At 60.8% G+C, this 55,280-nt stretch carries 46 protein-coding genes; 32 read left to right on the top strand and 14 right to left on the bottom strand.

Going from position 1 to position 55,280, the window contains the following annotated elements; genetic code table 11:
- Nucleotides 1–256 precede the first annotated feature (256 nt).
- The 3 genes from PLJ71_09190 to PLJ71_09180 form a co-directional block, all read right to left on the bottom strand.
- Complete coding sequence (locus tag PLJ71_09190) at nt 257–1,774, bottom strand: TrkH family potassium uptake protein (protein ID HQM48852.1); 1,518 nt, start codon at nt 1,772–1,774, stop codon at nt 257–259.
- Nucleotides 1,775–2,008: 234 nt separating this feature from the next.
- The gene (locus tag PLJ71_09185) at nt 2,009–3,340 is read right to left on the bottom strand and encodes a sigma-54 dependent transcriptional regulator (protein HQM48851.1); all 1,332 of its coding nucleotides are present in this window, start codon (nt 3,338–3,340) and stop codon (nt 2,009–2,011) included.
- The gene (locus PLJ71_09180; GenBank protein ID HQM48850.1) at nt 3,337–5,154 is read right to left on the bottom strand and encodes an ATP-binding protein; all 1,818 of its coding nucleotides are present in this window, start codon (nt 5,152–5,154) and stop codon (nt 3,337–3,339) included. The genes PLJ71_09185 and PLJ71_09180 overlap by 4 nt, the downstream gene beginning before the upstream one ends.
- Nucleotides 5,155–5,484: 330 nt before the next feature.
- Between PLJ71_09180 and PLJ71_09175 the strand changes: the two genes are divergently transcribed.
- From PLJ71_09175 to PLJ71_09155, 5 genes are all read left to right on the top strand, one after another.
- Entirely contained in the window at nt 5,485–6,588 is a 1,104-nt protein-coding gene (locus tag PLJ71_09175; protein HQM48849.1) for a DUF1080 domain-containing protein, read from the top strand.
- A 36-nt stretch (nt 6,589–6,624) separates the two neighbouring features.
- Nucleotides 6,625–7,521: an amidohydrolase family protein gene (locus PLJ71_09170; protein ID HQM48848.1), complete on the top strand. Its 897-nt coding sequence runs from the start codon at nt 6,625–6,627 to the stop codon at nt 7,519–7,521.
- 58 nt (nt 7,522–7,579) lie between these two features.
- A complete protein-coding gene (locus PLJ71_09165; protein ID HQM48847.1) occupies nt 7,580–8,440 on the top strand; it encodes a Gfo/Idh/MocA family oxidoreductase in 861 nt (286 codons plus the stop codon).
- A gap of 98 nt (nt 8,441–8,538) precedes the next feature.
- Nucleotides 8,539–9,330 (top strand): methyltransferase domain-containing protein, encoded by a 792-nt coding sequence (locus PLJ71_09160; protein ID HQM48846.1) that lies wholly within the window; start codon nt 8,539–8,541, stop codon nt 9,328–9,330.
- Nucleotides 9,331–9,350: 20 nt separating this feature from the next.
- Nucleotides 9,351–10,148 (top strand): NIPSNAP family protein, encoded by a 798-nt coding sequence (locus PLJ71_09155; GenBank protein HQM48845.1) that lies wholly within the window; start codon nt 9,351–9,353, stop codon nt 10,146–10,148.
- Nucleotides 10,149–10,188: 40 nt separating this feature from the next.
- Here the strand turns inward: PLJ71_09155 and PLJ71_09150 are convergent, their stop codons facing one another.
- Nucleotides 10,189–12,381, bottom strand: coding sequence for a hypothetical protein (locus tag PLJ71_09150; GenBank protein HQM48844.1), 2,193 nt, complete (start codon nt 12,379–12,381; stop codon nt 10,189–10,191).
- Between the two features lie 281 nt (nt 12,382–12,662).
- Here PLJ71_09150 and PLJ71_09145 point away from each other — a divergent pair, with 281 nt between their 5' ends.
- From PLJ71_09145 to nrdD, 15 genes are all read left to right on the top strand, one after another.
- The gene (locus PLJ71_09145; GenBank protein ID HQM48843.1) at nt 12,663–13,259 is read left to right on the top strand and encodes an ATP-dependent Clp protease proteolytic subunit; all 597 of its coding nucleotides are present in this window, start codon (nt 12,663–12,665) and stop codon (nt 13,257–13,259) included.
- A gap of 55 nt (nt 13,260–13,314) precedes the next feature.
- Nucleotides 13,315–14,211, top strand: coding sequence for a site-specific tyrosine recombinase XerD (gene xerD, locus PLJ71_09140; GenBank protein ID HQM48842.1), 897 nt, complete (start codon nt 13,315–13,317; stop codon nt 14,209–14,211).
- Nucleotides 14,212–14,497: 286 nt separating this feature from the next.
- On the top strand, nt 14,498–15,352 hold the full coding sequence (gene ccsA, locus PLJ71_09135; GenBank protein HQM48841.1) for a cytochrome c biogenesis protein CcsA: 855 nt from the start codon (nt 14,498–14,500) through the stop codon (nt 15,350–15,352).
- A complete protein-coding gene (gene hemA / locus PLJ71_09130; protein ID HQM48840.1) occupies nt 15,340–16,611 on the top strand; it encodes a glutamyl-tRNA reductase in 1,272 nt (423 codons plus the stop codon). The genes ccsA and hemA overlap by 13 nt, the downstream gene beginning before the upstream one ends.
- Nucleotides 16,611–17,531: a hydroxymethylbilane synthase gene (gene hemC / locus PLJ71_09125; GenBank protein HQM48839.1), complete on the top strand. Its 921-nt coding sequence runs from the start codon at nt 16,611–16,613 to the stop codon at nt 17,529–17,531. The genes hemA and hemC overlap by 1 nt, the downstream gene beginning before the upstream one ends.
- Nucleotides 17,528–18,313 carry a uroporphyrinogen-III synthase gene (locus PLJ71_09120; protein ID HQM48838.1) on the top strand — a complete coding sequence of 262 codons (786 nt, stop codon included), beginning with the start codon at nt 17,528–17,530 and terminating at the stop codon, nt 18,311–18,313. The genes hemC and PLJ71_09120 overlap by 4 nt, the downstream gene beginning before the upstream one ends.
- A gap of 10 nt (nt 18,314–18,323) precedes the next feature.
- Nucleotides 18,324–19,310, top strand: coding sequence for a porphobilinogen synthase (gene hemB / locus PLJ71_09115; GenBank protein HQM48837.1), 987 nt, complete (start codon nt 18,324–18,326; stop codon nt 19,308–19,310).
- Nucleotides 19,311–19,374: 64 nt separating this feature from the next.
- The gene (locus PLJ71_09110) at nt 19,375–19,518 is read left to right on the top strand and encodes a hypothetical protein (GenBank protein HQM48836.1); all 144 of its coding nucleotides are present in this window, start codon (nt 19,375–19,377) and stop codon (nt 19,516–19,518) included.
- Nucleotides 19,519–19,553: 35 nt separating this feature from the next.
- The gene (gene hemL / locus PLJ71_09105) at nt 19,554–20,840 is read left to right on the top strand and encodes a glutamate-1-semialdehyde 2,1-aminomutase (protein HQM48835.1); all 1,287 of its coding nucleotides are present in this window, start codon (nt 19,554–19,556) and stop codon (nt 20,838–20,840) included.
- A gap of 185 nt (nt 20,841–21,025) precedes the next feature.
- A complete protein-coding gene (locus tag PLJ71_09100; protein ID HQM48834.1) occupies nt 21,026–21,904 on the top strand; it encodes a DPP IV N-terminal domain-containing protein in 879 nt (292 codons plus the stop codon).
- A gap of 178 nt (nt 21,905–22,082) precedes the next feature.
- Nucleotides 22,083–24,263, top strand: a complete 2,181-nt coding sequence (locus PLJ71_09095) for a LysM peptidoglycan-binding domain-containing protein (protein HQM48833.1) — start codon at nt 22,083–22,085, stop codon at nt 24,261–24,263.
- A gap of 398 nt (nt 24,264–24,661) precedes the next feature.
- Nucleotides 24,662–26,167 carry a PilT/PilU family type 4a pilus ATPase gene (locus PLJ71_09090; protein ID HQM48832.1) on the top strand — a complete coding sequence of 502 codons (1,506 nt, stop codon included), beginning with the start codon at nt 24,662–24,664 and terminating at the stop codon, nt 26,165–26,167.
- Between the two features lie 337 nt (nt 26,168–26,504).
- Entirely contained in the window at nt 26,505–27,059 is a 555-nt protein-coding gene (gene rsmD, locus PLJ71_09085; protein ID HQM48831.1) for a 16S rRNA (guanine(966)-N(2))-methyltransferase RsmD, read from the top strand.
- A 90-nt stretch (nt 27,060–27,149) separates the two neighbouring features.
- A complete protein-coding gene (gene nrdR, locus PLJ71_09080) occupies nt 27,150–27,599 on the top strand; it encodes a transcriptional regulator NrdR (GenBank protein ID HQM48830.1) in 450 nt (149 codons plus the stop codon).
- Nucleotides 27,600–27,724: 125 nt separating this feature from the next.
- A complete protein-coding gene (gene nrdD / locus PLJ71_09075) occupies nt 27,725–30,028 on the top strand; it encodes an anaerobic ribonucleoside-triphosphate reductase (protein HQM48829.1) in 2,304 nt (767 codons plus the stop codon).
- Nucleotides 30,029–30,058: 30 nt separating this feature from the next.
- Here the strand turns inward: nrdD and PLJ71_09070 are convergent, their stop codons facing one another.
- The 3 genes from PLJ71_09070 to PLJ71_09060 all read right to left on the bottom strand — a co-directional run bounded on the left by PLJ71_09070 (nt 30,059) and on the right by PLJ71_09060 (nt 32,472).
- On the bottom strand, nt 30,059–30,622 hold the full coding sequence (locus tag PLJ71_09070; protein HQM48828.1) for a LemA family protein: 564 nt from the start codon (nt 30,620–30,622) through the stop codon (nt 30,059–30,061).
- Between the two features lie 13 nt (nt 30,623–30,635).
- Complete coding sequence (locus tag PLJ71_09065; protein HQM48827.1) at nt 30,636–31,337, bottom strand: hypothetical protein; 702 nt, start codon at nt 31,335–31,337, stop codon at nt 30,636–30,638.
- Between the two features lie 184 nt (nt 31,338–31,521).
- Entirely contained in the window at nt 31,522–32,472 is a 951-nt protein-coding gene (locus PLJ71_09060; GenBank protein HQM48826.1) for a glycoside hydrolase family 130 protein, read from the bottom strand.
- Between the two features lie 166 nt (nt 32,473–32,638).
- Between PLJ71_09060 and PLJ71_09055 the strand changes: the two genes are divergently transcribed.
- Nucleotides 32,639–35,143 carry a hypothetical protein gene (locus PLJ71_09055; protein ID HQM48825.1) on the top strand — a complete coding sequence of 835 codons (2,505 nt, stop codon included), beginning with the start codon at nt 32,639–32,641 and terminating at the stop codon, nt 35,141–35,143.
- Nucleotides 35,144–35,168: 25 nt separating this feature from the next.
- Here PLJ71_09055 and PLJ71_09050 read toward each other — a convergent pair whose 3' ends face one another.
- The 7 genes from PLJ71_09050 to PLJ71_09020 form a co-directional block, all read right to left on the bottom strand.
- Complete coding sequence (locus PLJ71_09050; GenBank protein ID HQM48824.1) at nt 35,169–36,353, bottom strand: ATP-binding protein; 1,185 nt, start codon at nt 36,351–36,353, stop codon at nt 35,169–35,171.
- Nucleotides 36,354–36,470: 117 nt separating this feature from the next.
- The gene (locus PLJ71_09045) at nt 36,471–36,863 is read right to left on the bottom strand and encodes a response regulator (GenBank protein HQM48823.1); all 393 of its coding nucleotides are present in this window, start codon (nt 36,861–36,863) and stop codon (nt 36,471–36,473) included.
- Between the two features lie 137 nt (nt 36,864–37,000).
- Nucleotides 37,001–39,067, bottom strand: coding sequence for a [Fe-Fe] hydrogenase large subunit C-terminal domain-containing protein (locus PLJ71_09040; GenBank protein HQM48822.1), 2,067 nt, complete (start codon nt 39,065–39,067; stop codon nt 37,001–37,003).
- Between the two features lie 8 nt (nt 39,068–39,075).
- On the bottom strand, nt 39,076–40,797 hold the full coding sequence (locus PLJ71_09035) for an NADH-dependent [FeFe] hydrogenase, group A6 (GenBank protein HQM48821.1): 1,722 nt from the start codon (nt 40,795–40,797) through the stop codon (nt 39,076–39,078).
- 26 nt (nt 40,798–40,823) lie between these two features.
- Nucleotides 40,824–42,932 carry an NADH-quinone oxidoreductase subunit NuoF gene (locus PLJ71_09030; GenBank protein HQM48820.1) on the bottom strand — a complete coding sequence of 703 codons (2,109 nt, stop codon included), beginning with the start codon at nt 42,930–42,932 and terminating at the stop codon, nt 40,824–40,826.
- Nucleotides 42,916–43,422: an NADH-quinone oxidoreductase subunit NuoE gene (nuoE, locus tag PLJ71_09025; GenBank protein HQM48819.1), complete on the bottom strand. Its 507-nt coding sequence runs from the start codon at nt 43,420–43,422 to the stop codon at nt 42,916–42,918. The genes PLJ71_09030 and nuoE overlap by 17 nt, the downstream gene beginning before the upstream one ends.
- The gene (locus PLJ71_09020) at nt 43,419–44,057 is read right to left on the bottom strand and encodes a redox-sensing transcriptional repressor Rex (protein HQM48818.1); all 639 of its coding nucleotides are present in this window, start codon (nt 44,055–44,057) and stop codon (nt 43,419–43,421) included. The genes nuoE and PLJ71_09020 overlap by 4 nt, the downstream gene beginning before the upstream one ends.
- A gap of 435 nt (nt 44,058–44,492) precedes the next feature.
- Here PLJ71_09020 and PLJ71_09015 point away from each other — a divergent pair, with 435 nt between their 5' ends.
- The 11 genes from PLJ71_09015 (at nt 44,493) to PLJ71_08965 (ending at nt 55,277) form a co-directional block, all read left to right on the top strand.
- A complete protein-coding gene (locus PLJ71_09015) occupies nt 44,493–45,239 on the top strand; it encodes a prepilin-type N-terminal cleavage/methylation domain-containing protein (protein HQM48817.1) in 747 nt (248 codons plus the stop codon).
- 15 nt (nt 45,240–45,254) lie between these two features.
- A complete protein-coding gene (locus PLJ71_09010) occupies nt 45,255–45,452 on the top strand; it encodes a hypothetical protein (protein ID HQM48816.1) in 198 nt (65 codons plus the stop codon).
- Nucleotides 45,453–45,684: 232 nt separating this feature from the next.
- Nucleotides 45,685–46,515, top strand: a complete 831-nt coding sequence (locus PLJ71_09005; GenBank protein ID HQM48815.1) for a TetR/AcrR family transcriptional regulator — start codon at nt 45,685–45,687, stop codon at nt 46,513–46,515.
- Nucleotides 46,516–46,722: 207 nt separating this feature from the next.
- Nucleotides 46,723–48,201 (top strand): sulfatase, encoded by a 1,479-nt coding sequence (locus PLJ71_09000; protein HQM48814.1) that lies wholly within the window; start codon nt 46,723–46,725, stop codon nt 48,199–48,201.
- 73 nt (nt 48,202–48,274) lie between these two features.
- Nucleotides 48,275–49,357: a sialidase family protein gene (locus PLJ71_08995; GenBank protein HQM48813.1), complete on the top strand. Its 1,083-nt coding sequence runs from the start codon at nt 48,275–48,277 to the stop codon at nt 49,355–49,357.
- A 198-nt stretch (nt 49,358–49,555) separates the two neighbouring features.
- Complete coding sequence (locus tag PLJ71_08990) at nt 49,556–49,735, top strand: GxxExxY protein (protein HQM48812.1); 180 nt, start codon at nt 49,556–49,558, stop codon at nt 49,733–49,735.
- Nucleotides 49,732–49,890, top strand: coding sequence for a hypothetical protein (locus tag PLJ71_08985; GenBank protein ID HQM48811.1), 159 nt, complete (start codon nt 49,732–49,734; stop codon nt 49,888–49,890). Before PLJ71_08990 ends, PLJ71_08985 begins: the two co-directional genes overlap by 4 nt.
- Nucleotides 49,891–50,122: 232 nt before the next feature.
- Nucleotides 50,123–51,535: a sulfatase gene (locus PLJ71_08980; protein HQM48810.1), complete on the top strand. Its 1,413-nt coding sequence runs from the start codon at nt 50,123–50,125 to the stop codon at nt 51,533–51,535.
- A 22-nt stretch (nt 51,536–51,557) separates the two neighbouring features.
- On the top strand, nt 51,558–52,463 hold the full coding sequence (locus PLJ71_08975; protein ID HQM48809.1) for an alpha/beta hydrolase: 906 nt from the start codon (nt 51,558–51,560) through the stop codon (nt 52,461–52,463).
- Entirely contained in the window at nt 52,460–53,827 is a 1,368-nt protein-coding gene (locus tag PLJ71_08970; protein ID HQM48808.1) for a sulfatase-like hydrolase/transferase, read from the top strand. Before PLJ71_08975 ends, PLJ71_08970 begins: the two co-directional genes overlap by 4 nt.
- 37 nt (nt 53,828–53,864) lie before the next feature.
- Nucleotides 53,865–55,277 carry a hypothetical protein gene (locus tag PLJ71_08965; GenBank protein HQM48807.1) on the top strand — a complete coding sequence of 471 codons (1,413 nt, stop codon included), beginning with the start codon at nt 53,865–53,867 and terminating at the stop codon, nt 55,275–55,277.
- Nucleotides 55,278–55,280 lie beyond the last annotated feature (3 nt).

Genomic DNA, 55,280 nt, shown 5'->3' with positions numbered 1-55,280 from the left:
TCGGCTTTCGTGACGGAGAAACTGAGCGGCATGGGCTGGACATAGTGCCACAGCCGTGTGGGCGTCTGGTGTTTGGCCAATCTCACGCTGGTCCGATGATTTCATGTTGGCCCGCGGAACTGGTGCTCGGCGTTCCCAGGGGTGCTATCTCCTCAACCTGGTGAGGCAACAAGTGGAAATTGATCCCCGGTAGATAACACGTCCACGGGCGCACAGCGCGCTCGTCAAAAAATGTGTCAATGCCCGGCGTTGTTTTCTATCTGGCGCGCCAGAAGGTTGGCATCAGCAGCACAAGGATGGTGAGCACTTCGAGACGCCCCAGTATCATGCAGAACGACAAGAACAGGAGCCCCGCCGGCGGCACGATCGAGTAGGTCTCGGCCCCCCCCACAAGGCCCAGTCCCGGGCCCGTGTTGCTCATGCAGGTGGCCACGGCCGAAGTCGCCGAATCGTAGGGCAGGCCGAACAGCGACATGACCAGGGAACAGACCACAAAACACAGGATGTAAGCGAGCACGAAGAGCAGGACGCCCCGCTGGGTGTCGTCCGAGATCACGTGACCGTCTACGCGGAGCGCCCGGACGGTGTAGGGGCAAAACGTCGTTTCGAGCCGGTGGCGAAGCATCTTCAGGAGCATCACGCTCCGGATAACCTTCATGCCGCCCGCGGTCGAGCCGGCCGAGCCCCCAATAAACATGAGGACGACGAGCAGCATCCGGGAGAAGTAGGGCCATGTGTCGTAATCGTCCGTCGTGTACCCCGTGTTCGTCATCATGGACGTGACGCTGAATGCGGACGCGCGCAGGGCATGTGCGAACGAGGGCGGGGATGCAGCCGCGGCTGCGGCAGCGCCCGGAGGCGTGAGCTGCGGTTCGCCCAGATATCCCGCGGCGTTCAGTGCCACAAGAAGCGTGGATACGGTGAGCACGAGGATCAAGGCGCGCCATTCGGTGTTTTGGAAGAGACTCTTCCAGTTTCCGTCCAGGATGCCGACGTACAGGGCAAAACTGGTTGCTCCGGAAATCATGGAGGCGATGATGATTATCTCGACCGCGACGCTGTCGTATGCCGCGATGCTCATCTGCCTCGTGGAGAATCCGCCCGTGGCCAGCGCGCCGAAAGCGTGGCAGATAGACTCGAACAGGTCCATCTTGCCCGTGCACAGCAAGGCCACGACCTGTATCACCGTCAGACCCAGGTAGATCTTGAACAGGATCACGGCGCTCTGTTTCACGCGCGGGCGCACTGCCTTCGGGTCGGGCCCGGATGACTCGGTCTTGACCAGCAGCTTTCCCCCGGCGCCCAGGTAGGGGAGCACCGTGATGAACAGCAGGATGATGCCCATCCCGCCCAGCCAGTGCGTGAATGAGCGCCAGAATAGAATGCTCTTCGGGACCGCCTCAACGTTGTCGAGGACGCTCGCCCCCGTCGTCGTGAACCCGGAGATGCTCTCGAAGATCGCGCCTGCGGGACCAATGGTATCGGTACAGATGAATGGCAATGCGCCGAGTAATCCGATGACGACCCAACTCAGCGCTACGATGGCGAGGGCCTCGCGCTGGAACAGGCGGTTCGAAGCCTTCCGCCCGATGAGAGAGAACACGCCTCCGCAGGCCCATGCAATCGCGGATGCCAAGAGGATGCCGGGAATGGCCGCGTATTCGCCGTAGTATATGGCCCATCCTATCGACGGCAGGAACAGGCAGCCCGAGATCAGGGCGACGGTGCCGAGCCATTTTGCTATGAACCGGTAATTCAGTGTCAATGTGAGCATTGCAGGGACTCATGTCGGAATACGCCCAGGGGCAGCCGACGGGTATCGTCATCCGGCCGGCCTCGCTGCTCCCGGCGGGAGAACTGCAACGGGCGGCCATTCATTGGGAGGGAGCAAGGTTTGTGCCATCTATAAACGACCTGGAAGTAATGGAGTTGCGCAGGGATCGAGCCAGGCATGGGCGGCATTTGCCGTGCGATCTGCAAGCCGGCTTGCAGTCTGCAATACAGTTGCTCAGATGTTGTACTTCTTGCGTTTCCGCCAGAGTGTGGACGGGTCGATACCGAGGCGGGAGGCGGCTTCTTCGAAAGGTAATCCGAGTGCCAGCGCCCTGCGAATGTGGCTTTCCTCGAGTTCGGCCAGGGGGATCACTTCGTCCGGCTGGCCCGGTGCGGGCTGTCCGGCGAGGACCCGGGGAGGAAGATGCTCTTTGTGCAGGGTATCCCCCGAACACAGCAGGATAGCCCGTTCGATGAGATTCGCGAGTTCGCGCACGTTTCCCGGCCAGGAATACTGGACCAGCAGGGCCGCGACCTCAGGGTCCATGGCGCCGACGGCCCTGCCGTGGACGCGGTTGAACTCGTTGATGAACCGTTCCGCAAGGAGAGGGACGTCTTCCGGGCGGTGACGCAACGCCGGAATGCTCAGTTCGACAACGCTCAGCCGGTAGAACAAATCCTGCCGGAACAACCTCTCGGCAACCATCTCGTAGAGGTTGCGGTTTGTTGCGGCGATAATGCGTGCGTCCATGGTGCGCGGGGTCGGGTCGCCCAAGCGCTCGTAGACGCGGTCTTCAACCAGCCGCAACAGCTTGCCCTGTAGCGGCGCGGGGGTCTCGCCCACTTCGTCGAGGAACAGGGTTCCTCCCTGCGCGGCCTCGACCTTGCCCGGCTTGTCGAACACGGCGCCGGTAAACGTTCCCCGCTTGTGGCCAAACAACTCGGACTCGAGCAGGGTCTCCTGGAAGCAGGTGCAATCGACAACGGCGAACGGGGCATTTTGCCGTGGGCTCCAGGAATGGATGAGGCGGGCGAGGAGGTTCTTGCCCGTGCCGCTTTCGCCGGTGATGAGGACCGTTGCGTCTACGTCGGCAACCGTACGGGCGAGTTCGAGCACGTGGAATACGGCGGGGTTTCGCGTGGGGAACTCGTTGTGTTCCTCATCGCCCAGCCTGCGGCGCAACCCGCGCACTTCGGCTTTGAGGCCGCGCATTTCCTCGATCTGGCGCAGACGATGCCGCACCTGTTCGGGAGAGAAGGGCTTCGTAAGATAGTCATGGGCGCCCTCTTTCATGGATTCCACGGCGGTCTCAATCGAGCCGTATGCGGTAATGATGATCGCCACCGCGTCAGGATGCTGCTCGCGGAGTTTCCGGAGGAAGTCCAGCCCGCTCATTCCGGGAAGCTGCAAGTCGACGAGGGCGATGTCGACCGGATGGCGGTTGGCGCGTTCGAGGGCCTCCTCCGCGGAACCGGCGCATATGACGGAATGCCCGTCGTTCCGCAGCATGATGTCCAGCGTGCGCTGGATATGAGTGTCGTCGTCGAGGACGAGGATGTTGCTCATGGCGCTGCTCCTGCGGCTATTGGGAAACGGATAGTGAAGGTTGTTCCCCTGCCCAGCTCACTTTCAACGTCGATGCTGCCTTGATGCGCTTCAATGATCTCTCGTGCAATTGCCAGCCCGAGCCCGTGGAGTCCCGGTCGCGGGTCGCGCCGCACGGACGCGAAGGGGAGGAAGATCTGCTTGATGTCGTCGCGTGCGATTCCTGCTCCCGTATCGGAAATGACGATGGAGACCATTCCGCGCTCGACGCCCAGCGCGATGCGGACCACCCCGCCTGCTGGGGTATACCGGAGCGCATTGCCCACGATATTGGTCACCACCCACGGCAGTTTTACGGGGTCCGCCAGCACGAAGACGGGTTGGGCGCCCATAGCATCCCGCAGGTCGATTTCTCTTTCCCTTGCGAGGGGCGCCAATGGACGCAGGGCTTCCCGCAGGAGTGACGCCAGATCGAGCCGGCGCAGCCGGAGTGCGAGGTTCGATGTTACGTCGCGGGCGGCGTCCACCAGTTCGTTTACCAGGTTTGACAGGGCCAGACAGTCGTCCTTCGCAATCGAGAGCAGCTCATCGCCTTCCGGCGCCCGCCCGTGGAAACGTTCCCACAAGAGGCTCACGGACATGGCCAGCGACGTCACGGGGGTTTTCAGTTGATGCGACAACATCGCAATGAAACTGCGGCGGGACTCCTCGAAACGCCGCTCCTCGGTGACGTCCCAGAAGACCATGAGATACCCGTTAGCGCGCCCATCGTCGTCTGATGTTACCGGAAGGATGCGGGGCCGGTACACGCGCTCGGCGCCTTGCGACTCGATTTTGAATTCCGCGAGGTCGCGCTTGGCAGACTGCGGCTCCTCGAAGATGGGCAAGAGGGCCTTTCGGACCGCTTCTTTCAAGGGCATCTGCCGCAGGTTCTCGCCGGGGACGGCCCCTCCCTCCACGCCGAGCAACTCGCGTCCACGCTTATTCATTACGAGGACCTCGAGGCTTTCGTCCGTCAGGATGAGGCCCTCCTGGACCTCTTCGACGACGAGAGCGAGCCGTTCCTGGAGCCGCATGAACCGGCTTGCCTCCTCGTCCTTATGGAGCGCCAGACGTTTGAGAAGGTTGTCCAACTCGGTGCGCAGCCGCTTGATTTCGTCGCCGGGGCGCGTGGACCCGTCGTCAGCCAGAGTGGTGGTTTTGAGTGTGTCGTGCAGGTTTTCGGCGACTTCCTGGATGGGGCGTGCGATGCGCCGTGCAGCGACCTGGGCGAACACAACCAGCACGAGCAACGCGGACAGCAACGATGTTGCCATCAGTCCCACGGCCCACCGTGCGCTAAGAAGTGTGCGGCGTTCCCGCGCGAACATCCCTTTCTCATTGGTGTCGATCAGGTCGTCGATTTGTTGGAAGATGGAAAACACCATTTTCATAGTGACCGGGTCATGCGCCGGCTCGTTGGTTCCCGTGCCGCCGGCGTCCAGCCGTGTCTCGAGCTCTTCCCAGGTTGCCCGGACGCTCTTGAGGATGTCCGATTCCCCCGCTTCGGTGATGTTTCCTTCGCACCCGATCAGTGCCTCCTCGAACGCCTGCGCCTGCTGCGACACCGGCGACGGGGCGGCGGCGGAGAAGCCATTGCTTTGCAGGAGGCTTTCGATGGCGCGCAGGGCCCGCTCCATCCGGCGCGCGTCCTGGATGGTCCGGTAGTTGTCCGACAAGATATCTCGGGCCGACCGCGAGAGACGATGGAGCGAGGAGACCCCGACGATCCCCACAGCCGCCAGCAACAATGTGGGAATCACCAGGGCCAGCAACACTTTCTGCCGTAAAGACATCGTACCCGCCTCGTCAATGTCGTTTACCGCCACGGTTCACACTATATCGATTATACAGACAACACAGACTTATGAGACATAGAGATCGCATAGGTCGCACAAGTCGCGCGGGGTTTCTCAAACGGTGGGGCGAACTTCTTGGAAGAGGGCGCGGGAATTGATGGACAGCAGTGGGAACCAGGGTCGTTGCTTCAGCAACTGCGGCGCTGCCCGCCCACAAGGGATTTGGCAGGTGTGGCGGGGAAGGTGTAGGATAACATCTTGTCTTGGGCAAGGTCCGGATGGCGGGAGTTGCGGCCCGCCACCATGTGATAACACGGAAGGAGACAAATGATGAAACGCATGTTGTTTGCTGCGATGGTAGCTGGTTTGGCGGTGGCGCCGGCAGTTCTGGGGGGCGAGGCGCATGCGCAGGATTACGCGGAAGGGTGGATCAACCTGTTTGATGGCGAGACGCTCTTCGGGCTGCAGGCCCTGGGGGATACGGAATGGGAGGTCTCGGATGGCGTGTTGTCGTGCAAACAGGGCACAGGCGGCTGGATCGCCACGACGGGCCGGTGGGGCGATTTTGAGCTTACCATGAAGATCCGCGTGGCGCCGAAGCAGACGGCGGCGGTGGTGGTACGGGCGCCGCTTTCGGGCCATCCCTCCGAGAACGGCAGCGTGGTTATTCCGGTCCGGGGCGCCGAATCGGGCTATGACTGGCAAGAGGTGAGCGTTGTTGCCGAGGGGAATGCGGTCAAGGCGAAGATCAACGGGCAGGACGCGGCTGTTGCGGCACCGGGTAGCGCTATTGGCTACATCGGCATCCTGTACCAGGGCGGACGCGTCGAGGCAAGCGGCATCAAGCTGCGTCCGCTTACGATGAAGCCCATCTTCAACGGGACGGACCTGACGGGTTGGAACATTATTCCCGAGCACAAATCGGTGTTCACGGTGGAAGACGGCGCGATCCGCATCAAGAACGGCAACGGCCAGATCGAGACCGACGGGTTGTACAAGAATTTCGTCCTGCAGTTGGACATCTTCTCAAACGGCGACCACCTGAACAGCGGCGTCTTCTTCCGCGGCCCGAAGGGTGTGTTTTGGAAGGGGTACGAGTCGCAGGTGCGCAACGAATGGAAAGATGAGCGGACGAATCCCGTCGATTTCGGCACGGGCGGTTTGTACGCGATCCAGCCGGCCCGGAGCGTGGTCTCGAGCGATCGGGAGTGGTTCTACAAGACCCTCCTGTGCGACGGCAACCATTTTGCGGTGTGGATCAACGGGTATGCGGTGAGTGATTTCCTCGATATGCGTCCGGCGGTCGACAACAGCGACGGCAAGGCCGGGTACGTTGGGGCGGCCGGTACGATTCACCTGCAGGGGCATGACCCGACAACCGACTTGTCGTTCAAGAACATCCGTCTTCAGGAATACCCCTCGGGTGAATAGGCGCGTGCGGCCACACGCATAACCGGAGAGACCACAGTGAGGATCGATATTCACGGGCACGTCTTTGCGGATCCGCTCCTCATTTCGCCTCTGAGCGGGACGCCGTTCATGAGCGCGGAACAGCAGTTGGCGCTGATGAAACAGAAGGGCATCGACAAGACGGTCATTCTGCCCCTGGCGTGCGCGGAATCGCCTGCCGAGAAGCAGAGCGTCGGCGAGGTGCTTGGGATCTGCGAGAAGTACCCGGGCAAGTTCATACCCTTTGTCAATGTGGACCCGCGCCTGCCCCGCGACCCCGCGAAGATCACGGTCGAAGACCATTACCGGGTGCTGGCGCAGTGCCGCGACCTGGGGTTCAAGGGTCTGGGAGAGGTAACGGCTCGCGTGTACTGGGACGACCATCCCATGCAGTGCCTGCTGGCGGCGTGTGAGAAGGTCGGGTTTCCGGTGACGTTCCATACGATTACGCCGGACGTGGACAGCTACGGCGTGATGGATGAACTGGGGCTGCCCCGTTTCGAGAAGTGCCTGCAGAAATTCCCCGGCCTGGTGTTCTTCGGGCACAGCCCGGGATTCTGGTCGGAGATCAGCGGGGACGCCACCGTGAAGGATAAAAACGGATATCCCAAGACGCCCGTCGCGGAAGGCGGCGTGTTGAAGCGCCTGTTCCGCGAATATCCGGGCGTTCATGGGGATTTGTCGGCGGGCAGCGGGCTGAACGCGCTGCAGCGGGACCCGGCGCATGCCTATGGGTTCATGGAAGAGTTCCAGGACCGTTTGCTGCTGGGGTTGGACTACTGTTCGCCGAGGAACAAGATGGAGCATGTCGAGTGGCTGACGGCTGCCCGCGACGAGGGCGACATCAGCGACACCGTGTACGAGAAGATCATGTGGAAGAATGCCAACCGGGTGTTGAATCTGGGGTTGGAGTGAAGCCGGGTTGGCGGTGCGACGTGCGCCGTGGCGCGCGCGGACGCGAGGGAGCAAGGCCATGATTCTGGGGATAATCGGAGCCGAGAATTCGCATTCGAAGGCTATTGCAAAGATCATCAACATCGAGAAGAAGATCAAGGGCTTCTCGGTGGAGTACCTCTGGGGAGAGACGGCGGCTTTTGCGCAGGACACGGCCGAGGCGGGCAAGATCCCCAATATTGTCAAGCATCCGAGAGAGATGCTTGGGAAGGTAGACGCGGTCCTGGTGGATCACCGGCATCCGAAATACCATCTTGACGCGGTGCGGCCGTTTGTCGAGAAGGGCATCCCCACGTTTGTCGACAAACCGTTCTGCTTCGAGCCTGAGGAGGGTGTGGCGTTTCTGAAGCTTGCCAAGAAGACGGGCGCGCCGGTGACGTCGTTCAGCGTGGTGCCCATGCAGGCGAGTTTCGCGAAGTTCAAGAAGGACATGGAGGGGAGCGGGAAGATCGTGGCCGGGTCGACGTACGGTCCCTGCGATCTCGAGAGCAAATGGGGCGGCGTGTTTTTCTACGGGATTCACCAGGTTGAAATGGTTTTGATGGCGTTCGGATACGACGTGAAGTCCGTCTTGATCACGAAAAACGGCAACGGCGCGACAGGCCAGCTCCTGTATAAGGACGGGAAGATCGTGACGATGAACCTTGTGAAAGAGGGCGCCCCGCACTTCGGCATCTCGGCCATCGGGAGCGAAAAGGCCATTCATTCAAACCTGCCCATGGACAAGAGCGCCTACCTGAGCGGGGTCCAGACGTTTTGCGGAATGTTCAAGACGCGTGTCGAGCCGATCCCGCACGAGCTGCTGTTGCGCCCGGTTCAGGTCTTGGATGCGCTGGCCCGCTCGAAGAAATCCGGGCAGGTGGAGAAGGTGATCAAGTAGCTTGCCGAAAGGCAAGGTCAGGGGGAGTGTTATGGGGGACCTGCCCGTCGGGCGGGACCCCGCAACCGATCTCGAGGGCAATTCGGGAAGCTGCGGCTATGGGATACGTGCACGGCTATTCGGAGTACGAGACAGGGCGTCTGCGGAATTCCGCCCAGGCGCTGAGCGGCCTGCTCCACGAAAACGTGCGATACCCCGAGGGGGCGCTGGTGTTGGAGGCGCCGTGCGGGGTCGGGGCGCAGACCGGCGTCCTTATGGCGAACAGCCCGGGTGCGCGCTTTGTGTGCATGGACATCTCGCCGGTTTCCGTGCGGGCAGCGGCGGAACGGTCTAAGGCGATGGGGTTCGTGGCGGGGGACCTGTATGCGCTGCCGTTTTCGGGGGAGGTGTTTGACCACGTCTTCGCATGCTTCGTGCTCGAGCATCTGAGCAAGCCGGTATGGGCTCTCGAGAACCTGTTGCGCGTATTGAAGCCGGGGGGCACACTTACGTCGATCGAGGGCGATCACGGGTCGTGTTTTTTCCATCCGGAGACGCCCGAGGCGCTTGCCGCATGGGCGTGTTTGCCGAAACTGCAGGCGATCCTTGGAGGCGACAGCCTGATCGGACGGCGGATGTATTCGGTGCTTGCGCGGGCGGGCCTCGAGGAGGTGCGGGTCGAACCGGTTCGAATCTACTGCGACCCCAGTCTGCCGCACATGATGAAGGGGTTTGTCGAGGACACCATCGTGGGAATGCTTCGCGGGATCGAGCCTGAAGTAACCGCGCGCGGTATGATGGATTCGGACATGTTTCGCAAAGGGGTTGACGATATTCTGGCGATAAAGACCCATCCTGACGGCGCGTTCTGCTACACGTTTTTCCGGGCGATTGGCACAAAAGCGGATTAACCGTTGAAAGGAGCCTGGTGATGATTGGACGGCGTTCGTTTCTGGCGATGACCGCGGCGGCGGGAGCCGCATCGATGAGTAACGTCGAGGCCGCGCGGGCAGCCGAGGGGAAACCCGAGGGGGAGACAGGCCGGACGTTTTACGAATTGCGCGCGTACGAGGTGGAGACGGAGGCGCAGAAAGCGGCACTGCTGGCATTCTGGGCCGGCGCGGCGATTCCGGCTTACAACCGGCTTGGCGTGAGCCCGGTGGGCGTCTTCGTGGCGGCGGACCAGTTGAGCCCTGTGTATGTCCTGTTGCCGCACGCATCAATCGAGTCGGTTGCGGCCGCGACGGAGAAACTGCTGGCGGACGAGGAGTATCTGGCGAAGGGTGCGGCGTTTCTGGACGCGCCCGCGGCGAGCCCGGCGTATAAGCGCGTCGAAAGCTGCTTGTTGAAAGCGTTCGCGGGGATGCCCCGGCTGGAGCGGCCGGCGGAATCCGCCACGAGGGTGTTCCAGTTGCGGATCTACGAAAGCCCGGGCGTGAAGGCGGGGCAGAAGAAGATCGAGATGTTCAACACGGCGGAGCTTGCCATCTTCCGCAAGACAGGCCTGAATCCAGTGTTCTTCGGCGAGTCGCTCATCGGGACGAAGATGCCCAACCTGACGTACATGGTGGGATTCGAGAACGCGGATGCGCAGACGGCCGCATGGGACACTTTCCGGGCCGATCCGGAGTGGCTGGAACTGCGAGCCAGGCCTGAGTACGCGGACAAGGAGATAGTCTCCGGGATTACGAACATCGTGTTGAACCCGGCGGAATGCTCGCAGATATAGCGGAAGACCGCGCGACCGCTGGCCCGCCTTTGGCCGTATCCTACCGAAATCGCAGGGCGTAGATATCCGCGTCGCTCATCCTGAACTTCAGCCGGACAGGCGTGCCCACGAGTTCTTTCAACTCGGACTTGCCGCCCCACGTGACGACCCGCTCGATATGGTCGCCGTATATCTCGTCGCACTCCTGGAGGGTGAACCCGGGGATGGGATTGCCGCTGGCATCCTGGATTTCGCACCAGATGCTCCCGGCCCCTGACGTAGCGTAGTTGATGAGGAGCTTGGTTTCGGCGGCTTCGGGCGGGGCCGGCACGGACGGGCCGCCCGTGAACGCATTGATGAGACGCCCCCCTTCGGCGGCCTCGGCGGTATAGAGCACGCCGTTTTCGCTGGCGGTCTGTCCGAAAACGGCCGTAGCGCCTTCCGTGGCCAGCCGCTTAATCTCCTCGGGCGAAAGGGCCCGCCGGACCACGAGGATGTCGTCGGCGACACCGAGGAACGGTTCGTTGGTGAGCGAAGTGGGGGGATAGTCCTCTCCGAACTGAAGGTCGCCATGACACAGTTCGATGGGTCCAAGCCCTGCCTCTCCCCCACTCGCGACCTCTTTTCCGTCGAAATAGAGGCGGATGACGCCGTCATCGTAGGTCGCGGCAAGATGGTGCGGATTGCTGTCATCAGCCCATTGGGGCAGGGCTTCAAGCGGCGCAACCACCTCCTTCGTGTGGTAGAAGAAGCGGAAGCCGGTCTGTTCGGGGCCGATTGTGCCCCCGGGATTGCAGTCGAGGATGAGTTCGTTCTGCATGGTCTCCGTGGCGCCTCCGTCGTAAGCGGAGAAGATGCGCCGGTGCCCGGCGGGGACGTTGCGCACGCTGGCGGCGAACGTTGCCTGGGGGCCGAGATTCTGGGTGTTGGGCAGCTTGAGGATCTGCGGCGAAGCGAACGCGAGGGACCGGCCGCCGCGGATGGGGTTCTCCTGGGTGAAGGTCAATGGCATCGATGATACACGGTCTTGAGGGAGGGGTGGGTCCTCGCCGTCGGTGAATGTCAGGACCTTCGTGGTGAATGCACCGCCCGTTGCCGGGGCTTTGATGGAGACGAACCCGTCGAGACGGACGGTGTGGCGGCGCAATTCGCACGGGCCGACGTAGTAGCCCTCGGTGGCATAGACCGAAAGCTCGCCGGGCAGGTTGGGGTCGCCCGAATCGGTCTGCATGACGCCCCAGGCGATCATGTTGTTGCGGTTGACCCAACGGGTCGGGTCAGGCCCGGGGCGCAGAAACGCCTCGCGCCAGCGATGAAACAGGAGCCCGTCACGGCTGGTCATGAACACGCCGTCCGACACGCCCGGATAAGGGTGAACCTTGAGGTCGCGGTCGGGAGAGAAGCGTTTCGGGAAGCCGATGAAAATGTGAGGAGCGCGGTGGTAAGCGGTGATGCCGTTGGTGTACAGGTGCTCGTTGGGCGTGCCCTCGGTGTATTGGAGCCACTGGGGTTCGGGCCAGTTGAGGAAATCCTTGGTGGTTGAGGTCATGATTGCCCGGACGCCTTCCGCAAAACCGCGGTGGAACTCGACGTACTGCTGGCGGTACGCGTCCCAGAATGCGAGGTTGTGCGAGTCGAAGGCGCCGATGGTGATGACAGGCGCTTCCTGAATGAGTTCCCAATGGACGGCGTCGGGGGATTTGAACGCGATGAGCTTGGCATCGTCCGGCCCGCTGGCCACGGCTTTGTAGCGTTCGCCGGGCGGGCAGGCGGGGTTGGAGTCCTTGAACGGCGAAAAGTTGTGGACGCCCTCCCCCTGCCAGATGATGTTGTTCGCGGTCGAGCCCTCGTATTCGAAGAGGCCGAGTTCGGGCTTGGCCCAGTGGATGCCGTCGACGCTGAGCGCGTAGCAGACGCGCTGGCCGCCGCCGGTATTGGTCTTGAGGTCGAAGTTCGAGCCGCGGTAGTACATGCGGAAGAGGCCGTCGTCTTCAAAGATGGTGAAATAGCACGAAGTATTGCCCTCCCAAGGGGCATCGACGGTGATCGCCACGTCGCGCGGGACGGGTTCGTGGAGGACTTGCTGAACGCCGTCCATGGACTCGATGAGGAACTGGTCCCAGAGGGGTTCGAGGCGGGAGCCGATATCTATTGGCTCCGCGGCGCTTGCGTAGTAGCCGGCCAGCAGCAGCAAAACGGCCAGCGCGGCCATTGTGATGTTTCGGCGAAGAGAAACGGCGGAATTCGCGGCCATGAGAGAACTCCTTGCGATCGTGTGGTCGATGCGGCCCGGAGCCGGGCCGCTGCTTGCCCTGGCCGGAGTATAGACGAGCGGGAAAGGGAAATGCACCCTCACTGGAAAATCACTGGGCAAACCCCGGGGTTGCCGCGCGGAGGGCAACAGCCGCTGTCGGACCTGTGCGACCTATACGCCGTATAAGCCCGGCCCTTTTGGGCAATCCGCGCATTTGACCTGTTTTGCCGGCAGATGGCAGAATATGTCTTCTCGCAACGAACAAAGATGAGGCGATATCCATGACGTTCAATGAAGTACCAGAAGACGAAGAAGTCCCGAAACATCCGTTCGAGCCATTGACGGCGAAGCTGCTCAAGACCCGCACCATATTGATCTCTGGAACGGTCGATGAGGAGCTTGCCGAACGCGTCATCACGGAGCTTCTTATATTGGATGGGGATTCTCAAGAACCCATTCGCATGTTCATCACGTCTCCGGGCGGGCATGTGGATGCGGGGTTGGCGATCCACGACGTGATGCGGTTCATCAAGCCCGAGATCGTCGCGATTGGCGCGGGATGGGTTGCGAGCATTGCGGTGCCGATTCTGTTCGGCGCGCCGAAAGAGAACCGGCTGGCTCTGCCGCATACGCGGTTTCTGCTCCATCAGCCGAGCGGAGGGGCCGCGGGCCATCTGAAGGATATCCGGATCGAAGCGCAGGAGATCATGAAGATTCGTAAGCGCTTGAACGAGATGATCGCGCGCGAAACCGGTCAGCCCTACGAAAAAGTTTACGAAGACAGCGACCGTAACTTCTGGATGAGCGCGGAAGAGGCCATCGAGTACGGGGTCATCTCACGCGTTGTCGAGTGCGTCGACGACATTGGCAAGAAGTAGCGGTTCTTGCTTTCCCGAACCGCCATGGGCCACCATGAGCAGGGACGGGAAGAACATGACAGCATCAGGACAACTCAGACGCCTTCTGGACCAGTTCCTGGAGGCGTCTGTTTTTGAGTCGGGTCTGGCCGACAAATCGCTCGAGGCGTACGCGAGCGATCTGGGGTCGTATACCGGCCAGCTCGAACAATGCGGTGTCACGGACCCGGACCATGTCACGCGGGACCATGTGCTGGGCCATCTGATCGCGTTGCGGAAGGCGGGGCTGAGCACGCGGTCGGCCGCGCGGCATTTGAGCGCGATTCGCCGGTTTCACCGGTTTCTGCGGGAAGAACATCTGGCGGAGCGCGATCCTACCGAAGGCATGGATTCGCCCCGGCTGATTCGCGCGTTGCCCCACGTGTTGTCGGCGCTCGAGGTGGAACGTCTGCTGACCGCGCCGGATCTGTCGCGCAAGCACGGCGTCCGAGACGCGGCGATCCTCGAGTTGTTTTACGCCTGCGGTCTGCGGATTTCGGAATTGGCCAATCTGCCGCTGCGTGACGTGTCGCTCGAGGAATCCATGGTGAGGGTACGGGGCAAGGGCTCGAAGGTGCGGATTGTGCCTCTGGGCAGCCGGGCCATCGAGCGGATACGCGCGTATCTGCCGGTTCGTTCAGGGGACAAGGTACTCGACGACACGCTGTTTCTGGGTACCCGCGGACGCCGGATGAACCGTTCGCGGGTCTGGCTGGTAGTGAAACGGGCGGCGCAAGCCGCCAACATCCGCCAGAACGTGACGCCTCACATGCTGCGGCATTCGTTTGCCACCCACCTGCTGGATCATGGGGCCGATCTGCGCGCGGTTCAAGAAATGCTGGGCCATGCCGACGTATCGACCACGCAGATCTACACCCACGTCAGCGTGGACCGGTTGAGCCGTGCCCACAAGGATTTTCATCCGAGGTCGTAATAATTTCGGGGACACAATACTCAATTCTGACTGCCAATCCGCGACACATTGATGGTAGGTGATGTGCGTGACATCCCAATTGAGTATTGTGTCCCCGAAATCGGTTCGCTATTCTTTCCTGAAGAGGTACGGAAGGTTCCGGTGCGGAAATGGACTGCGGCCGGCTTCGGTGGCGAATGCCGGCGGAGACGTTTGGCGTGGGCATTCGTGAACAGTACCGCCTTTCGAGAGGGCGGAGCGACGGGGTCGAGGGAGAGATGGCGAAGAAGACGGCGGAGGCGCCTTGATGACGATCGTGACGCTGGTTGTGCTGATAGCGGGCGCGCTGGCTTACTTGTCGGCGACGGTTGGCGCCGTGCTGTTTCTTTCGCGGGAGGAGGCGGCGTTTCTGAACGTTGCCCGCCGGCTGGCGCTGATGGGAATGTGTTTGTTCCTCGCGGTTTTCGTGTTGCGCTGGGCCGCATGGGGCAATCTTCCCATGACGACCGTGGCTGACGCGCTTGTCGTCTTTGTTGTTTTGGCGACGGTTGTCATGTACGTATCAGCACGGGGCGAAACCCGGGCGCTGTCCTCGTTCTATTTGCCGCCGATCCTGGTGCTGGCATTGCTTTGTGTTCTTGCTGCGCTGCGTACCTTCTCGGAGGCGCCGAGAGCGCTTCGGGGCATGTTTCTGGCGGGCCATGTGAGTCTGGCGTTTCTGGCGTACGCGTTTTTTCTGGGAGCGAGCGTGACCAGCGTGGCGTATATGTTTCAGGCCCGTCATCTGAAGAATCATCATACCCGCGGGCTGTTCCATGCCCTTCCCTCATTGGAACGCCTCGACAAGAGCCTGTATTTGTTGATACGTCACGGGTACATCGTGTTTTCGGTGACACTGATTGTGGGCGGCATCTGGGCGCGGGTGGACGCCGGCCTGTTAGGGCCGCAGTGGTACCTTGCTCCGAAAATCCTGCAGGCTGTTGCGATGGTGGCCTTTTACGCGTTCGTGTTTCATGCCCGGCAGATTGGCCTGTTGCGGGGGCGGAAACTGGCGTTCGCGGTATTGATAGGTTTCTCCGTCATGCTGGGCATCTACCTGGTGCGCGCGCTGTTGGGAGTGTCGTATTACCATTTCTGGGGGTCGGCGTCATGGGCGTCGTAGCGGTTGGTCTCAGCCATCACACGAGCCCGTTAGAGTTGCGGGAACGCCTGCATTTTGCGCCCGAGACCATCCCGCCGGCGTTGCTGGAATTACAGGATCGCCTCGAAGGCGGAGCAGCCGTCATTCTGAGCACCTGCAACCGGGTCGAGATCTATGCGCACCACGACAAGGACGCCGCTACCCTGTGCGACGATGTGCGCGCGTTCATGGCCGAGTGGCATGGGTTGTCCGAAGATGAATTCGCCGGTTCCCTTTATGAATACAAGGGTTCGGAAGCGGTTGGGCATCTGTTTCGCGTGGCAGCCAGTCTTGACAGCCTGGTGGTGGGCGAGGCCCAGATCCTGGGGCAGGTCCACGAGGCCTTCATGTTGGCGCAATCGCAACAGACCATCGACAAGGTCCTTTCGGCGATGTTTCAGCGCGCATTCAGCGTGGCGAAACAGGTCCGCACCGAAAGCAAGATCGGGGCGGGAAAGGTTTCGGTAGCTTCGGTGGCCGTGGACCTCGCGGTCTCGATATTCATGGATTTGGCAGAGAAGACGGTGATGATCATCGGCTCGGGGAAGATGGGTGAAAGCACCATGAAGAGTCTGCTGTCGTGCGGAGCGGGCCGGATACTTCTTGTCAATCGCAGCCCGGAAAAGGCCTTGAGCCTCGCGGGAACGCTCGGCGGGGAAGCCGTGGCGTTCGAGGCGCTGGACGAAACCCTGCACCGTGCGGACATCGTTATCACGTCCACCGCGGCCACGGCGCCGATCCTGACCTGCGGCCACTTTCATCGTGCACTGAAGAGGAGGGGCAACGCCCCGATGTTTGTTATCGACATCGCCGTGCCGCGCAATGTCGAGCCTGCGGTAAACAGCCTCGACAATGTTTACTTGTACGATCTGGACGCGTTGCAGCAGGCCGCCGCAGAGAACCTCGAAGCGCGGCGGCAAGAGGTCGACACGTGCCTGAGGATTGTCGATGATGGCGTCGAGAAGTTTGTCCAATGGATGCGAAGTCTTGCTGTCGAGCCCGCCATTGTGTCCATTTCCGAGGAGTTGCACGGGATTCGCGAGCGCGAGCTCGAGAAACTGCTGGCCGCGTATCCCGACATGACGGAAGAACACCGCGAGGCCATCTCTCAAATGACGCGGCGCATCGTGAATACGATTCTGCAGCGTCCCATGAGCCAGTTGAAGCGCGAAGCGGTCGCGCAGGACCCGAGTCTCGTGCTGCAGTTCGTTCGCCGGATATTCGGCTTGAAGGAAACGTGATGCCCAAGTCCATCCTCATCGGCTCGCGGGGCAGCGGGCTGGCGATGTGCCAGTCCCGGCAGATCGCCGAGGCGCTCCGGGGCCTTGTGCCGGATGCCGAGGTCGCGATCACGGTGCTCCGCACCACAGGGGACAAGATTGCGGATGTGCCGCTGTCCCGGGTCGGGGGGAAGGGGCTTTTCACGAAGGAGCTCGAGGAAGCCCTGCTTGCCGGGACGATCGATTTGGCGGTCCACAGCATGAAGGATCTTCCCACGGAATTGCCGGAAGGACTGTGTGTCGGGGCGGTGCCCACGCGCGAGAACCCCTATGATGTGCTCGTGAGCCGCGAAGGACTGGCGTTGGATCAGTTGCCCGCGGGGGCACGGATAGGGACCTCGAGCCTGCGCCGGGCCGCGCAACTGCGGGCGTATCGCACAGATCTCGAGGTTGTCCCGTTTCGGGGTAACGTGGATACCCGGCTGCGGAAAGTCCGGGAGGGCGATGTGGACGCGGCGGTTCTGGCGGGCGCCGGCTTGCATCGCTTGGGTCTCATGGACGCGGTCACCCAGGTGCTTCCGGATGCGATCATGCTGCCCGCTCCGGCTCAGGGGGCGTTGGCGATTGAAGTGTGCGAGGACAACGCGGCATTGCGTGCGACGCTGGCGCGGTTGGAGGATCCCGAGAGCAGGATGGCCGTAACCGCGGAGCGGGTGTTTCTTGCCGCAATGGAAGGGGGCTGCCAGGTGCCTTTGGGCGCTCTGGCGAAACGGGAAGGGGACCGGCTCGTGCTTGACGCCTGCGTGTGCAGCCTGGATGGCGCACACATATTGCGATGCACTGTGGACGGCCCTCAAGACAGCCCCCGCGAGACCGGAATCAGGGCGGCGGAAACCCTTCGCCGGCAGGGCGCGGATACGCTGCTGGATGCGCTGCGATGAATGAGGAATATGGGGAGATTCTGCGCGGCAAGCGCATCGCCGTCACCCGCGCTCAGGCTCAGGCGGGGGAACTGGTGTGCTCGCTGCGAGGCATGGGCGCGGGGGTGTTCGAGTTTCCCACCATCGAGATTGTTCCGGCCGAGCCAGCGGAGGACTTCGGGCATATCGGCGACTACGACTGGGTGGTGTTTTCGAGCGTGAACTGCGTGGACATGTTTTTCAGACGCCTCGGGGCTGCGGGACGGGATACGCGCGATTTTCGGGGCGTCAAGGTGTGCGTGGTGGGGCCGGCGACGGCCGAGGCCGTGCGGAAGCGTTCCTTGCGTATTGACGTTATGCCAGAGAAGCACGTTGCAGAAGCGCTCCTGGATGAACTACTCGAACACGAACCGGATCTGCGGGGCAAACGGGTGTTGTTGCCGCGGGGCGATATCGCGCGGCGTTTCCTGCCGGAAGCCTTGCGGGAACATGGCGCGGAGGTTACCGAATTCATCGTTTACAGGACGGTGGCGCCTGGCGCCTCCGGCGCACTGGTCGAGGCGCTCATGAGCTTTGCTCCGGACCTGGTTGCGTTCACGAGTTCCAGCACCGTACGCAATTTCTGCCAGATGCTGGGCGGGGACCGGTTGGAGATGCTCAAAAAGAGGGCCGCGTTTGCTGCTATCGGTCCAATCACTGCCGGTACGATGCGCGAGCTGGGTGTGAATCCGGCAATCGAGGCGGAAGAACACAGCATTCCAGGGCTGATTCAGGCTATAGTGAAGTGGGCGGCATCGCCGTAAGGAGGCAACCGTGGCTTATCCGAAAACGCGCATGCGGCGGCTGCGGCGGAATGAAACTCTCCGCCGCATGGTCCGCGAGACGCGTCTTAGCGCCGACAATCTTGTATTCCCGATGTTCGTGCGTCCAGGTGAGGGGGTGCGTAACCCGATTCGCTCGATGCCGGGCAATTTCCAGTTCTCGGTAGATACCCTGGCCGAGGAGGCGAAAAGGGTTGCCGGTTGCGGGGTGCCTGCGGTCATCCTGTTCGGCATTCCCGGGCACAAGGATGCTGTCGGAAGCGAAGCGTACGCGGAGGATGGCGTTGTTTGCCGCGCGATCGGGGCAGTGAAGCGCGCCACGCCCGGATTGTGCATCATCACCGACGTCTGCCTGTGCGAATATACGGACCACGGCCACTGCGGGGTGATCAAAGACAACCGGGACGGAATTCCGGACGTGGACAACGACGCTACGCTCGAACTCCTGGTGAAAGAGGCATTAGCCCACGTGCGTGCGGGGGCCGATATGGTGGCCCCGTCTGACATGATGGATGGGCGGGTTGCGGCGATTCGGAACGGACTGGACGGGGCTGGTTTCCACGATGTGCCGCTCATGGCGTATAGCGCGAAGTTTGCGTCGAGTTTCTATGGGCCCTTCCGCGATGCGGCGGAATCGCCGCCTCAGTTCGGTGACCGGTCGTCGTACCAGATGGACCCGGCCAACGGGCGCGAGGCATTGCGAGAGATCGCACTGGACATCGAGGAGGGCGCGGACATCGTCATGGTGAAACCCGCTTTGCCGTATCTCGATGTGTTGGCGCAAGCTGCGCAGCGCTTTGACGTGCCGCTGGCGGCGTATCATGTGTCGGGTGAGTTCGCCATGGTGAAGGCCGCGGCGGCCAATGGCTGGATAGACGAGAAACGTGCGGCGTTGGAGATATTGACCTCGATTCGCCGCGCGGGGGCGTCGCTTATCCTTACTTACTGGGCATGCGATGCCGCCAGATGGCTTGTGTGAGGCCCGGGCGTCGCATACCGGGGAGACAATCCCTGTGTACTCGGGGCGCGAAAGGAGAACCTAGATGCAACACATAGGCATGCTGACGAAAACACAACCGGCCAAGGCCCAGGACCCGTTTACCCCGAAGGAAATCCTCCAATGGTTTTTCTTCTCGGTGGACCTGACGAGGATCTTGGTGCAGACATTTGGTCCGAAGGTTCTGTAGCACGATACGCAGGCGGGACATTGGGTGAGTGAGTCATGAAAAGAGATAAATCGGCGGCGCTCTGGCGCGAAGCAAACAAGTATCTGGTAGGGGGTGTGAACAGCCCGGTGCGGGCGTTCAATGCCGTGGGCGGCGAACCGTTTTTCGCGGCTTCGGGCTACGGGCCCTGTATTCAAGACGTCGACGGGAACCGTTATGTGGACTACGTTCTCTCGTGGGGACCGCTGGTGATGGGACATGCCCATCCCGCGGTCGTTGATGCCGTGACGGAGGCCATGCGGTCGGGCTCGAGCTTCGGGATCTCGACGGAGTCCGAGATTCGGTTGGCGGAGCGCGTCACGCGCCATTTCCCCATGATCGAGAAGATCCGCTTTGTGAACAGCGGCACCGAGGCGGTCATGAGCGCCATCCGCCTCGCGCGGGGGTATACCGGAGCGGATCTCATCGTAAAGGTAGCGGGCTGCTACCATGGGCATATGGATGGTCTGCTCGTGCGTGCCGGAAGCGGTTTGACCACGCTCGGACGGCCGGACAGCCAGGGCGTGCCCGAGGCCTATACGCGGTGCACGTTGGTAATCCCGTACAACGAGCTCGAGGCTGCGCGAGCGGTGTTTGACCAGTACGGGGAGGATATTGCATGCCTGATCGTCGAGCCCGTACCCGGAAACATGGGCGTTGTCCTCCCGGAGCCGGGCTATCTGGAGGGTTTGCGCGAACTGACTGCGGGCAGCGGTTCACTGCTCATTTTCGACGAAGTCATGTCGGGATTCCGGGTGGATATGGGAGGCGCTCAGGCCACGTATCGCATCAAACCCGATCTGACGGTGTTGGGAAAGGTGATCGGTGGCGGCCTTCCAGTGGGCGCCTACGGCGGTCCGGCTGAGATCATGAGCCTGCTGGCGCCGGAGGGCCCCGTGTACCAGGCGGGCACGTTATCTGGAAACCCGTTGGCTATGGCGGCGGGACTTGCCACCCTCAAGGCGCTCGAACAACCCGGGGTCTTCGAAGGCATCTCGCAGTCCATGGCGGGGCTATGCGACGGCATGGGTGAGATTGCCAGGGAAGCAGGCATCCCGGTCTACCAAACGAGGGCGGGCTCGATGGCATGCATGTTTTTCAATGAGCAGCCGGTGCGGAACTATGACGATGCCACGGCGTCAGACACGAAACGGTACGCCGCCTTTTTCCGGGGAATGCTCGAGCGAGGCGTTTACTTCGCGCCATCCCAGTTCGAGGCGGCTTTCATGAGCGCGGCTCACGGGGATGCGGAACTCGACAAGACGCTCGATGCGGCGCGCGATGCCTTTGCTGACCTGACATAGCGGGCGCGGAATTTTGACTGCAAAACACAGTCAATTGAATCCGAGAATGCACTTTCCGACGACACATCGCGTGTGCTGGACAAGCGCTCTCGGCACTTGACTCCCGGACCGCTCCCTGTTAGCCTGCAGATCAGCATTGAGGGGTGTAAAGAGGCGCCATAGTGGGCATGGGGAGGCTTCCCGCGATGAGAGTATTCATTGGACGTCTGGTCTTTGCGAGCTGCGTCGTGGCGGTGTCTTGCGGGCCGGCCCTGGGGCAAGAGTCGCCGGTTCAGTTCACCGAAGGGGCTCACCGTGACGTGGATCCCATGATTTCGCCGGACGGCAATTCGCTGGCATTCGCCAGTGATCGCACCGGCAATTTTGATATTTGGGTTTACAACTACGACAAGAAGGCGTTCATGCAGGTTACCCACAGCGAGAAGGATGACCGCTATCCCAATTGGACGGCAGACAACAAGAAGGTGCTTTTCAATTCCGACCGGACGGGCAACGGCGACGTTTACGAGACGTCCGTGGAAAGCCCCGCGGGCAACCTTCAGCTTACGGTATCGGAACATCTCGAGGAATATGCGTCGTATCGCCCCGGGAGCCAGGAAATGGTTTTTGCGCGCGCGGAGAAGCGCAACATCCTGCGCAGGAAGATGGCGATTGTGTTGACGGAGAACCCGGCCTCGACGGCGCGGGTGCTTGTGGATGATGGCGACGAACCGCGCTTCTCGCCTGATGGCAAGCAGATGGTCTTTGTGTCGCGGCGCACCAAGAACAACGACATCTGGCTGACGGATATGTCCGGTGGCGCTTTGCTGCAACTCACCACCAGCGAGAAAGATGACAGGAATCCGTGCTTTTCTCCGGATGGAAAGCAGATCGTATTCGCGTCGAACCGCACGGGGAACTTCGACCTCTGGGTGATGGATGTGGACGGCCGAAACGTGCGGCAGCTGACCACGGACCCGGCCGATGAAAGGCAGCCCAGTTGGAGTTCGGGGGGCTATATCTACTACACGCGGGACATGAGCCAGACAATCTCGAATATCTGGCGGGTAAAGGCTCCCGAGTAGTCCGGTTTTTCTCACAATTCCAAGTTAAATACAGCATATTGGGGTGTCACGCGTCTTGACACACTAAGCATTGTTATCTAAACTATGCGGTGGGGGTTCGTTTCCCTCGGAAGCTTGAAACACGAAAAGGGCTTTAAGGCACGACAGAGGCTTTGGGGTTCGAATGGGGATTCAATCCGTGAGAAAACTACCGTTTTGCGTCCTTGTGGCGCTGATGTTGTTCCCGCTTTCTTTTGTTCTCGGCTGCACCACCACAAGTACCTCGCGAGAAGAAGTCCAGAAATTCGAGCCGGTCCCCCATGGGCGTGTTGGCAGACAGGAGCTGTCATCGCAGCCAGCCCAGCGGGCTACGGATTTGTTGCGCGCCGCAGGGGAGGCCTTCCGCCAAGCGAATGAGGCCCAGGAAACCGGGGACGAAAAAGCCGCGGTGCGTCACTACGGGAAGATGCTCCAGTTGTTGCAGGAAGCGGAACTTGACCCGGCCATATTCTACAACCTTCGTCCCGAATTCGAGCGTATCCTTGGCCAGTCGATGGAGCAAGCCGGCCTCCTTGATGAACAGGGCCATCTGGAGAAGCTCACGCCGGAGGAAATGGTGGCGGCGGGGCTTGGCGGCGGCATCGAAATCCCCTTCCCGCTGCCTGAGCGTGTCCTTGCCGAGATTGAAGAAATCCAACAGCTGTACCCGAAGAACTTCCAGAATGGCTTGATTCGGAGCGCCAAATACGCCCCGCACCTGCGTCGAGAGTTGAAGTTGGCGGGGCTTCCGGAAGAGCTGGTTTGGCTTGCCATGGTCGAGAGCCAGTTCCATCCCGCGGTGGTCTCGCATGCGGGCGCCGCCGGGATGTGGCAGTTCATGAACGGTACGGGCCGGCGATACAGCCTCCGAATCGATTCGTATGTGGACGAACGATTCAACTGGCGCAAGGAGACGAATGCGGCGGTAGCCTACCTGAAGGAGCTGCGGGACTTCTTCGAGGGCGATTGGCCGCTCGCCATCACGGCGTATAACATGGGGGAATACGGCGTCGAACAGGTCATCGCGATGAACGGCGGCGAACGCGACTTGTGGAAGCTCCTCGAAACCTCTCCCGGCTGCGACCGCATGGCCCGTGAGAGCCAGAAATTCTATGCCAAGTTCCTGGCGTCCGTCATTGTGGGGCAAAACCCGGAACAATACGGATTCTCCCCGCCGAGCGGAGAACCGGAAGAGGTTGACTTGATACCTGTTGAAGGCAGCTACAGCCTGGCTTCGCTTGAAAAGACCGCCGGGTGGCAGGAAGGTTCCTTGCGCGACCTGAATCGAGAGCTGGTCCGCGGCGTTACGCCTCCAACCGGAGAACACTTGCTGGCTGTTCCGAAACGCGAGACCAAGACGTTCCTCGCGGCCCTGGAAAACTCTTCGAAGGTTCGCCAGAACGTCCACCTGGTGCGGAGGGGAGAGACGCCCGCCGGGATCGCGAACCACTACGGGGTTTCGATGCGCGAGCTGATGGCTGTCAATAAGATTCGCTCGCCCCGGAGTTTACAGGTTGGTAAAGAACTCATTATTCCGGGCGCGGGCAGCGTTCCGGCGCCGGCGGGCGGCAGCGTAGGCACGCGAACCGCCTATGCCGCGGAAACCCACCGGGTTAAGAAAGGGGACACGCTTTCTGAAATTGCCACGAAGTATGGCGTTAAGACGAGCGACATCCAGGCGTGGAACGACATGGGCCGCAAAACGCGTATTCAGGTGGGCTCGTCTCTAAAGGTGGCGCCTCCCGATGCTGAGATCGCAACAGCGCCGGACGGGGCTTCAGGCGAGACGGGCGAGGCAAGCGGCGGCAGCGAACAGGTGCATGTCGTAAAAGCTGGCGAGTACCCGGCGAAGATCGCCAAACAATATGGCGTGGAACTGGACACCTTCCTGGGTTGGAACAACTTGACCAAGAATTCGATGATCCGCGTGGGCGACAAGCTTGTATTGCGCGGCGGCGCGGCGGCCAAGGCAGCTCCAGAAAAAGCCCGCGAAGAGCAGCTCGAGAAGATCGAGTACAGTGTACAACCGGGTGATTCAGCGTCCGTTATTGCGTCCAAGCACGGGGTAGGGCTAAGCGACCTGCTGAAATGGAACAGTCTCACCTCGAAGTCAACGCTTCGCGTCGGGACCAAACTGGTCATTCACAAGTCCGCTGCGGCTGCAGCTTCAGGAGATTCCGAAAAGGAAGAGGTGGTTGTCCACAAGGTCGCCAAAGGGCAGAATCCCACTACGATTGCCCGGCAATATGGTGTATCCGTGGACGACTTGCTGAAATGGAACGGCTGGGACCGGAGACGCGTTTTACGCGTGGGAGACAGCGTTACCATTCACCGCAACTAGCCTGCGCCGGCGTTCGAGCTGGCGAATTCGCGGCGCCGCCGGGTGCGAGAAGAGCCCCGCGTGCTGTCGTTGCCTCCCCGCCCCCCTCTCGGCCAAGTATTTCCCGGGAATTCCCGCGGCCTCGATGCATCTCAACATGCGGCTATTGGTTTACCCATGCTCGTGTAGCAACGCGGCTCTCAACACAAGCGGCCCAACATCATGTTTAGCCGAGGATACGCCGGAGTTGGGAGATGATACAGCTCGGAGCTCGTGAGGGCGGGAGAGCACCTTCTCTTGCCGAAGATGGTTTTTTGACTGATATTGGCAGGCAGCGTATAGTGATTCTTGAAATATCGGGCGGCAGTTGTGTGCTATGAGACGCCGAGGTTTCGGAATTCCGAAGGAGGGTTCAGCCTATGGCAGAGCACATTATTGGCATAGGGGGGGAACGAAGTATTTCGGAGTTGAGTACCGTGGCCGAACGCGAACTCAGCCGCGCGGAAGGCCACCCCAAGAAGATTAAACTGCGCGCGGATAATCACGAGATTGTTGCGGAGCGCGCCGATTACGAAAGCCCATTCAAGACATTCTGCCTGCGTGCCCGCCTTGAGGATTCTAAGTTTCGAGGCCTTAAAGAGTTATTGTCATCTTTGCCGGAGCGTTACGCACTTTCCCAAGACGATGGCTGGCATGTTCTGCAGTGGCAGATTCCTTCCGATGAGGCCCAAGAGGCGTGCGATGCGGAATTCAAGAAGATCGCCGCGACGGTGCAATTGCCTGAGGTCTGGCGGGTTCAGGGAACGGATTTCCGCGTCGAGCGGCTGAGTGTTCAGCTTCTGTTTCAGGCCATGGTGCAATACAAGGCAAGTGACGTGCATCTGTTTCCGGGCTCGCCCCCCGTCTTTCGGGTAGACAACAAGATACAGGAGTCCAAGATCACGAGCCCGCTCTCGGGCCACCAGATACGGAGCCTGATTCGCGAGATTGCTGGTGACCGGTATTGGGAAGAGTTCGAACGCGATTTTCAGACCAGCTTTAACTACCACCAAGCCGGGCTCGGGTACTCCCGCGTATCGGCGTTCATCAAGAGCGACGCGCCTCATTGTACGTTTCGTTTCCTGCCGGAAAAGATACCGTCGTTTTCGGACCTTAACGTGCCGGCGGATACGATGGTGCAATTGGGCCGTATGCATCACGGACTGGTGCTGATCACGGGGATGACCGGCAGTGGGAAGACCACCACCATGGCAGCCCTCGTCGACTGGATAAATTCCAATAAGTCCGTACATATCCTGTGTATCGAAAACCCCATGGAATATGTGCACACGAACAAGCGCGCCATTGTGTCGCAGCGCAGCACAGGGGCGGACGTTCGCAATTTCTTTGAGGCGGTGACCGGGGCGTTGCGTCACGATCCCGATGTGATCGTAATCGGTGAGATGCGTGACCCGGACACGATTCGCTCGGCGATCAACGCGGCGGCGACCGGCCACCTTGTGCTGAGCACCTTGCACTCGAACACGGCTTCGGAAGTAGTCAACCGGGTCGTGAGTTTCTTCGACCCGGTGGAACGCGATCTGGTCAAACTTCAGCTGCGCGATTGTGTTCGGTGTATTATCTGCCAGCGTCTGGTCCCTCGCATAGGAGGGGGGCGCGTGCCGACTCTCGAGTTCATGTTCAACGACATTAAACCCATTACCGATGCCATTATTGCGGGAAATACCGATGCCCTGCGCATTGGCATGCAGCAAACGGTGGGGCATTCGTTTCTTTTTGAGGAATACCTCCACAAGCTCTACAAGAAGAACATCATAAGTCTCGAGAACGCCCGTGAATTCGCCACCGACGTAAGCATCCTTGACCAGATGCTCATGGGCACCTACTCGGTTCCTCGGCTTGACTCGATCAAGGCAGCGCATTGAGGTGGGCATCAAGGTTATCCACAGGTTCTTCACAGGCGAGTGGACCCCCGGAGAGGTGTTCAAACGATAAAACCCCGCTGGAAAAGCCTCGAAAAACCCGTGGGGAATCAGGGGGTCTCGGCAGGGCGGTGATGAGCCCGTATGTGATTGTCGGCAGAAAGGTTACATACTTTTCGGGTGGTGGGAGCAGAGGGCGTTCCAGTGCTCCGTGAAACTGGAAACGACACCATATAAATTCTGGAATCTTCTGCCTGTTACGCGCACTGCGGCGCTCGCGAAGGCGAGTTATCCCCAGATGTGCCTATGCTCTTTCCGAGCGGGCGTTTAGTGAGGCACCATGCGAGTAATTGCGGGTGAAGCGAAGGGGACACGGCTGATTGTTCCCAAAGGGCCCCATGTACGTCCCTCGCTGGACAAACTTCGCGAGAGTCTGTTCAGCATATTGGTGGATCGGCTTCCGGGGGCCCGTTTTCTGGATTTGTACGCGGGTTCGGGGGCGAACGGCATTGAGGCGTTGAGCCGGGGCGCCTCGCACGCGGTTTTCGTTGACAAGGATATCCGTTTCGTGCGTGAGAACTTACGCAAGACGCGCCTTATGACGCGCGCGGAATGCATTCAGGCGAATCTGCCGGGAGGGGTTGGAAAGCTGAATGAACGCTTCCCGTTCGATATCATCTTTGCGGATCCTCCGTTCAAGCTGAGCGATTTTGACCGTCTTCTTGCGCTTATAGGGGAGCGGAAATTGTTGAAGGCGGGGGGAACGATAGTGCTCGAGCATTCCTCGAGGGCCCCGCTCGAGGACACTTTGGGGCCATTCCACAAGGTGCGTGACCGGTCATACGGCGAAAGCCAGTTGTCGTTCTATCTTGACGCTTCCCCGTCGATTTGTTAAAGTGGTCATACAATATATAGACCTTCTCTGTGAGAAGACGGAATCTCTTGTGGTGGTGGTCCAATAAACTCTAGGGAAAGCGATGTCCTCATGCGTTGTCCATTCTGCAATCACACGGAAGGAAAGGTTGTGGATTCCCGTTCGTCCAAAGAGGGCGATTCGATCCGGCGCCGCCGCGAGTGTTTGAAATGCGGCCGCCGTTTCACCACGTACGAGCGCATTGAAGAGGTCGCGCAGATGGTGATTAAGAAGGATGGGCGCCGGGAAGCCTTTGACCGGTGGAAGATCAAGAGCGGCATCCTTAAAGCGTGTGAAAAGCGGCCAGTTAGCCTCGAACAAATCGAGTCGCTCATCGACGATGTCGAGCGGTCGCTGTTCAACTCGACCGACAACGAGGTTTCGACCGCGACGATTGGAAGCGCCGTGATGGACCGTCTTAAGGATATTGACCAGGTGGCATATGTCCGGTTTGCCTCGGTGTACCGCCAGTTCAAGGATCTCAACGAGTTTATGGACGAGCTGAAGGGCCTTCTGGTTTAGGGGTGGGGAAAAGCTCGTTTCTTGCTTGTGCCTTTTCCAGGAAGCCGGTAAACTACTGGCGAACATACTATTGTGGATTACCCGAGGCATGCGGCATGCCGCGTCCTTCTTGACTGTGAAATCGGATGACCGAACAGACCGAGCACGATAATACCCCGGACCGCCCGCGGGTAGATGCCGCGCGCGAGGGGGCTTACGACGAACAACTTCGTTTTGACTCCCCCCTTATGCGGCCGCCGTCGCTGATTCGGATGGTTATCAAGCGCGATGGCCGGGAAGAAGCCTTCGACAAGGGCAAGATCGCCGCAGCCATTTTCCGGGCCGCCGAGACGGTCGGCGAGGGGGACCGCGACCGGGCCGAGAGCTTGGCGTCGGGCGTCACGATTTACCTCAGCAAACGGTTCGAGGGACGTGTTCCCACGGTCGGGCAAGTCCAGGACGCCGTGGAAAAAGTGCTTCTGGAAATGGGACACGCGAAGACGGCGCTTGCATTCGCTCGTCACCGCCGCAAACGCACGCGCGTAACAAAACTTCGTCAGAGCGATCTGCAATCCCTTATTGACGAGTTCGACGAGGTTCAGTGGGAACAGCGTCTTCGCGACGAGACGCATGAGGGCGCTCTGTTCGTGCGCACGAGCAACGACACGCTCTCGGGATGGGATCGCTCGCGAATCGTGGACGCCCTGGTGCGTGAGACGCGGCTGGACCGCGGCCGTGCGGAGACGATCGCCGAGGAGGTGGAAGCCCAGATCCTGTCTGCCGGGGTTGGGCCTTTGACGACGGCCCTGGTCCGGGAGCTTGTCGACGCTAAGCTGGCAGAACACGGGTTGGAGGAGTTTCGGCGGCGTCACATGCGGATAGGCGTTCCCCTCTATGATGCGGAGCGCATCATCTGCATGCCCGGCGAGACGGAACGCGTCAGCCGGCAGGATCCTGAGATTACGGACCGTCTTCTGGCGCAGCGCGTAAAGCGCGAGTACGCCCTCACGCAGGTGTTCTCCGAGCGCGTGGTTGATGCGCATGTGTTTGGAGACATCCACCTGGGCGGCCTTGGCTATGTGGACCGGCTGCACGGTTTCACCGCGCCGCTCGAAATGGTCGCGCGTTACGGTTCGGGACTCCCCGGCGCCTCCGGGGCGGCCGCTCCTCCCGCCGATATCGAGACATTCCTGGTTCAGCTGGGCCGGTTTCGGACGCACGTGGACGCCCATTTTTCAGGTCCGGTCACGTGGGAAATGCCGCATGCGTACCTGAGCCCTTTTCTGGACGGGGCTGATGAGGAGGGCCTGCGCCGCGCGGCGCATATTCTGCTTTTCGTTCTCGGGGCAGAAGCGTCTGAACGTGCGGCTACACCCGAGCTTAGCTTGAGCTGGGGCATTCCCCGCCATCTCGCCCACCGGCGCGCCGTTGGTCCGGCCAGGGTGGCCGAGGGCAGCACGTATCGCGACTACGAGATGGCGGCGAAACGGTTTCTGGACGAGATTCTGGGGGTTTACCTGCAGTCCCATTCGACCAGTCTGCCGCTTCCCCGGTTTGTTGCGGGGGCCGGCTTTTTTGCTGAGCACGGGTACAGGGACATTCTGGTTCGCGTGGCTGAGACTGCCATGGCGCATGGTTTTTTTGAAATCGAGTTTGACCGGGGCGGTGATTGGGATGCGGTGCATGGCATCTCTTCTGGGAGAGCCGTGGCGCAGGCGGTTAATTTGAACCTGGCGCGGATGGCGTTTCGTTCGGGGGATGAGACAGCCCTTCTGGACAACCTGGACTCGCTTGTGGATGTTGCGGCGCAGGCGCATCAAGAGAAATGCGCCTTTCTGGAACGCGTTGCGGCACTGCGGGCGCTCGGGCCGCTGGTGTTCCTTGGGGAGAGCTCGGGCCGTCCGGCGTTGGCGGAGCCGTCAAGGGCTGCGTATGCCATAGCGGTGGATGGGCTTAACGAATGCGTGGAGGCCTTCTGTGGGCACGGGCTTCACGAGTCCAGGCATGCGCTGGAGTTGGGCCTGCGCATTCTGGCGCGTCTGGTTGAAGCGTGCGGCACCGCACGCGAGCGGACGGGTATACCGATTGTGCCGGCTCAGGCGCGTTACGAGTCGTCCATTCGGCGCTTTGCGGCGTTGGATCTGCGCCCGTTTCCAGAGGAAGCGCGGCGCGTCGCAAAGAGCGACCCGATCACCCAGGATATCCACTATACCGTCGGCGCGCGCTTGACGCAGCGAATCCCCTGTACGCCGGGGGAGCGCGCCATGCTGGAAGGCGCGATGCAGGAGTTGGTTCCCCACGGGGCGCTCACGCGGGTCGTGTTGCCGGACACGGACACGGCCCCCGAAGCGGTAGCCAGCTTTATCGAAGCCGTTTTCTACCGTTCAAAGGCGCGCCACCTGCTTCTGGAACGTCCGGGCCTTCCTTCGGGGCTGCTTCCGCACGAGTGAGCTTGGCGGCTTTGCGGGGGCGTGTTTGCGTCACAGGCTGACCGCAGGCGGCTCTGCCATGGCCGGTTCCTCGAGCTTGAAGTATTCGCGCTCCGTGAACCCGAACATGCCCGCGATGATTGCCGAGGGGAGCGTGTGGACACGGTTGTTGTTGTCGCGGACATTCCCGTTGTAGAACCTGCGCGCGGCCTGAATCCGGTTCTCGGTGTTTGCGAGTTCTTCCTGCAACGCGAGGAAACTGGCGCTTGCTTTGAGGTCGGGATAGTTCTCGACTCGGGCGAGCAGCCCGTGCAGGGCGGATTGCAGTCGTTGTTCGGAATCCGCCTGTTGGCTGGGGGAGCCCCAGTTTTGGGCACATTCCTCTCTCAGACGCACGACCTGCTCGAGAAGCTCGCGTTCATGGGCGGCATAGCCCTTCACGGTGTTCACCACGTTGGGAATGAGGTCGTAGCGGCGTTTCAACTCGGTTTCCACATCCGCCCAGGCTTCGTCGCAGTGATTGCGGATACGCACGAGGCCGTTGTACATCGCCACGATGCACAGCAAGATGAAGATGATGACGGCTGCGGGAAGAGCCAGGGCGACAGGGGGCATCGGCAGCATCCTTTCATGACCTGTAGAGGTATTCCGGGAACATACTACGGATTTCGACGAGCCGATCAAGGTTCATCTGGATTTCGTTGGGTTGCAGACGGCCGCTGAAACTGAGTGCGACGCAGCGGTTTTCGATCTCGATGGACAGATTGCGGTGTTGGAGCAGGTATTCCATCATCTTGGCGTTGCAGATGTCGTACGCGAAGCGTTTGTCGCGCGACCGCACGGTGAACGCGCGCGAGAACTCCGCGGATTCGAAATCGATGTCGTCAAACCCGAGCATCTGCCCCAGCTTTGAGAAGAGTGTTTCGGGATAGATGCGCAACTCCGGGAAAGAGAGTTCCTGTTCCAGGATGAAGTAGCTGAAGTAGTGGTGGTCTGTCTGGCGGTTGCCCTTGGAATTGCGCGATTCGGTTTCGTAATGGTAGTCGAACGCTTGCACGGGATAGCCGCCATACTGGCCATGGAGGATGTTGAAAGCGTACCGGTTTTTGCCTTGTTGCAAGGGGTCGAGGAAATGATAACGGTCGCCCATCGTACGGTCGTGCTCGCAAAAGCCCAGACCCAGCCGGCGCGCGACGGCCAGAAACTGCTCCCGCCGCTTCTTTTCCTGCAGATGGCCGAATATCGCCCCCACGATGAGGAGTCCGGCTATGAGGGCGAAAACCAACAGCGGGAACGCAGACCCATACCCGAATGTGTGTAAATTGCCCACAACGCCTCCCTTCATCTACACCTTGTTACCGCAGAACCCTGGATATATTCAATCTTTGGGCAATTTCGCTGAGGCGCCAGATTCGCGAGGTCTGAGGAAGGCTATGGGCATGGCGGAAAGCCGGACCAGCGCCAAGGGCATGTCAGGACCTTGTGGTGCTGGCATCGTGCGCGGACCCGAAACGTTAAAAGCTGTTTTCCTTGGTGAAGGCGATGATATCGTCCAGATTTGCATAGGCGACGGCCAGGACGGTATCCGCGGCGCCGTAGTAGAGGGTCACGCGCTTGTTCTCGTCGATGATGGCGGCGCAGGGGAAGACCACGCTCGGCACGTCGCCTACGCGCTCATAGGGTTCTGTGGGGGCGAGGAGATAGGACCGTGTGCGGTACCGGACATGCCAGGGTTTCTCGAGGTCGAGGATCGCCGCGCCGACGCTGTAGACGTAGCCCGAGCAGCTTGTTCGAACGCCGTGGTAGATGAGGAGCCACCCCTCGTCTGTTTCAATGGGTGCGGGTCCTGCGCCTACCTTTGTGCTCTGCCACCCTCCGCGAGGGCCAAACACGAACCGGTGGCGACCCCAGTGGACGAGGTCCGGGCTTGTGGCGTAGTAGATGTCGCCGAAGGGGGTATGGCCGAGGTCGCTCGGACGGTGCAGCATGGAATAGGCGCCGTTGATCTTGCGGGGAAAAAGCACGCCGTTGCGGTTGAGGTAGGCGATGTTCGCATCGATGAGTTGGAACCTGCGAAAATCACGGGTCTGGGCGAGGCCGATGGCCGGGGCGTGCCCGCCCTGGGGTCCATCGGGGTAGTGGCACCATGTCACGTAGTAGGCGCCATCTATCGGCGTGATGCGCGGGTCGTACTGGAAACGGCCGTCAGCATTCGGCTCGGGCCCTTCGGGGTCCGGGCACTCGAACAGGATTGGGTGCTCTTCGAGCTGCCACTTCAGGCCGTCGTTACTGAAGCCGGTGTGCAGGCCCGCCTCCATACGTATTGAGTCGACGCGGAATACCCCCGCGAAACCGCTGCCGAAAGGAACAACCGCGCTGTTGAAGATCGAGTTGGCGCTTGGCACGGCAGCGGGTGTGACGACAGGGTTGTGTTCATAACGGCGAAAGACCGTTTCGTTGGCCATTGGTGACTCCTTGAAACTGTGATGAGCGGCCCCTCCCGGAATCGCACCGGGTTCGTCGAACAACTGGCGGGATCCCCCTGGATTTAACGAGAGACTACTCTATAATGTGCGCTGCCCGCAAGCGGTTTTCCGGGGGCGTGCGATGGGGCGGGGCGAGGGGATATGCGTGTACCACCGAATCCTGAATGGGAAAGAGACGATGAATCAGGTTCACTGTACGTTGACGGTGTTTGTCATGGTCGTACTTGGGGCATTTGCCGGTGAGGATGCCTCGCCGTTCGTGTCATCACCTCCGCGAACGCACACGGAGTGCATAACGGCGCCTCATGCGGTCTATGTTGTGGACGTTGGCGGGTATCTTGACATGGACAATACGATGACGCGCAGCCACGCCGGCCGCGCGATCGCGTTTCAGAACAATGTGTCGCTCACGATCGCCAATACGGGCGGGGAGACCGTGCGCCACCCCCGCATAATTGCCAACGGCAAACGCCGGTGGGCCACCATCGACGAAATGCTGGCCGAGTTCACGGAAGGCGCGCGCACGCCCCAGGAAAAGGTCTATTTGATCTGGGAGAACATGCGCCAGAACATGCACCACGACGAACCCATCATGAAAGAGGATCTGCACGATCCGGTGCGGCTTTTGAACATCTACGGCGCCGGACTCTGCGACGACGCGGGCGCTTGCGGGGCGGTGCTTTTCGACCATGCCGGTTTCACGGCCGAGCGCGTTGGGGCGGACCCGTTTGTGCGCAGCCTTCACGGGCACATGCAGTGCGAGGTGTTCGTCGAGGGCGCTTACCAGTTCATGGATATTGACCAGGACTGCTTCTTCCTCGATCGCGAGAACGGCAGGCCTGTGAGCGGCGACGAGTGCGTCCGCGACCACGACCTCGTCAAGCGCGAGTCGGCTTACGGGCCGGAATTGCCGCCTTGGGAGTCGGTGCAGACGAACGCCGCGCTGTTTGGCGTGGACGATGACCGCACGGGCATGGGGAGCCGCGGCCACCGCATGGAGTACGTGCTGCGTCCCGGGGAGCGTATGGTGTTTCGTTGGGACAACATTGGCAAGCGCGCGTACGAGTCATCGAAGAACCCTCTCCGGTATTTCGGCAACTCGAAGTTGGTGTATGAGCCGCGGCTCGATGCGTCGGCGCCGCGGTTTCTCGATGCGTTTGAGGGGTTCGAGGCCAGGGATGGCGCGCTGGCCGTTGTGGGACCTTCGGCTTCGTTAACCATCAGAACGGAGACGTGTTACACAATCTGCGGGGGTTTGCTGCGGGCGCTTGTCGAGGGCGCTTCCGAAGAGGGCCGTTGCAGCGTGAGCATCTCTCCTAACAATGAGCCGTTACAAGCGGTGTGGGAGGGTGCTCCGGGCGGGCGGACGCCGCTGAGCATTGCCCTCGACGATGCCCTGGGAGTCCATGGAAATCCGCCCAGGCGGCAGTACATGGTCCAGATTCTGTTGGAGAATGCCGTGGGAGCGAAGCTCAGCGGTATCGTGCTGGAAACCGATCTCGTGGCGTCACCCCTGGCGCTTCCCCGGCTGAATGTGGGCCCGAACCATGTCGAGTACACCGACGAGACAGAAGGGCCTCGCGAGGTCACGGTGACTCATGAATGGGTTGAATGCGAGGGTGAGCGTCCGCCCGAGCCGCCCGCGGCGCCCGAGGCGCCGTTGCCGGGCACGGAGGCGGCCGAGACGTTCGTGACGTTCAAATGGCCCGCGGCCGAGGGATGCGACGCCTATTGGATCCGCCTCAGCCGCCGTGAAGATTGCGCGTATCCCTACCGTCCGAACTACGACGTGGTCGTCACGTCCAACGAATACACGGTCCGCCAGCCGGGCATGTTCAATCCCGGCGAGGTCTATTATTGGCGCGTGCGGCCCCGGTCGGCTGCGGGGGTGTGGGGCGCATGGAGCCCGGTATGGCGGTTCACGTGGAAAGGCCCTATGGCGCCGCGGAATCCGAGTTTTCGTGTCGATGGGCAGACCATCATGCTTGTGTGGGAACCCAATCCAAACGGCGAGCGGCCCGTGCAATATGAGGTTTACGGCAGCGACGAGCGGGGGTTCACGGGGTGTAAGGATGCGCATGAAGTGCTTGGACGCGGTGCGGTCCCGGGCAATCTTGCGGGCGTCACGCCCGATACCGCGATGGTGGTCGTCTCTCCGGACGTGGAGGGGGCCAATATGAACTGCGGGTACTACCGCGTGGCGGCGGTGGATGCGCAAGGGGTGGCGAGTGCCGCTTCCGAGCTGGTCGAATTGCCCAGGCCGTTTGTCTACACGAGGCCCGTGACCAAGGCGACGGCGGGATCTGCGTACCGGTGCGAGATCAAGACACTCAAGAGTTTGGGGGATTTGCAGTCACGCTATACCAGCCCGCGCATGGCGTTTCGCGAAGCCGAGACGTACTCGTTTGTGCTTGAGAACGGTCCGCCGTGGCTTCGGTGCGGGGAAACCAGCGGTGTCCTGCAGGGCATCCCGGGGCCGCAAGACGTGGGCGAGCACGAGGTCGTGGTAGGCATTGCTGCCACTTACCCCGAGGAAGTTTCAGAAGCGGAGGACCCTAACGGCTATTTCCAGAAGCGCCGCACGAAGCCCCAGTACAGAGTTGCCGGGTCGCACCGCTTTGTCCTGCAGACGGTCAATGCCGGCGAGTGACACGAGCGCGCGGGCAATTGTGCGGTCATTGCCGCTGCTGCGCGGGTTGTGTTTCGGGGGCAGTCTGTTTGGCGGTCTGGCCGGCCGGGTGGGCGTCTTTCAGGACGACCGTGAACCGCGACCCTTCGCCGGGTTCGCTCTCGACCTTCACATTTCCTTCGTACAGGAGCACGAGTTTCTTGACGATCGATAGCCCCAGGCCGCTGCCCAGGATGCCCGAGGTGCCGGCATTCTTGATACGGACGAAATCCTTGAACAGCTTGGCGGCTTCTTCTTTGGATATCCCGATGCCGGTGTCTTTGACGGCAATGGTGATGCCGCCGTCATCTCGAGTGAAATAGACGTCGACGCGGCCGTTGTCTTTGTTGTACTTGACGGCATTAGAGACCAGGTTGTTGAGAATGATCTCGATTTCGGCGTTGTCGGCCCACAGGGGGAAATCGCCGTCGGCATGCAGTTGCATCTCAATGCTGCGGGCCTTGGCGTCGGGGGTCATGGTTTCGATGGCCCTCAAGGCGAGGCGGCGCACGTCTACGCGCTCGATGTCACGCTTTTTCTGGCCCGATTCGATGCGCGTGAGATCGAGGAGGTCGCCAATCATTTTGCGCATGCCGTGGATCCGGTCCAGGCAGCGATAGACAATCTGTGCGACGACTTCGGGCCTGTCATTCACAGTTCCGTCGTGCAGGACGTTCAAGTAGCCTTCGACCGCATTGATGGGGGCCTTGAGTTCGTGTGCCAGGACGGAGATAAACTGGAAACGCACCTGGCGCTTTTCCTGGGCCAGTTTTCGGGCGTGCCGCGCCACCATGAGTTGCTTCGATGCTTTTGTGACGGTATTTTTCAGTTCCGTCGGGGTGAACGGTTTCGCGAGAAAATCGTAAGCCCCTTGTTTAGTTGCCCGAACGGCCGTTTCGATCGAGGCATAGGCCGTGATCATGACGGTGAGGGTCTCGATATCTTTCTTGTGAAGCTCTTGAAGGACATCCAGCCCGCTGATGCCCGGAAGCTTGAGGTCCAGCAGGAGAATCTGGGGAGGGGCCGTGTTGATCTTCTGCAGCGCTTCCTCGCCGGACTCTGCTTGGTCCACCTCGAACCGGACGGATTCATCGACGTCAGGTATGTCGACGCTAAAATCGCGCAACGCACGGGCGACTCCCATACGCATTCCCATTTCATCGTCGCAAACGAGGAGTTTCAGTGTCTCCATTTTGCCCCCTTCGTCCGGTGTTTTCGCTTGTATGTGAGGAACGCACAGGTCAATCGCGGCTGTAAACGCCTTTACATTGGTTTCGGGCACGCGTTTTCTCGATTTCGTGTGCGCCCGTTAACGGACCAGTCGTTTGATTTCGCGCTGGAGCTGCTCGAAGCGGACGGGCTTGTCGAGGAGCGCGTCGGCCTTGATCCATGCCCGCTCTTCGTCCGTGGCGGCATCGAACTCCATGCCGGTTTCACTGGTGACGCCTGTGCAGATGACCACAGGGCAACCCGGATAGACGTTCTTGATTTCCCGGCACAGGGTAAACCCCGCGTCCATTTCCTCCATCATGAGGTCGATCACGGCCATATCGGGTTTGTTGGTTCGAAGGAGCTTGCGGGCTTCTTTCGAGCCGCCCGCTGTGATCACGGCGTATCCCGCGGCTTCCAGCTGGACTTTCTGCTGGAACAGAAAGTCCTCATCGTCGTCCACTACCAAGATGGTCTTTTTTTCGTCGTTCATCACGTTATCCCGTCTATGTGAAGCGCCGCTGCCGGCGCTGGTTGAGTTCGCGTGTGCCGGGTCCGTAGCCACATAGGTACTAGCATACAATATCTTGGGCCTTAAAATAACGTTGCGGGGCTCGACACGGCGGCGGTTCAGGCGCCCAACAGCTCCTCGTTGTTTTGGGAAGCCATGTCCCCGGCCGTTGCCGTTACGCTGAAGCCCTGGGCGTGTCTGGGCAGCGAAACCGTAAAAGTCGTTCCCGTGGGTCCTTTGGCCGGGTCGGAATTCGACTCGACCTGGATATCGCCCCGATGCATCTTGACGATGCCGTACGTAACGGCGAGACCCAGTCCGGTTCCCACCCCTAACTGTTTAGTGGTAAAGAACGGGTCGAAGATTCGCGAGAGGTTCTCTTTTGGAATTCCCGTGCCGCTGTCGATGATACTGAAGTGCACACGGGTGTCGTCGCCGGTGATGCGTATGACGAGCGTTCCGCCGTCCGGCATCGCCGCCACGGCGTTGCCGACCAGATTCGTGAGCACCTGAGTCATCTGGTCGCGGTCGATATCGGCCATAGGATCGGTGAGTTCCCGCTCAAACCGCACCTCGACATTGTCGGGAATGCCGTTGGCCCTCAAGACGCGCTCGATCACGTCGCAGATGTCGGCCGATTCGAAGATGACCTGATTCTGGCGGGCGAAATTCAGCAGTCCTGCCACGATCTTCTTACAGCGGTCGGCGTGTTCCGAGATCATGGAGAGATCTTCCGTCATTTGAGGGTTATTGCCGAACTCGTCCTTCATGATGTGTGCATACATGAGGACGATGCCGAGAGGGTTATTCAGCTCATGGGCGATGCCCGCGGCGAGTTGCCCCATGCTGGCCAGTTTTTCGGACTGCATGAGGGCGGAACGCGCCTCCGCGAGCTTTTCATTCGAGACATTGAGGTCGTGGACGGTTGTCGCGAGCTGGTCAATGGTGTGGGGCAAGCACATCTCGGTTTCGGCCAGGCCCTTGTAGATTGCGATGGCATGTTCGCGGCATGTCTCGTACCCGCACGCGCCGCAATTCAATTCGTCGCCGGGCGAGAACTTCCCCATGTTCTTCATGATCTCCCTCAGTTCGGATTCCGAGGGTATGGGGATGCGTTGATCGTCCGGTGTGTAGGTACGGCTGAGATCCAGCGTGTTGAATTCCCGCATTGCGGCCGACCACTGGGCTTCGTCGATTCGCGCCGTGCGGCGCTGGACATGCCGGCTGACACGGCACCGGCGGACGTATTGAGGCTCCTGGCTTGTGGTGCCGGGCCCCATGATGCATCCCTTGCATGCGAGCGTTTCGAGCAGCCGCACGTCAAAGTATCCGGCTGCGAACTCGCTGATAGCTTCCGGGAAATCTATGCGGCCGTCGGCGACGGCGACGTTGCCTTCCACGAGGTTTTCGGAGATGCCCGCGGCTTGAAGCAGGCCCCGGCTGATGGGAAACAGGGCGCCGTACCGCGCATGGGGCAGATCAAACTCGCTTGGCTCGACCGATTCTGGCGTGATGTTGCGCCGGGTGAGCATGGCGCGCAACTCGGTGAACGTCAGGGCGCTCTGCACATCGTCGGGCAATTCCTCGCTGGCAATTTCCCCTTTCTTGGCGATGCAGGGGCCGATGAATACGACTTTGAGCCCGTTTCCGTGCCGTTGATGCAACATGCGCGCCGTGGCGATCATTGGGGAAACGATGGGGGCGAGGGAATCCACCAACTGCGGTTGATAACGTTGCACAAACGCCACGATAGCGGGGCACGTGGTGGCGATGAAGCGCTTATTTGCGTTCGAGTCGATCAGCTTGCGGTAGCGGTCCGCCACGAGGTCGGCTCCGAACGAAACCTCCACAACGTAGTCGAAACCCAATGCCCGCACCATACCGACGACCATTTCGTAACTGCATTCGGTGAATTCCACAGGGAAACTCGGGGCGATGATGGCGGCAACGGGCGAGTCGCCCTCGAGCAGGTCCTCGACTTCTTTCGTCGAGTCGAGAACCCGTTTTGCGTTTTGGCTGCAGACCCGCACGCAGTTGCCGCAACCGATGCAGCGCCCGGAAATGACCTCGGCTTGCCCCTCGGCGATGCGGATAGCTCTTGCGGGGCACTCGCGTACACAGGTGAAGCAGACGCGGCACCGTTCTTTAACCGTCGTAACGAGCGGTATGTTTGCGGCGTTTCTCATGATCTTCCTTATACCATGACCGCACGCCTGGCATAGTGCGTGTGGAGAAGTTTGTGGCTCTTCTCGCCCAGCGGCGTGCCCAGAAACTCCTTATACAGGCGTTGTATGGCTGGGTTGCTATGGGACGTGCGCACCGGCTCGTCGCGATCTATCGCGTACAAGGCCTGCATGCGCGCCCGGATGGCGTCGGGGTTGGCGTTCAGGGGTTGTCCGCCGCCCGCGATGCAGCCGCCCCGGCAGGTCATGACTTCGATGAAATGGATGCCGTCGCGGCCGTTGCGGATTTCGTCGAGCAGCATGCGGGCGTTCTGGAGGCCGCTGACGACGGCTACGCCTATCTGCGTCCCGTTGATGTCGAGCTTCGCTTCCTTGCGGCCTTCGAACCCGCGCACCGCCTCGACCTTGAGATCGGCCAGTTCGCCGCCGGTGAGCAGATGGTATGCGGTCCGGACGGCTGCCTCCATGACGCCTCCGCTCGCGCCGAAGATCTTTCCCGCCGTGCTGCGTTCGCCGAACGGCGTATCGGCGCGTTCGGGTGCGAGGGACTGAAGATCCATGCCGCGCATCCGGATCACGCGGGCCAGTTCGCGGGTGGTCAGCACCGCGTCGATGTCGGGGATGCCTTTGCGGCCGTGTTCCGGTCTGCCCGCTTCGAATTTCTTGGCCACACAAGGCATGATGGCGACGCTGAAGATCTTGCCTGGGTCGACGCCTTCGCGCTCGGCGAAGAGAGACTTAATCACCGCGCCCATCATTTCCATGGGGCTCTTGCAGGTCGAGAGGTTCTCGATCATCTCGGGATAGAACTCTTCGACGAATTTGATCCATCCGGGGGAGCAACTTGTCATCATGGGAAGTTTGCCGCCGGTAGCAATGCGATGCGCCAGTTCCGAGGCTTCTTCCATGATGGTCAGGTCCGCGGAGAATCCGGTGTCGAACACGCGCGCGAACCCGAGCCTTCGCAGGGCCGCCACCAGCATGCCATCGACGTCCGCGCCGGGTTTGAGGCCGAATTCTTCGCCGAGGGTGACGGATACGCTGGGGGCGTGCTGCACCACGACCATTTTCTCGGGGTCGGCGATGGCGTTAAGCACCTCCTTGATGTAGCTCTGTTCGCGCAGCGCGCCGGTCGGACAGACCATGATGCACTGTCCGCAGTTGATGCAGCTGGAGACGTTAAGCCCTTCGCTGAACGCGGTGCCGACCATGGTTTTGCTGCCGCGTCCGACAAAGTCGATCGCCGCTACGCCTTGAATTTCCTCGCATACCCGGACGCACTTGCCGCACAGGATGCACTTGGCGGGGTCGCGAACGATGGAGGGGTTCGAAGAGTCGACGTGATATTCGTTCTTGCCGCCCGAGTAACGCCGCTCGCGCACGCCGAGCTCGTTGGCCAGACCCTGCAGCGAGCAGTTGCCGCTACGCACGCAATACAGGCAGTCGTCGGGGTGATTGGCAAGGAGCAGCTCGATGATGGTCTTGCGGGCACGCAGGGCGCGCGGGGAGTGGGTCTGTACTTTGATGCCCTCGCGCACGGGGTAGGCGCAGCTCGGTACCAGGGTGCGTTCGCCGTCCACTTCGACCACGCACATCCGGCATGCGCCGGTCGGAAACAGGTTTTCCATATGGCATAGCGTCGGTACGGAAATGCCGTTGCGCTTCAATGCGTCAAGCAGCATCTCGCCGTTTTTCGCCTCGATTCTGCGGTTATTCACTTCGATGGTGGCCATAGCTGTTCCTCAGTCCATTCTTACTGTCAGTCGGGTGTCTTCTTGTCAATACGATAAAGCGCCGGGCCTTCGTACCAGTCTTCGAAGGCGCTGGAGGAGAACACACTGATGGTTTGTTCGCTCTCACGGCGTTCACGGTCGATTTCATCGGCGCCGGGCACTTTCAAATGGACCGCGTGGGTGGGGCATACGTCCATGCAGGTGCCGCAACCGATGCACTTGTCTTCGATGATGTAATGGACTTTTCGCGGCACGCCCACGATGGCCCTCTCGATGGGACACCGTTGCGCGCACAAGTCGCAGCCGTCGCACAATTCCGGGTCGATCTCGAATGAGCGCAACTCCGGGCAGACGCCTGCGGGGCATCTGCGCTCGTAGATATGGGCTTCATACTCGTCCCGGAACCAGCGCAGGGTGCTGAGCACCGGATTGGGCGCGGTTTGGCCCAATCCGCACAGGCTGGTGTCTCGAATCACTTCCGCCGCGCGGTTAAGCATGATGACGCCCTTGAACCGTTCGAGGGCCTCGAACCTGGACTCGTTCTTGCGTCCTCGCGTGATGCGCTCGAGGATCTGGAGCATGCGCAAGGTTCCTTCGCGGCAGGGGATGCATTTCCCGCAGCTCTCCCGCTGGATGAACTCCATGAAGAACTTGGCCACGTCGACCATGCAGGTGTCTTCGTCCATGACCACGAGGCCGCCGGAACCCATCATGGCGCCGACCGTCTTGAGCGATTCGTAGTCGATGGCAATATCGAGGTGTTTTTCGGGTATGCAGCCGCCCGACGGGCCTCCGATCTGCACGGCCTTGAACTTCTTGCCATTGGGTATGCCGCCGCCGATATCGAACAGGACCTGGCGCAAGCTTGTGCCCATGGCGACTTCGACGAGGCCGGTCAGGGCAATCTTGCCCGAGAGCGCGAACACTTTGGTGCCCTTGCTGGTCGCGGTGCCGACGGCCGCGAACGCCTCGGCGCCGTTGTCCACGATAACGGGCACATTGGCGAGCGTCTCGACGTTGTTGATAATCGTGGGCTTATCAAACAGCCCGCGAACGGCCGGGAACGGGGGACGGGGCCTCGGCATGCCGCGTTTGCCCTCGATGCTGTTAATCAGGGCGGTTTCTTCGCCGCAGACGAAGGCCCCGGCGCCCATCTTGATGGCGATCTCCAGGCTGAATCCGCTGTCCTGGACGTTTTCACCGAGGAGACCGTAGGCTTTTGCCTCGGCGATGGCGTGTTTCAGGCGTTTGATGGCCAGGGGGTATTCGGCGCGGATGTAGACATAGGCCTTGGTCGCGCCGATGGCATATGCAGCGATGGCCATCCCCTCGAGAAGCCTGTGGGGGTCGCCTTCAATGACCGCGCGGTCCATGAATGCGCCTGGATCGCCTTCGTCGGCGTTGCAGACGACGTACTTCTTGTCGCTTTCGGCGGCCAGGGCGAATTTCCATTTCTTGCCTGTGGGGAATCCGCCGCCGCCACGCCCGCGAAGGCCGCTTTTTTCAACCGTGTCGCACACTTCCGGGGGCGTCATGGAATGAATGACCTTGGCCAGTGCCTTGTAGCCGCCGTGGGCGGCGTATTCCAGGATGTTTGATGGGTTAATGACGCCGCAGTTCTTGAGTACCCACCGCGTCTGCGGCGCGAAGAACGGATGGTCGGACAGTCTGTCCACGTTATGCCAGGGCAGGGCCCCGTTGGTGGTGAATTGTCCCATGACCATATCCGTGGGGATTTTGCCTGCCAGGACGCTTTCGAGAAGGGGTTTAACCTTGTCTTCGGTGACATGCTGAAAGGCTACACGGGCTTTGCCGGGCATGTGAATATCAACGATGGGCTCGACGGCGCAGAGGCCGATACAACCGACCTCGACGATCTCGGCGTCCATGTTGCGCAGTTTGAAGAAGGTGCGAATGGCGCTGAGGGTTTTTCCCGCGCCGGCGCCGAGGCCGCAGGTGCCGGCGCCCACATAGACCACGGGGCGGCCGAGTTGCTCGCGGCGCAGCATGGTCAGCTGCTTCTCATATGCGGCTTGCGTGGCGGCGTCGAGATTCCCTGCGCGCCCGCAGGCGTAGTCGAGGAGGGCTTTTTGCGCGTTCGTGGGGGCCGTTTCGGCATTACCGTTCGTTTTCATTTTCGACCTCTTCCCGGAGTTCGTCCAACAAGCCGCGGACCTTTTGAGGGGTCATATTGGCGTGGAACTCTCCGTTGATGCTGATCACGGGGGCGAGTCCGCATGCGCCGATGCATGCGACGACCTCCAGGCTGAACAGGCCGTCGCGGGTGGTTTTGCCGGGTTCGACTTTCAGTTCTTGCCGGACCGCATCAAGGACTTTCAGGGAACCTTTGACATGGCACGCGGTTCCCCGGCATACCTGAACGTGAAACCGCCCGAGCGGCTGAAACCGGAACTGGTTGTAAAACGTCGCCACGCCGTAAATCTTGCTTGCGGGCAGGTTCAGGTGCGCGCCCACTCCGGCGATGGCTTCTCTCGACAGATACCCGTGTGTGTCCTGGATCTCCTGCAACAGGGGGATCAGGGCATCGCGTCCCGCGCCGGGGTAGCGGTCCAAGATGTCTTGAATGTCCGGCTGGACGGCCGGCTGCTCCGTGCTCGTGTTCATGAATTGATTTCCTTTTCTGCCGCCTGTTGGCCGGCGAAAAACGCCACCTTCTCCAGCGACATGCTGAGGTCCAGATTCTCGATATAGACGTGCGGCGGCACCCAGACATGCGTGGGGGCGAAGTTGAGCAGTCCCACCACCCCTGCGCGGCACAGGCGCCGTGCGACGTCCTGCGCTGCTGCCGCCGGGACGGCGATGATGCCTATCCGGATACCTTCCCGCTCAACGATTTCTTCGAGCTGCTGCACGGGATAGCACCGGCAACCATGAATGACGCGGTTCACCTTGGCCGGGTCGTTGTCGAACGCCGCCACGATGGGAATCCGCGGGTTTTGCCGCGGGGAGAACGCCATCAATGCCCTGCCCAGGTTGCCGATGCCGACAAGGGCGACCCTCTGCGCGTCGGCGTGAGACAGGAATTCGCTGATGCTGGCTCCCAGTGCGGCCACGTCATAGCCCCGAACCGGACTGCCGGTATAGCCCGTGGCCATGACGTCGCGGCGCACCTGGGCCGCCGTACATCCGGACTTCGAAGCGAGTTCATGTGAGAAAACGTGGGCCTGGCCGGCGTCTTGCATGTCCAGTAAGACGCGGCGGTACACACTCAGTCTGGCCACAGTTTTATCGGAAATCACGGCGCCACCCCTTTGTAATCGGTGCTCTTGTGAACTTGTTCACATTGTGATTCGTTTCACAGAAACTATACCATCCGAGAAGCGGCGTTGTCAAGGAGAATCGTGACTTTCTATCACGATTTGTGCCGCAGTCCTAACTTCTTATATTTTAAGGGTTTATCAGAAGGTATCTGCGTTTCACGCCAGACATACGCAGCCTGAAGCCTCTCAGGCGAAAGCATGACGGGGAGGCATTTCACCCCAACGTTGAGGTTATCCGGGTTTGGCAAAGGCCGGCGTAGAAGAGATGTCGAAAGGGGCATCCAGAGGACCAGGAGAACCTTCGATAAGGGATTGGAAAACCAGTTGACAGGACTGACCTTCCGTCATAAAATGCGTTTGTGCATTTCATAGTGATCTGGGTCAATTGGTTCAGTAACTGGGAGGATTGATGACATGAAGAGAAGAGGATTTACCTTGATTGAGCTGTTGGTCGTGATTGCCATCATTGGGATCTTGGCTGCGATTCTGTTGCCGGCGTTGGCGCGTGCGCGTGAAGCGGCCCGCCGCGCGAGCTGCGCAAACAACCTGAAGCAGTTTGGTTTGATCTTCAAGATGTACGCGAACGAGAGCAAAGGCGAGAAATTTCCGCCCATGATGCTGTACCACGCGGGCTCCTACGACACCAACCCCGCGGCGGACAGCCAATATGCGAACTCGAACCACCTGTGGCCTCACTGCCCGTACTTGTATCCCGAGTACTGGACGGACGTGAACATTGCGCGGTGTCCGTCTGACGTGGGCGCCGACACGTGGGGTTACTGGGAGAATTATTACGTGGAACAACCGCTATATCCCGGAAGGTTCTGGAACATCTGTTACAACTACCTGGGCTGGGCGTTTCAGCCTCAGCACTACCTCCTTCCGGGTGTGGACGAGAACAAGTATCCGATGAACTGGGTGACGGATTTGCACCCGGACTTTTTGGGAATAGTCTCGAGTACGGGCCCCATGTTCAACGCGTTGACGGGTGGCCTGCCAGTAGCGTCGGTAGTGTCGGTGAACGATACCGGTTTCTGGAGTTCGTTGCATGAGGGCGACATCAGTCTCACCGATAACCAGACCGTATACCGTCTGCGCGAGGGCATCGAGCGGTTCTTCATCACGGACATCAACAATCCTTCTGGGAGCGCGAAAGCGTAGAGTCAGATTGCGGTGATGTGGGACACGGCCATCGTCGCGACGTCACCGATGTCGGACCACCGGCCTTCGTTCAATCATATTCCAGGCGGCGGGAATTCGCTGTTCATGGACGGTCACGTCGAATTCATCCGGTATCCGGGCAAGTTCCCCATCAATGCCACGTGGTCCCAGGTGATGACCCAGATGATGGTGGCGATGGATCCCTATGGTTGATAATCGCGCCGGTCTGGACACCCCAGCGGTTCTGGCGTGAAGGCGGAGTTCATAAAGACGAGATCGGGTGAATAGGAGTCCGGCCCGGGTTTGGTGCGTGCGGAAGGGGGAACCGCGACGCCGCCCGGGCCGGATTGTTTCGAAAAGGGCCGTTAGCCTTGCGGACGAGGGGGTGGGATGCAGTATACTGTGTCGGTGTTGGGCGTTAGTCTTCCAGTTAGGGGGCCGCAGCATGAGCGGGTCGCGTTTAAGTTCGGGGGCCATGAGGCCGGGCACGTTCCCGGCGAATCAGCACGAGGGGGCACTCCCCATGCATGACGCCGAGAACCATCTCTCGCCGAAACAGCGTGAAATTCGCGAGCGCGAGGAGCTTATTCTCGAGGTTGCCCGGGAGATGTTCTTCGACGAGGGCTATTACAACCTTACGATGGGCAAGATTGCCCAGCGGATCAACTGCGCCAAGGGCACGGTCTATCTCCATTTCCCGTGTAAAGAGGACATTATCGTGACGTTAGCCGAGCGCGCGCACGAGTCGCGGTACGCGATGTTCCAGCGGGCTATGGCGTTCGCGGGCCGGAGCCGCGAACAGATGCTGGCGTTCGCTATCGCGACCGAATACTTTTCGCGGCTCTACCCGGGGGATATTCAAATCACCCGGACCATTACCCGCTCGTTCCGCGAGAAGGTGTCTGCCGGCCGCGAGAAACGTTTCGAGGAGGTCGAGCAGCGCGTATTGAGTTATCTTGTGCGGCTGGCTGAGCAGGGCGTTGCCGACGGCGATTTGGTGTTGCAGCCGGGTATGACCGCCGGCACCGCCATCTATGGGTTGTGGGCCTTGGCCGACGGCGGGCATGGTATCATTCTGAGCGGTGTCTCTCTCGGCGGGCTCGGGATTCAGGATCCTTGGGGGAAGCTGCTCGCGTTTCTGAACCGGCTCTCCGACAGTATTGGATGGCGGCCGCTATCGTCTGAGTGGGACTATGACGCCACCATCGAACGGATAAAGCGGGAAGTGTTTTTTGAGGAGGCTCGAAGACTGGGGGAATTGCCTGCGGAGGAGTGATGCATTCCGGTTGCGGGATGTGTGCCTGCCAGGCCAGTGCGGCCCTTGGTTGGTCCGGCACAAGGCCGGAAGCTCCGCCCGGACCGCCCACAATCATTATTTGTGGGGGAGGGCGGCCGTCTTGACCCGTTCAGGGTCAACGTTTCCTGGAAAGGTTTGCGGCGGCACCGGCGCGTCTTCTACCATGTGGGTGGAGGGACGTTTATCATGCGAAAAGCCGAAGTGAACCGGCCGCCTTTTCCGCGGTCTGAGATGAGCCGCCGGCGATTTCTGGGAAGCGCGGCAGTCGGGGCGGCGGCGTTACACACCGCGGCTTACGCCCAGCCATCCGGCGGGAGGCCTTCGGGGAAGCCCAACGTGGTATTTGTGTTCGCCGATCAATGGCGCGCTCAGGCCACACCCTATTCGGGCGACCCGAATGTTGATGCGCCACACCTGGCCCAATTGGCTTCCGAGAGCGTGGATTTTGTCCGAGCAGTGTCGGGGTGCCCGGTGTGCACACCCTACCGCGCCAGTTTGATGACCGGGCAGTCCCCCCTGACCAATGGCGTGTTCATGAACGACGTGCCGCTGCCTGGCAATGCCGTCACGATTGCGGAGGCTTTCAAAGACGCCGGTTACGACACGGCGTATATTGGCAAATGGCATCTTGACGGACACGGCCGGTCCAGTTACATCCCCTGGGAGCGGCGGCAGGGGTGGGACTACTGGAAGGTCCTCGAGTGCACCCACAACTACAACGATTCGGCTTACTACGCCGATGCGGACCAGAAGCTTGTCTGGGAAGGTTACGACGCCATCGCGCAAACCCGTGATGCGCAGCAATACATCAAGGACCATGCCAACGGGCAGAGGCCCTTTATACTGTTCGTGTCGTGGGGGCCGCCCCATGAGCCTTATGAGACCGCTCCCGAGAAATACCGGCAACGGTTCCGGCCGGAAGACGTGGTCTTGCGGCCCAATGCTCCCGGGGAGGCTCAGGAGAAAGCCCGTGCCGGCCTGGCGGGATACTACGCGCACATTGCCGCGCTCGACGATTGCCTCGCTGACCTTGACCGGACGCTGACGGAGACCGGGATTGCTGAAGACACGGTGTTCGTGTTTACATCGGACCACGGCGACATGCATGGCTGCCATGGTCTGTGGAAGAAGCAGTGGCCCTACGAAGAGTCCATCCGCGTGCCGTTCTTGCTGCGGTATCCCGCTGTGCTCGGCAAGGAGGGGCGGGTGCTTGAAACGCCCATCGATGCGCCGGACATCATGCCCACGCTGCTCGGTCTGTGTGGCTTGCCCATTCCCGGCAGTGTAGAGGGTTTGGACTATTCGGGCCATATCCAGGGGGGACCGAATCCGGGCGATGGCGCGGCGGTGATCATGTGTCCGCAGCCGTTCGGGCAGGTTACGCGCAAACAGGGCGGCCGGGAATACCGAGGTATAGTCGACGGCCAATACACCTACGTCCGCGCTCTCGATGGGCCCTGGCTGCTGTTTGACAACGAGAACGACCCGTACCAGCTCAAGAACCTGTGTAACGAGCCGCCGGCGGCCGAGATTCAGGCAAGACTGGACGCGCAGTTGAACGCCAAGCTTGCCCAGCGGAGAGACGAATTCTTGCCCGGTCCCGTATATATCGAGCGTTTCGGCTACACCGTGGACGATTCGGGCACGGTGCCGTACAAGCCCTGACCCCGTGTTTTCGGCGTCACGCGGCGCGCGGGCGAGTATTCAAGGATAGACTTGGAAAGGAAATGGCGAATCCATGCACCGGATCTCATCAAGCGCGATGCTTGTGTTGATGGCTGGGATGGGGTGCGCGTTCGCAATGCAGGCGAGCGCGGGGGAAGATGAACCACTCGCGCGCATCGACTGGATGCAGAAAGCCTACGGTGACGGGCGCCACAATGCCTTCACGGACCTCACCCGGTGGAAAGACATGTACTACCTCTGCTTCCGCCACGGCGAGGATCACGGTTCCATGGATGGCGAGATACGCGTAATGCGCAGCCCAGACATGAAAACATGGGAACCTTGCGGGACGCTGAAGACTTTCGGCGATGATCGCGATCCGCATTTCGCCGTTACGGGGGAGCGGCTCTATGTGTACTTCGGCGTGTGGGACCTCGAACACGCCGAAGACCACGGCACTCCCAGCCGCCAGGACGTGCGCTCGCATTTCGCGTCGTCGGAGGATGGTCAGACGTGGTCGGACGTGCGAGGTGTTTACGAGCAGAAGTGGTGGCTGTGGCGCGTACGGCATCATGGCGGCGCCTTTTACTCGATAGCGTATTCTGCGTACCGTCCGCGGCCGCCGATGCGCGAATCGCGGCTGTTGCGGTCCGAAGACGGCCTCGCGTGGGAGCTGGTGAGTACCGTTACGACCGAGCGCATGAGCGGAGAAGCCGATATGTGGTTCGAGGACGACGGCTCGATGTGGCTGGTCACTCGTACTGGTGATGCGCCGGGCAACGCCTGGCTGCACCGGTCCGACCCGTCGAAACAAACCTGGACCGCGCACGATTTGGGCGAGTTGATTCACAGTCCCGCGATTGCGGAGTGGAAGGGCCGTTTTTTTGTCGCGGGCCGGGGCCGCAACGCGGATGGGGGGTATGTCACGCGTCTTTGGGAACTGTATCCGGATGAGTGCCGTGTGCGGCCATTGCTGACGCTCCCGAGCGGCGGGGACACGTCGTATCCCGGCTTGGTGGCGGACCCAGCGTCGCTGGACGCCGGGCAGCCGGCCTTCTTTATCAGCTGGTACTCGCAGCACGACCAGGAAAGCGAACCCAACCATACTAAGAGTACGGCGTCGGTATACGTGGCGCGGGTTATCGTTGAAAGGTGATTGCCGGGCTCCGATTGGCTGTGTCTTGCGCCCTTGGCCCTCTTGCCTGTTTTTTTCCTCCATGCCTAATCGCGGGATAAGAAAGCCCTCGCTGGAGGGATCTTATTTTCTCCATACAGACAAGAACGAACTCACACGGAGACACGGAGAACACGAAGATCGAGTCCTCCGAAACAAAATGAGACAGGAAGCATCACAGTGGATTGCGCGGCGGCGCTTCATCAAGATACGGGTCCCGAGTTGTTGGAAACAGTGTACGAAGCGGTTCCTGCACGCAATTTGGAGGCCTGGGATCTGCGCGAGGCACGCCAAGTTCCCATCCCCTTGAGCTTCACGGGATCCGGTTCGACGAAGGGTTTCGTGCAGACTTCATCGTGAAGGATGCCGTTCTTGTGGAACTCATATCCGTGGAGAAGGTCACAAAGGCGCACCGCAAGCTGGTGTTGACCTGTCTGCGGTTCACGCCACTCACCTTCAGCGAGGCTTTGATGAGTGACGGCATTTCCCGCATCATAAACGGAGAGGCCGAGTAGATTTCGCTTCGGCGCGGGCTTCATTTCCTCCGTGTCTCCGTGTGAGTTTCCCCAACCGTCGTGTTATTCGGCGATTTGGGCTCCATGCCGGTGCTTGAAATCCACCTCGGCCGGGGGGTATTCATGAAGGGAGCCGGCTGCGAAGAAACGGCTTGTCCGAAACGAAGCGAGGAACGAGCAGAGACGGGACTGGCCCGGTCTCAGGCTCCACTTTCCGAAAGGGGGTCTGCTGATGTTTGGCTCAACAATGACGCGACGGGATTTTATCGCGGCCTCGAGCGCGGGGTTGGCGGCGTGGGGCATGCCGCGCCGTGCTGCAGCCACGCCGAGGACGCCTGCCGACCGCCCGAATTTCGTGATCATCCTCGCCGATGACTGCGGCTACCGCGACGTCGGCTGTTTCGGCGCGGAAGGGTACGAAACGCCGAACCTGGACCGTATGGCAGCCGAAGGGGTGCGCTTCACGGACTTCTATTCGGCGGCGCCAACGTGCACGCCCTCGCGGGCCGCGCTCGTGACGGGATGTTATCCCACTCGCGTCGGGCTGCCGAACGTGCTGGACCATACCGCGAATATCGGCATAAACGACGGGGAGACCACCATTGCCGAGGTGCTCAAACCGCGCGGCTATGCCACGGCATGTTTCGGCAAATGGCATCTCGGGCATCATCCGAAGTTCTTGCCTGCGCGGCACGGCTTCGACGAATACTTCGGACTGCCCTACTCGAACGACATGTGGCCCCGGCACCCCACATACGACGCGTTCCCTGCCTTGCCCCTCATCCATAACGACGAAATCGTTCAATACAACCCCGACCAGCGCCAGCTCACGACCTGGTACACACGACATGCGGTGGATTTCATCACGGCCCACAAGGACGAGCCGTTCCTGGTCTATCTGGCCCACACGATGGCCCACGTGCCGCTGCATGTATCGGACAAGTTCGCCGGCAGGTCGAAGCAGGGCCTGTACGGCGACGTGCTCATGGAGATGGACTGGTCGGTAGGGGAGATATTGGCCACGTTGCGAGATCTCGGGCTCGACAGGAACACCCTGGCCGTGTTCATCTCGGATAATGGGCCGTGGCTGAGTTACGGGGATCATGCGGGTTCGGCCCTGCCCCTGCGGGAGGGCAAGGGAATGACCTTCGAGGGGGGACAGCGCGAGCCGTTCATCGCGCGGTGGCCGGGACAGATCCCCGCCGGGACCGTGTGCCGCGAGATGGGCGTCATGTTCGATCTGCTGCCCACGTTTGCCGGATTGGCGGGGGCGGCGCTGGACAATGCCCGCCGAATCGACGGGAAGAACATCTGGCCGCTGCTATCCGGAGAATCAGGCGCCAAAACGCCGCACGACGCCTTCTTCTATCACCGCGGCGCGAATCTCGAAGCTGTGCGGAGCGGCAAGTGGAAATTGCACATGCCCCACAAATATGGGAGCGTGGCTTCAAAAGGCGGCGGCGGATGGCCCGGCCCATACGAGACCAGGGAGATTGGATGGGCCCTGTTCGACCTCGATGCCGATATTGGCGAGACGACGAACGTCGCCGACAAGCATCCTGAGGTTGTGGAACGGCTCAAGAAATTGCTTGAGCAATTCCAGCAGGACATCAAGGACAACGCGCGGCCTTCCGGCCGCGTATAAGAGGAGAGCACCCGTGCGTGGGATGAAGAATCGTCAGGCGCCGGGAAGCATGGCGGGGTGTCTGGCAATGGCGCTTATCGGGAGCACTTTGGCGGCTGCAAGCGCCGCCGGTGCGGTCGAAGACGACGAATTCGCGCCGGAACAACTCGTCTATAAGACCATCGGCTACGTTACGCTGCGTCTGCACGTGTTCAAGCCCGAAGGCTGGAGAACCGGCGACAAGCGGCCGGCGATAATCTTCTTCTTTGGCGGCGGCTGGAAGTCAGGTTCGCCCGGGCAGTTCTACCCGCAAAGCGCTCATTACGCCGGACTTGGCATGGTCGCGTTTTCGGCAGAGTACCGCGTGAGATCCCGGCATGGCACCACTCCCTTCGAGTGCGTCGAGGACGGCAAATCGGCTGTGCGTTACCTGCGCGCCCACGCCGAAGACTTGGGCATCGACGCGGAACGCATCGTGGCAGGGGGCGGCTCGGCGGGCGGCCACGTGGCCGCATGCACGGGTGTCATCAAGGGGTTCGAGGCTGGCGACAACGCGGATGTGAGTTCGAAGCCCAACGCGATGATGTTGTTCAATCCGGTCCTCGACACGACTGGAAGAGAGCATGATATCGAAGAGATCAAGGGCCGCGAACGCGAACTGTCGCCGGTGCATCACGTCAAGGCCGGGGCGCCTCCCACGATTATTTTCCACGGTACGGAAGACATGACGGTGCCGTTCGAGAGCGCTCAACGGTTCTGTGAGGTAATGAAGTCGGCGGGCAACCGGTGCGAGCTTGTGCCCTTCGAGAGGGCTGGCCACGGATTCTTCAACTACAATCGCTCCCGGGAGGCTTTTGAAGCGACTCTCCGCGAGGGCGATGCTTTTCTGAAATCACTCGGATATCTGCCCGTAATGCGGGAAAAGTCTGAGGGAGAAAGGACCGAATGATGGCGCCTTCGGCACACAACAGGCGAGACTTTTTGCGGATGACGGGTATCTGCACCGCCGCCCTGGCACTGGGCGGACGAGCCCTCGCCGCGCCGCAGTCTGAACGGAGGCCTAACGTTATCCTGATAGTGACCGACGACCAGGGAACCATCGACCTCAACTGTTTCGGCGCGAAGGATCTGCACACGCCGAACCTCGACGCCTTGGCCGCGCGCGGGACTCGGTTTACCCAGTTTTATGTGGGCGCGCCAATATGTTCGCCGTCGCGTGCGGCACTTCTGACGGGGCGGTATCCGCAACGGGCGGGACTGGCGACCAATGCGCACGGCGAGACCGGCATGCCCGGAAACCAGGTGACCATCGCCGAAATGCTCAAGGGCGGGGGCTATCGCACGGGGATATTCGGGAAATGGCATCTGGGCGAGATGGAGGACCAGGCCCCGCTGTCGCAGGGGTTCGATGAGTTCTTCGGCCACAAGCTTGGCTGTATCGACAGCTACTCGCATTTCTTCTACTGGAGCGGCCCGAACCGCCACGACCTGTGGCGCAACAACGAGGTGGTGTGGCAGGAGGGCAAGTACTTCCCCGAACTGGTCGTGCGTGAAGCGCACCGCTTCCTCGAAGAGAACCAGCACTCCCCCTTCTTCCTGTACCTGCCCTTTAACGTGCCGCACTATCCCATGCAAGGCGAGGAAGAGTACCGCACGATGTATGCGGACCTTGAAGAACCCCGCAAAGCTTACGCGGCCTTTGTCTCGACCGTCGACGAGAAGATCGGTGCGGTCATTAACAAGGTGGACGCACTGGGGCTGCGCGAGAGCACGCTCATCATCTTCTTGAGCGACAACGGCCATTCCGTCGAGGAGCGCGCCAATTTCGGCGGAGGCGCCACGGGACCGTACCGCGGGCACAAGTTCACGCTCTGGGAGGGCGGGATTCGGGTGCCGTGCATCGTGTCCTGGCCGGGCACGATTCCCGAGGGCGAAGTGCGCGGCCAAGTGGCGGCAAGCATCGACTGGCTGCCCACCACTGCCCACTACTGCGGGGTTGCCGCGCCGGACCGTGTTCTCGATGGCAAAAACATTGCTGATGTGATCGCATCGGCGGATGCCGCGTCGCCGCACGGCGTGCTCTGCTGGCAAGTGGACAAACAGTGGGCTGTCCGCGAAGGCGATTGGAAACTCGTCGTGAACGGTCCCGCCTCGACCCGTAATGGCAACGAAATCCCCGCCCAGGAATTCTTCCTCTCGAATCTTGCTGAGGACCCCGGCGAATCCAGGAACCTGGCCGCGGAAAAGCCGGAAATCGTGGCGCGGCTTGCGCAGATTCACGAGAAATGGGTGGAGGACGTGCAGCGCCAATGAGAGAAGCGCCGCAAGGCATACGAGTAGAGGAGGCAGCATGAATCGTCGCGGGTTTCTACAATCCATGGGCGGCATGATTGCCGCGGGCGCGCTAGGGTGGCGAAGCGAGCCAACAGGCGCTGCTGAGCCGGCCGGGCGCCGGAAATGTCTCGCGTTGGATAGCCGGGTGATTGCCGAAACCATCAACGCGAAATTGACCGTGACGCCCGTGGCCAAGAGCAGTCGAAATCCTCTGTTTGCCGAGGATAAACCGTGGGAAGTCCGTTTCGATAACCTGTATGCCAACGTGCTCTTGGATGAGGACGACGGCCTTTACAAATGCTGGTACAGCCCCTTCATCCGCGACCCGGCGGTCATCGATACGCCGTTCGAGAAACGCGATGCGGTCCCGTACCGCCCCCATGACCGCGTGATGGGTGTCTGCTACGCCGAGTCCGAGGATGGCCTGTCATGGCGCAAACCGCTCATGGACATCCGGAAGTATGACGGCGAGCTCTCGAACATTGTCGAAATCGGTCCCCACGGGGCGGGGATATTCAAAGATACTCATGAGACCGAGCCGGCACGGCGTTTCAAGATGTTCTTCAACGAGAACCCCATGTCCGTCGCGTTTTCAGCCGACGGGCTGCATTGGGCGCCTCCCGTGAAGTGTCCGCAAATCGAGGCGGCGGGAGACACGCACAACAACGCGCTTTGGAGTCCGGAACTCGGCAAGTATGTCGGTTTGACCCGGTTGTGGGACAAGGTCCGGCAGGTTGGACGCACCGAGAGCCCCGATTTTCTCACGTGGACCAAGGCGCAGGTCGTTCTGGAGGGGCTCGAACCCCATCTGCAGACCTATGCCATGCCGGTGTTTCGCTATTGCGGGTGCTATCTCGGGCTGGTGGTCATTTTCAACACGGAAACCGACCGCGCCCACACCGAACTGGCCTGGAGCCCGGATACGCTGGCATGGCATCGCGTGGAGCCCGGCAAAGCCCTCATACCCAACGCGGAAACCGAGGGCGCATATGACTGGGGCTGCGTGTACCCCGCAGCATACCCCGTGTTTCTGAAAGACGAGGTTCGCCTCTATTACGGCGGGAGCAACGGCCCGCATACCAATTGGCGCGACGGCTTCTTCTGCCTTGCCACCTTGCGCCCGGACGGTTTTGCCGGATTCGAACCGGAGTCGTCAGACACGCCCGGCCTGGTGCGCACGCAACCGTTATCCATGACGCCGCCGCTGAAGGTCTCCGCGGATATACCGGACGGTGGCCGTATCGTAGTCGCTGCGCTCAACGGTGAAGGCAAGGAAATCGCCCACAGCAGGCCGATTGCCACATCCTGTACGGATGCCGAGGTCACATGGGAATCGGGGTTCGGCGCCCTGGAACCGTTGGCCCTGCAGTTCGAACTGGTCAAAGGAAAGCTCTACGCTTTCTCATACGCCGAACGCCCGGGCGCCTGACGC

This window comes from Candidatus Hydrogenedentota bacterium (assembly GCA_035416745.1).
Taxonomy (GTDB): domain Bacteria; phylum Hydrogenedentota; class Hydrogenedentia; order Hydrogenedentales; family SLHB01; genus UBA2224.
Note: the sequence above shows the minus strand (reverse complement) of the source record. Positions and strands in the feature narration are given on the sequence as shown.

Coding starts and splice junctions, on each gene's coding strand:
- hemC (HQM48839.1), top strand. CDS start 16,611: ATGCCCAAGTCCATCCTCATCGGCTCGCGGGGCAGCGGGCTGGCGATG.
- PLJ71_09070 (HQM48828.1), bottom strand. CDS start 30,622: ATGCCCCCTGTCGCCCTGGCTCTTCCCGCAGCCGTCATCATCTTCATC.
- PLJ71_09060 (HQM48826.1), bottom strand. CDS start 32,472: ATGGCCAACGAAACGGTCTTTCGCCGTTATGAACACAACCCTGTCGTC.
- PLJ71_08965 (HQM48807.1), top strand. CDS start 53,865: ATGAATCGTCGCGGGTTTCTACAATCCATGGGCGGCATGATTGCCGCG.
- PLJ71_09000 (HQM48814.1), top strand. CDS start 46,723: ATGCGAAAAGCCGAAGTGAACCGGCCGCCTTTTCCGCGGTCTGAGATG.
- nuoE (HQM48819.1), bottom strand. CDS start 43,422: ATGAACACGAGCACGGAGCAGCCGGCCGTCCAGCCGGACATTCAAGAC.
- xerD (HQM48842.1), top strand. CDS start 13,315: ATGACAGCATCAGGACAACTCAGACGCCTTCTGGACCAGTTCCTGGAG.
- PLJ71_09030 (HQM48820.1), bottom strand. CDS start 42,932: ATGAAAACGAACGGTAATGCCGAAACGGCCCCCACGAACGCGCAAAAA.
- PLJ71_09110 (HQM48836.1), top strand. CDS start 19,375: ATGCAACACATAGGCATGCTGACGAAAACACAACCGGCCAAGGCCCAG.
- PLJ71_09090 (HQM48832.1), top strand. CDS start 24,662: ATGGCAGAGCACATTATTGGCATAGGGGGGGAACGAAGTATTTCGGAG.
- PLJ71_08975 (HQM48809.1), top strand. CDS start 51,558: ATGAAGAATCGTCAGGCGCCGGGAAGCATGGCGGGGTGTCTGGCAATG.
- PLJ71_09120 (HQM48838.1), top strand. CDS start 17,528: ATGAATGAGGAATATGGGGAGATTCTGCGCGGCAAGCGCATCGCCGTC.
- nrdR (HQM48830.1), top strand. CDS start 27,150: ATGCGTTGTCCATTCTGCAATCACACGGAAGGAAAGGTTGTGGATTCC.
- nrdD (HQM48829.1), top strand. CDS start 27,725: ATGACCGAACAGACCGAGCACGATAATACCCCGGACCGCCCGCGGGTA.
- PLJ71_09015 (HQM48817.1), top strand. CDS start 44,493: ATGAAGAGAAGAGGATTTACCTTGATTGAGCTGTTGGTCGTGATTGCC.
- PLJ71_09190 (HQM48852.1), bottom strand. CDS start 1,774: ATGCTCACATTGACACTGAATTACCGGTTCATAGCAAAATGGCTCGGC.
- ccsA (HQM48841.1), top strand. CDS start 14,498: ATGACGATCGTGACGCTGGTTGTGCTGATAGCGGGCGCGCTGGCTTAC.
- PLJ71_09165 (HQM48847.1), top strand. CDS start 7,580: ATGATTCTGGGGATAATCGGAGCCGAGAATTCGCATTCGAAGGCTATT.
- PLJ71_08995 (HQM48813.1), top strand. CDS start 48,275: ATGCACCGGATCTCATCAAGCGCGATGCTTGTGTTGATGGCTGGGATG.
- PLJ71_09040 (HQM48822.1), bottom strand. CDS start 39,067: ATGAGAAACGCCGCAAACATACCGCTCGTTACGACGGTTAAAGAACGG.
- PLJ71_09185 (HQM48851.1), bottom strand. CDS start 3,340: ATGAGCAACATCCTCGTCCTCGACGACGACACTCATATCCAGCGCACG.
- PLJ71_09045 (HQM48823.1), bottom strand. CDS start 36,863: ATGAACGACGAAAAAAAGACCATCTTGGTAGTGGACGACGATGAGGAC.
- PLJ71_09010 (HQM48816.1), top strand. CDS start 45,255: ATGTGGGACACGGCCATCGTCGCGACGTCACCGATGTCGGACCACCGG.
- hemL (HQM48835.1), top strand. CDS start 19,554: ATGAAAAGAGATAAATCGGCGGCGCTCTGGCGCGAAGCAAACAAGTAT.
- PLJ71_08970 (HQM48808.1), top strand. CDS start 52,460: ATGATGGCGCCTTCGGCACACAACAGGCGAGACTTTTTGCGGATGACG.
- PLJ71_09175 (HQM48849.1), top strand. CDS start 5,485: ATGATGAAACGCATGTTGTTTGCTGCGATGGTAGCTGGTTTGGCGGTG.
- PLJ71_09050 (HQM48824.1), bottom strand. CDS start 36,353: ATGGAGACACTGAAACTCCTCGTTTGCGACGATGAAATGGGAATGCGT.
- PLJ71_09180 (HQM48850.1), bottom strand. CDS start 5,154: ATGTCTTTACGGCAGAAAGTGTTGCTGGCCCTGGTGATTCCCACATTG.
- PLJ71_09150 (HQM48844.1), bottom strand. CDS start 12,381: ATGGCCGCGAATTCCGCCGTTTCTCTTCGCCGAAACATCACAATGGCC.
- PLJ71_09035 (HQM48821.1), bottom strand. CDS start 40,797: ATGGCCACCATCGAAGTGAATAACCGCAGAATCGAGGCGAAAAACGGC.
- rsmD (HQM48831.1), top strand. CDS start 26,505: ATGCGAGTAATTGCGGGTGAAGCGAAGGGGACACGGCTGATTGTTCCC.
- PLJ71_09145 (HQM48843.1), top strand. CDS start 12,663: ATGACGTTCAATGAAGTACCAGAAGACGAAGAAGTCCCGAAACATCCG.
- hemA (HQM48840.1), top strand. CDS start 15,340: ATGGGCGTCGTAGCGGTTGGTCTCAGCCATCACACGAGCCCGTTAGAG.
- PLJ71_08980 (HQM48810.1), top strand. CDS start 50,123: ATGTTTGGCTCAACAATGACGCGACGGGATTTTATCGCGGCCTCGAGC.
- PLJ71_09100 (HQM48834.1), top strand. CDS start 21,026: ATGAGAGTATTCATTGGACGTCTGGTCTTTGCGAGCTGCGTCGTGGCG.
- PLJ71_09005 (HQM48815.1), top strand. CDS start 45,685: ATGAGCGGGTCGCGTTTAAGTTCGGGGGCCATGAGGCCGGGCACGTTC.
- PLJ71_09160 (HQM48846.1), top strand. CDS start 8,539: ATGGGATACGTGCACGGCTATTCGGAGTACGAGACAGGGCGTCTGCGG.
- PLJ71_09155 (HQM48845.1), top strand. CDS start 9,351: ATGATTGGACGGCGTTCGTTTCTGGCGATGACCGCGGCGGCGGGAGCC.